63 protein-coding genes and 1 tRNA gene (2 of these 64 only partly in view) are annotated in these 54660 nt (G+C 69.2%); 35 read left to right on the top strand and 29 right to left on the bottom strand.

Translation table 11 applies throughout. The features are described 5' to 3' along the window. Positions 1–657, top strand: partial view of a YwqG family protein gene (locus H074_RS01745; RefSeq protein WP_007028290.1) — the 3' portion only. The gene continues 177 nt to the left of window position 1, outside the view; only the last 657 of its 834 coding nucleotides appear in the window; the start codon falls outside the window, past its left edge; the stop codon is at positions 655–657. On the opposite strand, the gene H074_RS01740 is transcribed toward H074_RS01745, so the two are convergent. Continuing rightward, positions 658–1131 (bottom strand): Lrp/AsnC family transcriptional regulator, encoded by a 474-nt coding sequence (locus H074_RS01740; protein WP_007028289.1) that lies wholly within the window; start codon positions 1129–1131, stop codon positions 658–660. A 58-nt stretch (positions 1132–1189) separates the two neighbouring features. Between H074_RS01740 and H074_RS01735 the strand changes: the two genes are divergently transcribed. Both H074_RS01735 and H074_RS01730 read left to right on the top strand, forming a co-directional pair. Continuing rightward, the gene (locus tag H074_RS01735) at positions 1190–2308 is read left to right on the top strand and encodes a trans-sulfuration enzyme family protein (RefSeq protein WP_007028288.1); all 1119 of its coding nucleotides are present in this window, start codon (positions 1190–1192) and stop codon (positions 2306–2308) included. A 60-nt stretch (positions 2309–2368) separates the two neighbouring features. Further along, positions 2369–2752 carry a DUF6401 family natural product biosynthesis protein gene (locus tag H074_RS01730; protein ID WP_007028287.1) on the top strand — a complete coding sequence of 128 codons (384 nt, stop codon included), beginning with the start codon at positions 2369–2371 and terminating at the stop codon, positions 2750–2752. A 34-nt stretch (positions 2753–2786) separates the two neighbouring features. Here H074_RS01730 and H074_RS01725 read toward each other — a convergent pair whose 3' ends face one another. Beyond that, positions 2787–3707 (bottom strand): mechanosensitive ion channel family protein, encoded by a 921-nt coding sequence (locus tag H074_RS01725; RefSeq protein WP_007028286.1) that lies wholly within the window; start codon positions 3705–3707, stop codon positions 2787–2789. A gap of 98 nt (positions 3708–3805) precedes the next feature. After that, positions 3806–4021, bottom strand: coding sequence for an FmdB family zinc ribbon protein (locus H074_RS01720; RefSeq protein WP_039921263.1), 216 nt, complete (start codon positions 4019–4021; stop codon positions 3806–3808). A 51-nt stretch (positions 4022–4072) separates the two neighbouring features. Between H074_RS01720 and H074_RS01715 the strand changes: the two genes are divergently transcribed. Continuing rightward, positions 4073–5197, top strand: a complete 1125-nt coding sequence (locus tag H074_RS01715) for an alkaline phosphatase family protein (RefSeq protein ID WP_007028284.1) — start codon at positions 4073–4075, stop codon at positions 5195–5197. Between the two features lie 4 nt (positions 5198–5201). On the opposite strand, the gene H074_RS01710 is transcribed toward H074_RS01715, so the two are convergent. Beyond that, positions 5202–5777, bottom strand: coding sequence for a class I SAM-dependent methyltransferase (locus H074_RS01710; RefSeq protein ID WP_007028283.1), 576 nt, complete (start codon positions 5775–5777; stop codon positions 5202–5204). A 51-nt stretch (positions 5778–5828) separates the two neighbouring features. Between H074_RS01710 and H074_RS01705 the strand changes: the two genes are divergently transcribed. After that, positions 5829–6581, top strand: a complete 753-nt coding sequence (locus H074_RS01705) for an AraC family transcriptional regulator (protein ID WP_007028282.1) — start codon at positions 5829–5831, stop codon at positions 6579–6581. Between the two features lie 26 nt (positions 6582–6607). Beyond that, positions 6608–6895 carry a hypothetical protein gene (locus tag H074_RS01700; RefSeq protein ID WP_007028281.1) on the top strand — a complete coding sequence of 96 codons (288 nt, stop codon included), beginning with the start codon at positions 6608–6610 and terminating at the stop codon, positions 6893–6895. 21 nt (positions 6896–6916) lie between these two features. On the opposite strand, the gene H074_RS01695 is transcribed toward H074_RS01700, so the two are convergent. Continuing rightward, the gene (locus tag H074_RS01695) at positions 6917–7459 is read right to left on the bottom strand and encodes a GNAT family N-acetyltransferase (RefSeq protein WP_007028280.1); all 543 of its coding nucleotides are present in this window, start codon (positions 7457–7459) and stop codon (positions 6917–6919) included. On the opposite strand from H074_RS01695, the gene H074_RS01690 reads away from it, so the two are divergent. Both H074_RS01690 and H074_RS01685 read left to right on the top strand, forming a co-directional pair. Continuing rightward, a complete protein-coding gene (locus H074_RS01690) occupies positions 7458–8195 on the top strand; it encodes an alpha/beta fold hydrolase (protein ID WP_007028279.1) in 738 nt (245 codons plus the stop codon). The two genes, H074_RS01695 and H074_RS01690, sit on opposite strands and share 2 nt — an antisense overlap. A gap of 110 nt (positions 8196–8305) precedes the next feature. Next, positions 8306–9523 carry a glycosyltransferase gene (locus H074_RS01685; protein WP_051071865.1) on the top strand — a complete coding sequence of 406 codons (1218 nt, stop codon included), beginning with the start codon at positions 8306–8308 and terminating at the stop codon, positions 9521–9523. On the opposite strand, the gene H074_RS01680 is transcribed toward H074_RS01685, so the two are convergent. Then, on the bottom strand, positions 9524–10360 hold the full coding sequence (locus tag H074_RS01680; protein ID WP_007028277.1) for a phosphotransferase: 837 nt from the start codon (positions 10358–10360) through the stop codon (positions 9524–9526). Between the two features lie 135 nt (positions 10361–10495). Here H074_RS01680 and ctaD point away from each other — a divergent pair, with 135 nt between their 5' ends. The 4 genes from ctaD (at position 10496) to H074_RS01660 (ending at position 14781) form a co-directional block, all read left to right on the top strand. Further along, positions 10496–12274, top strand: a complete 1779-nt coding sequence (ctaD, locus tag H074_RS01675; protein WP_007028276.1) for an aa3-type cytochrome oxidase subunit I — start codon at positions 10496–10498, stop codon at positions 12272–12274. Positions 12275–12361: 87 nt separating this feature from the next. Further along, complete coding sequence (serB, locus tag H074_RS01670; RefSeq protein ID WP_007028275.1) at positions 12362–13591, top strand: phosphoserine phosphatase SerB; 1230 nt, start codon at positions 12362–12364, stop codon at positions 13589–13591. Further along, the gene (locus H074_RS01665) at positions 13588–14346 is read left to right on the top strand and encodes a peptidyl-tRNA hydrolase (RefSeq protein ID WP_007028274.1); all 759 of its coding nucleotides are present in this window, start codon (positions 13588–13590) and stop codon (positions 14344–14346) included. Before serB ends, H074_RS01665 begins: the two co-directional genes overlap by 4 nt. Before the next feature lie 30 nt (positions 14347–14376). Further along, entirely contained in the window at positions 14377–14781 is a 405-nt protein-coding gene (locus H074_RS01660; RefSeq protein ID WP_007028273.1) for an OsmC family protein, read from the top strand. A 48-nt stretch (positions 14782–14829) separates the two neighbouring features. Here the strand turns inward: H074_RS01660 and H074_RS01655 are convergent, their stop codons facing one another. The 3 genes from H074_RS01655 to H074_RS01645 all read right to left on the bottom strand — a co-directional run bounded on the left by H074_RS01655 (position 14830) and on the right by H074_RS01645 (position 18032). Continuing rightward, positions 14830–15183 carry a hypothetical protein gene (locus tag H074_RS01655; RefSeq protein ID WP_007028272.1) on the bottom strand — a complete coding sequence of 118 codons (354 nt, stop codon included), beginning with the start codon at positions 15181–15183 and terminating at the stop codon, positions 14830–14832. Between the two features lie 57 nt (positions 15184–15240). Beyond that, positions 15241–17298, bottom strand: a complete 2058-nt coding sequence (locus H074_RS01650) for an ATP-dependent DNA helicase (RefSeq protein ID WP_007028271.1) — start codon at positions 17296–17298, stop codon at positions 15241–15243. A 125-nt stretch (positions 17299–17423) separates the two neighbouring features. Continuing rightward, entirely contained in the window at positions 17424–18032 is a 609-nt protein-coding gene (locus tag H074_RS01645; RefSeq protein ID WP_039921207.1) for a biotin transporter BioY, read from the bottom strand. A gap of 153 nt (positions 18033–18185) precedes the next feature. Between H074_RS01645 and H074_RS01640 the strand changes: the two genes are divergently transcribed. After that, a complete protein-coding gene (locus tag H074_RS01640) occupies positions 18186–18851 on the top strand; it encodes a hypothetical protein (protein WP_007028269.1) in 666 nt (221 codons plus the stop codon). Between the two features lie 66 nt (positions 18852–18917). Here H074_RS01640 and H074_RS01635 read toward each other — a convergent pair whose 3' ends face one another. Genes H074_RS01635 through H074_RS01625 form a run of 3 tightly spaced genes read right to left on the bottom strand, consistent with a single transcriptional unit; the run spans position 18918 to position 21468 of the window. Beyond that, positions 18918–19571, bottom strand: coding sequence for a bifunctional 4-hydroxy-2-oxoglutarate aldolase/2-dehydro-3-deoxy-phosphogluconate aldolase (locus H074_RS01635; RefSeq protein ID WP_007028268.1), 654 nt, complete (start codon positions 19569–19571; stop codon positions 18918–18920). After that, positions 19568–20143, bottom strand: coding sequence for a nicotinamidase (locus H074_RS01630; RefSeq protein WP_007028267.1), 576 nt, complete (start codon positions 20141–20143; stop codon positions 19568–19570). The genes H074_RS01635 and H074_RS01630 overlap by 4 nt, the downstream gene beginning before the upstream one ends. 20 nt (positions 20144–20163) lie before the next feature. Beyond that, a complete protein-coding gene (locus H074_RS01625; RefSeq protein ID WP_007028266.1) occupies positions 20164–21468 on the bottom strand; it encodes a nicotinate phosphoribosyltransferase in 1305 nt (434 codons plus the stop codon). A 74-nt stretch (positions 21469–21542) separates the two neighbouring features. Here H074_RS01625 and clpS point away from each other — a divergent pair, with 74 nt between their 5' ends. From clpS to H074_RS01590, 7 genes are all read left to right on the top strand, one after another. Further along, positions 21543–21842: an ATP-dependent Clp protease adapter ClpS gene (gene clpS / locus H074_RS01620; RefSeq protein ID WP_005165655.1), complete on the top strand. Its 300-nt coding sequence runs from the start codon at positions 21543–21545 to the stop codon at positions 21840–21842. Continuing rightward, a complete protein-coding gene (locus H074_RS01615; protein ID WP_007028265.1) occupies positions 21839–22396 on the top strand; it encodes a DUF2017 domain-containing protein in 558 nt (185 codons plus the stop codon). The genes clpS and H074_RS01615 overlap by 4 nt, the downstream gene beginning before the upstream one ends. After that, positions 22393–23385: a P1 family peptidase gene (locus H074_RS01610; protein ID WP_007028264.1), complete on the top strand. Its 993-nt coding sequence runs from the start codon at positions 22393–22395 to the stop codon at positions 23383–23385. Before H074_RS01615 ends, H074_RS01610 begins: the two co-directional genes overlap by 4 nt. A gap of 59 nt (positions 23386–23444) precedes the next feature. After that, positions 23445–23861, top strand: coding sequence for a M67 family metallopeptidase (locus H074_RS01605; protein WP_016336788.1), 417 nt, complete (start codon positions 23445–23447; stop codon positions 23859–23861). A gap of 72 nt (positions 23862–23933) precedes the next feature. After that, positions 23934–24206, top strand: a complete 273-nt coding sequence (locus H074_RS01600) for a MoaD/ThiS family protein (RefSeq protein WP_007028262.1) — start codon at positions 23934–23936, stop codon at positions 24204–24206. Between the two features lie 3 nt (positions 24207–24209). Further along, positions 24210–25160: a PLP-dependent cysteine synthase family protein gene (locus H074_RS01595; RefSeq protein WP_007028261.1), complete on the top strand. Its 951-nt coding sequence runs from the start codon at positions 24210–24212 to the stop codon at positions 25158–25160. Positions 25161–25272: 112 nt separating this feature from the next. Beyond that, positions 25273–25986 carry an aspartate/glutamate racemase family protein gene (locus H074_RS01590; protein WP_007028260.1) on the top strand — a complete coding sequence of 238 codons (714 nt, stop codon included), beginning with the start codon at positions 25273–25275 and terminating at the stop codon, positions 25984–25986. Here H074_RS01590 and H074_RS01585 read toward each other — a convergent pair. Further along, entirely contained in the window at positions 25947–26819 is an 873-nt protein-coding gene (locus tag H074_RS01585; RefSeq protein WP_007028259.1) for an arylamine N-acetyltransferase family protein, read from the bottom strand. The genes H074_RS01590 and H074_RS01585 overlap by 40 nt on opposite strands. A gap of 91 nt (positions 26820–26910) precedes the next feature. On the opposite strand from H074_RS01585, the gene H074_RS01580 reads away from it, so the two are divergent. Genes H074_RS01580 through rdgB form a run of 5 tightly spaced genes read left to right on the top strand, consistent with a single transcriptional unit; the run spans position 26911 to position 30567 of the window. After that, positions 26911–27564, top strand: coding sequence for a rhomboid family intramembrane serine protease (locus tag H074_RS01580; protein WP_007028258.1), 654 nt, complete (start codon positions 26911–26913; stop codon positions 27562–27564). Further along, the gene (gene murI, locus H074_RS01575) at positions 27561–28367 is read left to right on the top strand and encodes a glutamate racemase (protein WP_007028257.1); all 807 of its coding nucleotides are present in this window, start codon (positions 27561–27563) and stop codon (positions 28365–28367) included. Before H074_RS01580 ends, murI begins: the two co-directional genes overlap by 4 nt. 30 nt (positions 28368–28397) lie before the next feature. Further along, entirely contained in the window at positions 28398–29165 is a 768-nt protein-coding gene (locus H074_RS01570) for an MBL fold metallo-hydrolase (RefSeq protein ID WP_007028256.1), read from the top strand. Between the two features lie 23 nt (positions 29166–29188). After that, on the top strand, positions 29189–29965 hold the full coding sequence (gene rph / locus H074_RS01565) for a ribonuclease PH (RefSeq protein WP_039921258.1): 777 nt from the start codon (positions 29189–29191) through the stop codon (positions 29963–29965). After that, positions 29962–30567 (top strand): RdgB/HAM1 family non-canonical purine NTP pyrophosphatase, encoded by a 606-nt coding sequence (gene rdgB / locus H074_RS01560; protein WP_007028254.1) that lies wholly within the window; start codon positions 29962–29964, stop codon positions 30565–30567. Before rph ends, rdgB begins: the two co-directional genes overlap by 4 nt. Before the next feature lie 51 nt (positions 30568–30618). On the opposite strand, the gene bcp is transcribed toward rdgB, so the two are convergent. From bcp to H074_RS01545, 3 genes are all read right to left on the bottom strand, one after another. After that, positions 30619–31092, bottom strand: a complete 474-nt coding sequence (gene bcp, locus H074_RS01555; protein WP_007028253.1) for a thioredoxin-dependent thiol peroxidase — start codon at positions 31090–31092, stop codon at positions 30619–30621. 27 nt (positions 31093–31119) lie between these two features. Then, positions 31120–31665 carry a hypothetical protein gene (locus tag H074_RS01550; RefSeq protein WP_007028252.1) on the bottom strand — a complete coding sequence of 182 codons (546 nt, stop codon included), beginning with the start codon at positions 31663–31665 and terminating at the stop codon, positions 31120–31122. A 200-nt stretch (positions 31666–31865) separates the two neighbouring features. Then, entirely contained in the window at positions 31866–32048 is a 183-nt protein-coding gene (locus H074_RS01545) for a hypothetical protein (protein ID WP_007028251.1), read from the bottom strand. A gap of 130 nt (positions 32049–32178) precedes the next feature. Here H074_RS01545 and H074_RS01540 point away from each other — a divergent pair, with 130 nt between their 5' ends. Next, positions 32179–33138 (top strand): glycoside hydrolase family 25 protein, encoded by a 960-nt coding sequence (locus H074_RS01540; protein WP_268744754.1) that lies wholly within the window; start codon positions 32179–32181, stop codon positions 33136–33138. 115 nt (positions 33139–33253) lie between these two features. Further along, a complete protein-coding gene (locus tag H074_RS01535) occupies positions 33254–33592 on the top strand; it encodes a hypothetical protein (protein WP_039921203.1) in 339 nt (112 codons plus the stop codon). Between the two features lie 4 nt (positions 33593–33596). On the opposite strand, the gene H074_RS01530 is transcribed toward H074_RS01535, so the two are convergent. The 4 genes from H074_RS01530 to H074_RS01515 are packed head-to-tail and all read right to left on the bottom strand — an operon-like array spanning position 33597 to position 38200. Beyond that, positions 33597–34058 carry a (2Fe-2S)-binding protein gene (locus tag H074_RS01530; RefSeq protein ID WP_007028248.1) on the bottom strand — a complete coding sequence of 154 codons (462 nt, stop codon included), beginning with the start codon at positions 34056–34058 and terminating at the stop codon, positions 33597–33599. Beyond that, positions 34055–34903, bottom strand: coding sequence for an FAD binding domain-containing protein (locus H074_RS01525; RefSeq protein WP_007028247.1), 849 nt, complete (start codon positions 34901–34903; stop codon positions 34055–34057). Before H074_RS01525 ends, H074_RS01530 begins: the two co-directional genes overlap by 4 nt. After that, positions 34900–37230 (bottom strand): xanthine dehydrogenase family protein molybdopterin-binding subunit, encoded by a 2331-nt coding sequence (locus H074_RS01520; RefSeq protein WP_007028246.1) that lies wholly within the window; start codon positions 37228–37230, stop codon positions 34900–34902. Before H074_RS01520 ends, H074_RS01525 begins: the two co-directional genes overlap by 4 nt. 4 nt (positions 37231–37234) lie before the next feature. Then, positions 37235–38200, bottom strand: coding sequence for a LysR family transcriptional regulator (locus H074_RS01515; RefSeq protein WP_007028245.1), 966 nt, complete (start codon positions 38198–38200; stop codon positions 37235–37237). 120 nt (positions 38201–38320) lie between these two features. Between H074_RS01515 and H074_RS01510 the strand changes: the two genes are divergently transcribed. Next, a complete protein-coding gene (locus tag H074_RS01510; RefSeq protein ID WP_007028244.1) occupies positions 38321–38500 on the top strand; it encodes a hypothetical protein in 180 nt (59 codons plus the stop codon). Here H074_RS01510 and H074_RS01505 read toward each other — a convergent pair. Beyond that, complete coding sequence (locus H074_RS01505) at positions 38481–39005, bottom strand: DinB family protein (protein WP_007028243.1); 525 nt, start codon at positions 39003–39005, stop codon at positions 38481–38483. The two genes, H074_RS01510 and H074_RS01505, sit on opposite strands and share 20 nt — an antisense overlap. A 53-nt stretch (positions 39006–39058) precedes the next feature. On the opposite strand from H074_RS01505, the gene H074_RS01500 reads away from it, so the two are divergent. The 4 genes from H074_RS01500 (at position 39059) to H074_RS01485 (ending at position 42463) form a co-directional block, all read left to right on the top strand. Beyond that, a complete protein-coding gene (locus tag H074_RS01500) occupies positions 39059–39832 on the top strand; it encodes an aminotransferase class IV family protein (protein WP_007028242.1) in 774 nt (257 codons plus the stop codon). A gap of 184 nt (positions 39833–40016) precedes the next feature. Beyond that, positions 40017–41024: a methyltransferase gene (locus H074_RS01495; protein ID WP_007028241.1), complete on the top strand. Its 1008-nt coding sequence runs from the start codon at positions 40017–40019 to the stop codon at positions 41022–41024. Positions 41025–41057: 33 nt separating this feature from the next. Then, positions 41058–41858, top strand: coding sequence for a metalloregulator ArsR/SmtB family transcription factor (locus H074_RS01490; RefSeq protein WP_007028240.1), 801 nt, complete (start codon positions 41058–41060; stop codon positions 41856–41858). Positions 41859–41863: 5 nt separating this feature from the next. Beyond that, positions 41864–42463 carry a dihydrofolate reductase family protein gene (locus H074_RS01485; RefSeq protein ID WP_007028239.1) on the top strand — a complete coding sequence of 200 codons (600 nt, stop codon included), beginning with the start codon at positions 41864–41866 and terminating at the stop codon, positions 42461–42463. Positions 42464–42530: 67 nt separating this feature from the next. Here the strand turns inward: H074_RS01485 and H074_RS01480 are convergent. Then, positions 42531–42604 (bottom strand) — tRNA-Leu (locus tag H074_RS01480). Positions 42605–42728: 124 nt separating this feature from the next. Between H074_RS01480 and H074_RS01475 the strand changes: the two genes are divergently transcribed. Next, positions 42729–42950 carry a DUF3618 domain-containing protein gene (locus tag H074_RS01475; RefSeq protein WP_005165704.1) on the top strand — a complete coding sequence of 74 codons (222 nt, stop codon included), beginning with the start codon at positions 42729–42731 and terminating at the stop codon, positions 42948–42950. 3 nt (positions 42951–42953) lie between these two features. Here H074_RS01475 and H074_RS01470 read toward each other — a convergent pair whose 3' ends face one another. Together H074_RS01470 and H074_RS01465 are read right to left on the bottom strand one after the other, a co-directional pair. Further along, entirely contained in the window at positions 42954–43364 is a 411-nt protein-coding gene (locus H074_RS01470) for a hypothetical protein (protein WP_007028238.1), read from the bottom strand. A 233-nt stretch (positions 43365–43597) separates the two neighbouring features. Then, positions 43598–44155 (bottom strand): TetR/AcrR family transcriptional regulator, encoded by a 558-nt coding sequence (locus H074_RS01465; RefSeq protein WP_007028237.1) that lies wholly within the window; start codon positions 44153–44155, stop codon positions 43598–43600. A gap of 121 nt (positions 44156–44276) precedes the next feature. Between H074_RS01465 and H074_RS01460 the strand changes: the two genes are divergently transcribed. After that, positions 44277–45737 carry a flavin-containing monooxygenase gene (locus tag H074_RS01460; protein WP_007028236.1) on the top strand — a complete coding sequence of 487 codons (1461 nt, stop codon included), beginning with the start codon at positions 44277–44279 and terminating at the stop codon, positions 45735–45737. Between the two features lie 123 nt (positions 45738–45860). Here the strand turns inward: H074_RS01460 and H074_RS01455 are convergent, their stop codons facing one another. From H074_RS01455 to H074_RS01435, 5 genes are all read right to left on the bottom strand, one after another. Next, positions 45861–46331 carry a helix-turn-helix domain-containing protein gene (locus H074_RS01455; protein WP_007028235.1) on the bottom strand — a complete coding sequence of 157 codons (471 nt, stop codon included), beginning with the start codon at positions 46329–46331 and terminating at the stop codon, positions 45861–45863. Positions 46332–46615: 284 nt separating this feature from the next. Beyond that, positions 46616–48247 (bottom strand): LCP family protein, encoded by a 1632-nt coding sequence (locus tag H074_RS01450; protein ID WP_085940867.1) that lies wholly within the window; start codon positions 48245–48247, stop codon positions 46616–46618. Between the two features lie 162 nt (positions 48248–48409). Next, entirely contained in the window at positions 48410–50575 is a 2166-nt protein-coding gene (locus H074_RS01445; protein WP_007028233.1) for a phospholipase A2, read from the bottom strand. 156 nt (positions 50576–50731) lie between these two features. After that, on the bottom strand, positions 50732–52171 hold the full coding sequence (locus tag H074_RS01440) for a GGDEF domain-containing protein (protein ID WP_007028232.1): 1440 nt from the start codon (positions 52169–52171) through the stop codon (positions 50732–50734). Positions 52172–52629: 458 nt separating this feature from the next. Beyond that, positions 52630–53844: an MFS transporter gene (locus H074_RS01435; protein ID WP_007028231.1), complete on the bottom strand. Its 1215-nt coding sequence runs from the start codon at positions 53842–53844 to the stop codon at positions 52630–52632. Positions 53845–54215: 371 nt separating this feature from the next. On the opposite strand from H074_RS01435, the gene H074_RS01430 reads away from it, so the two are divergent. Beyond that, on the top strand, positions 54216–54660 hold the start of the coding sequence (locus H074_RS01430; RefSeq protein WP_039921251.1) for an SDR family NAD(P)-dependent oxidoreductase. 449 nt of this gene lie beyond the right edge of the window; 445 of the gene's 894 nt are visible here — the first part of the coding sequence; it begins with the start codon at positions 54216–54218; its stop codon lies beyond the right edge, outside the window.

The raw sequence follows: 54660 nt of genomic DNA, 5'->3' as shown, positions 1-54660 counted from the left end.
GACCCGGACGCGTCCGACGACGCGTGGCGGGGCGGGCATCCGCTCGACGGCCCGGTCCCGGTGATGATCGGCGCGGCGCAGTTCTTCCGCGACGACTTCCCGGAGTTGCCCTTCCCGGAGGGCGCCGACGTCCTGCAGATCCTGTTCTGCCCACTGGAGCACGAAAGTCCGCATCACCACGGGCCCGCGGTCCGGGTGGTGTGGCGCGATTCCGGTGAGGTGGGGGACATCGCGGACCCGCCGCCCGCTCCCGAGGACGCCGAAGCCGCTTACCTGCCGGAACCCTGCGTTTTCGAACCGTGCTCGATCGACGAACTGCCCCGGCTCTGCGACTTCCCACCGGAGACCCGCGCCGCGCTCGGCATCCCCGAAGGCGCGAGCGAAGACCCGGAGGGCTGGCCGGAGCTCGCGCAGTACTCGAAGATCGGCGGCTGGACGGCCTGGTCCGCGACCGATCGTGCCGATCTGGGCTGCCGGGAGTGTGGCGCCGAACTGCGGCAGGCGATCGCGCTGGCCACGGAGGAACACGAGGTCGGCTGCGGATGCGAGGTTCCCGAGAGCGGGCCGGCCGGCTGGTCGTTCCGCCGCCAGGGGGTGCTGAACATCTTCACCTGCCCTGCCGACACCCGGCATCCGTTCAAGGTCCGCATCGACTGATCAGCCGGGCGGGAGCAAAGGTCCCCCGCTCCAGTGCTGGAAGACCAGGTTCGTGTGCACCCGGGCGACCTCGTCGCGGGCGGTCAATTCGTCGAGCACCAGCCGTTGCAGCTCGGTCGCCGACGCGGTGGCGACGTGCGCGAGGAAGTCGTCCGGGCCGGTCAGGTGGTAGACGGCGCGGACCTCGGGCAGGGCCAGCAGATGCTCGACGAACGAGTCGACGAGCGCCCGCCGGTGCGGGCGCACCTGGACGAACAGGAGCGCTTCGAGCGGGCGGCCGAGTTTGGCGGCGTCCACCTCGGCGCGCTGGCCGGTGATCACCCCGAGTTCGCGCAGCCGGTTGACGCGGTCGAGACAGGTCGAGGGCGCGATGCCGACCTCGGCGGCCAGATCCTTGTTCGAGATCCGGGCGTCGTTCTGCAGGAGCCGCAGAATACGAAGATCAACCGTGCTCAGTTCGACGGAATCCGACATCTGCGAATGATATCCGAGGATATTGCGATCGACCCGGAGAAAATCGCACCATCTCGGTATGACCGCAACGCTGCGCACCCGAGCCGTCCACGCCGGCCGTGACGATCTCACGGACCTCGGCGTCCACGCCGCTCCGCTCGACCTGTCCACGACCTACCCGTCGCGGGACAGCGTCGAGGAGGCGGGCCGCATCGACGAGTTCGCCGCCACGGGCTCGCTGTCCGGGCTCCCGGTCTACGGGCGGCTGAGCAATCCGACCGTCGAACGGTTCGAGAAGGCGCTGGCCGAACTCGAAGGGTTCGAAGACGCCGTCGCGTTCGCCACCGGCATGGCGGCGGTATCGGCCTCCCTGCTCGCCGCCGTCGCGCAGGGCAAGCGGCATGTCGTCGCCGTCCGGCCGGTCTACGGCTGCACCGATCACATGCTCACGTCGGGTCTGCTCGGCACCGAGGTGACCTGGGCCGATCCGGAAGGCGTCGCCTCGGCGCTGCGGCCCGACACCGGGCTGGTGCTGCTCGAAACACCGGCGAACCCGACCCTGCGCGAGGTCGACATCGCCGAGATCGTGCGCGCCGCGGGTGAGGTCCCGGTGCTGGTCGACAACACCTTCGCCACCCCCGTGCTCCAGCGGCCGGGACGCCACGGCGCCCGGTTCGTCCTGCACAGCGCGACCAAGTTCCTCGGCGGCCACGGCGACGTCATGGGCGGCGTGGTCGCTTGCGGCGCCGAAGACGCCGGGATGTTGCGGCAGATCCGCTTCGCCACCGGAGGAGTGCTGCACCCGCTTGCCGGGTACATGCTGCTTCGCGGGCTTTCGACCCTTCCGCTGCGCGTCAACGCCGCGTCCGCGACGGCCGCTGAACTCGTCGAGCGGCTTCGCGTTCACGCGAACGTGAGCGCCGTGCACTACCCGGCCGTCGGCGGCCCGCTGATCGCGTTCGAGGTCGACGGCGATCCGCACGCGCTCATCGGCGCGGTCCGCTTGATCACCCCGGCCGTCAGTCTCGGCAGTGTGGACTCGCTCATCCAGCATCCCGCCTCGATCAGCCACCGGATCGTCGACGAGGACGACCGGCGCGGCGCGGGGGTCACCGACCGGCTCATCCGCATGTCGGTGGGACTGGAGGACGTCGAGGACCTGTGGCACGACCTGGATCAGGCACTCAAGGCTTGCTGAGTTCTGCGATCGTGATCACCGGGATGTCGACAAATCGTCCGGCCTGGCTAACCTGGTCGGGTGAAAGATCTGGTCTCGTCCTGGGTGGAATCTTCGGCTCGTAGCACGCTCTCCCGGCTGCACCAGCAGATCGGTGTCGCCGGGCTCGCCGCGGCGGCGGCCGTGCCCGGGTTGTCGGCCGTCTTCGATCAGCACTCCGCCGCGGTGCGGGACATCCTCGCGGTGGGGGTCGAAGGCTCGGCGGCCGTCGCGGGGGTCGTCCTCCTCGCCGGATACACGCGGGGGCTGCTCGACGAGGCGAAGGCCAAGGGGTGGACGTTCCGCGCTCCGGCTGATCTGTCCGCATGGACCACCAGCGACTGGCTGACCGCGCGGCTGGTCGGCGTGTGTTCGCTGGCCGCCACGATGGACGACCGTCGTACCCAGCCGACCGGGAACGGGTAGGGCGGCCGGACGCCCCACCCGCTCCCGTGGCAGGTCAGCGGTACTCCGGCGGAGGGGGCATGTTTCCACCGGGGGGCCGCTGGCCGGGATCCTGATGCGGCGGCACCTTGCCCTGGCTGGGCGGGAACTGCTGGGTCCGGCCGGCCATGTTCGGGTCGGCCGCGTGGTGCCCCGCGGGCACCTGCTGGCCGACGGGCGTCCGCTCGGTCGGCACGTCACCCGAGCGCCCGGCGTCCTCACGACCGCGCTGGTAGGCCTCGGCCTGCGCCTTCGCGGCGGGGATCTCCGCCTCGGCCCGTCCGAGCCAGGTCTCCCAGCGCTGCTGCATCGGCTTGATGAGACCACCGCCGACACCGACGACGGCGATGCCGCCGACCGTGGCGAGCACGGTGATCAGCACCGGCAGCGTGACCGCGGTGGCCACGCCGATCTGGTTCAGCGCGGCGATCGCGCCGAGGCCCCAGATGAACACCGAAGCGATGGTCGCGAGCACCTTGCCGTACGAGACACCGCCGAGGGCGTTGCCGACCAGGTCCTTGACCGCCTTGGCGATCGCGCCGGCGATCACCACGATGACGATCGCGACGATGGCGCGCGGCAGCCAGGCGACGATCTCGTTGAGCAGCGAGCTCACCGGGTTCGGGCCGAACACGCCGAACGCGAACTGCAGGGCGATCAGCAGGATCGCGTAATAGACGATCTTGCTGATGATGTTCGACGCGTCGAACTGGCTGCGCGCGAGCATCTGCTTGAAGCCCCCGCGTTCGAGGAGCCGGTTGAACCCGACCTTCTCGAGCACCATGCTCACGGCCTTGGCGATCGCCTTCGCGATCAGCCAGCCGATGAACAGGATGACCAGGAACGCGAGCAGTTTCGGGACGAAGGTGGCGACCGAACTCCAGGCGCTTGACACGCCTTGACCGAAGTCGACGGCCGCCAGTGCTGATGTGGCCACTGGACTTTCTCCCTTCCCACGACCGGGGCTTCCAGGCTGGTGGGAAGGGGATACCCGCCATTCGGGCGATCACACGTCGCGCCACCCGAACGGGTGGGTCAACTGCAGCAGCCTCCGCCGCAGCAGCCGCCGCCCCCACCCGCGGGGACGGGCGCAGGACCGGAAGACGACCCGGTCAGCGCGACGGTCGTCAGGAGCTTGACGGTGTCCTGGTGGCCCTCAGGGCACGGCGCGGGCGCACCGGACTCGCTCATCGGCCGCAGCAGTTCGAAGGTTCCGGCGCATTCGCGGCAGCGGTAGGCGTAAGTCGGCATGTCCGGCATTATCCCATCTCCTTCCGGCCTCCGGGATGGCAAGCTGGCCGGGTGGAACTGCCTGTCGCCGCGCGTGTGCCGCACCTCGGCCAAGTCGTCCCGTCCGTGCTTTCCGCCCTCGGCGCCGCCGAGTTCGCCAATTCGCTGAGCCTGGCGGAGACGTCGAGCGCCTGCGTCCTGCTCATCGACGGTCTCGGCTGGGAACTGCTGGCCGAGCACGCCGTCGACGCGCCCGTGCTCACCCAGCTGGCGAAGTCGCCGCTGCGGGTCGGTTTCCCGGCGACGACGGCGGCCGGTCTCGGCGCGATCGGCACGGGGCTGGCGTCGGGGGAGCACGGCCTGGTCGGCTACAGCTTCGAGGTGCCGGGCGCCGGCGTCCTGAACGCGCTGCGCTGGAGCAGTCATGTGGACGGCGGCGATCTCCGCGGCGCCCTGCCGCCGCGCGAGGTGCAGCCGCTGCCGACGACGTTCGAACGCGCGGCCGCCGCCGGGATCACGACCAGCGTGGTGTCTTCGGCGAAGTTCGCCGACACCGCGCTCACCCGCGCGACGCAGTCCGGTGCGCGCTATGTGGGCGTTCACGCGCTCGGCGACCTGGCCGCCTGCGTCCTGCACTGCCTCGGAACGCGGCCCGCGTTCTGCTGGGGCTACCACAGCGAACTCGACATGCTGGGCCACGTCTACGGACCGGGTTCGGCGCCGTGGCGGATGCAGCTGCGGCAAGTCGACAGGCTGATCGAGTCCATTGTGGAGGGTCTGCCCGCCGGTGCGCTCCTCGCGGTCGTGGCCGATCACGGCATGGTGACCGTCGAGGGCGCGCTCGACATCGACGACACACCCGCGCTGCTCGGCGGCGTCCGGGCCATCGGGGGCGAGGTCCGGGCACGGCACGTCTACAGCGAGCCGGGTGCGGAGGCCGACGTCCTGGCGGCCTGGCGTGAGGTGATCGGCGACCGGGCGTGGATCCTCTCGCGCGACGAGGCCGTCGATGCGGGCTGGTTCGGGCCGGTCTCCGACCGGGTCCGCCCGCGTATCGGAGACGTGGTCGTGGCGTCGAAGGGACGTTTCGGGCTCGTGCGGGAACTGGCGGAGGCCGTCGAATCCTCGTTGGTCGGTCAGCACGGCTCGCTGACCCCGGCCGAACAACTCGTCCCCTTGGTCCTCGCCCGCAATTAGTCACCTACTTGCGTTTCTGCGCGGGCTTCCGGGCCGAGAACCGCACGGAGCGCTTCGGGATGTGGTCGACCTTGATGTCGGTGAACCCGGCGTCGGTCAGCCGGGGCCAGATCGAAACCGGGTCGAGCGCGTTCATCGTGTCGCCGATGTGGAGGAGCCGGAACGGCAGGCTCTCCAGGCCGTCGATGGCGCGCAGGACACCGCCGGGACGGAGCACCCGGAACGCCTCGGCGAAGATCGCGTCCTGAAGCGCCGTCGTCGGCACGTGGTGCAGCATCGTGAAGCAGACGACCGCCGAGAACTCGCCGTCCTCGAAGGGCATCGCCGCTCCGTCGCCCTGGACGATCCGCACTCGGCCGTCGAACTCCCGCTCGAGGAGGTCCGCCGACGTCTCGTCGATCTCGATGGCGGTGAGCCGGGGGACGAGTCCCACGAGCGCCCGGGTGGTGGCGCCGAAGCCGGGCCCGATCTCCAGCACGGAGTCGCCGAGGTCGAAGCCCGCGACGTTGCCCGGCATCTCGGCGGCCACGGCCTTCGCCCAAAGCGCGGAACTGCAGCATTTGCGGTGCACCAGGTTCATCGGCATGAATCCGAAGCTAACGGTGACGGACAGGCGATAGGCTGCCAAGTGATGTCGAGAATCGGACTCCCGTCGCCGATGCCGACCGTGATGGTCCTCGGCGGGCTGGACCTGCCTTCGGGTTACTGGTTGCCCTGGCACGAGCACGACTGTCACCAGCTCGCCTGGGCGGCGCGGGGGATCCTGAGCGTGAACATCGGCGAGCGGAACTGGGTGCTGCCGCCGACGAGGGCGCTGTGGATCCCGGCCGGTGTCCTCCACCGCACCGGCGCCACCGCGCAGACCGTGTTGCGGAGGATCTACGCGGCTCAGGGCCAGTGCCCGGTCCGCTGGCCGGTGCCGACGCTCGTGGCCGTCCGGCCGCTGCTGCGTGAGCTCTTGGAACACCTCGGCTCGGCCGACTTCGAAGAGGGCGCGCGTCTCCGGGCCGAAGCCGTCGCCTTCGACCTGCTCGAACCGGTCGACGTGGTGCCGATCAACGTGCCGATGCCGTCCGACGAGCGCGCGCTGACGGTAGCGCGGGCGGTGATCGCCGATCCGGCGGACCGGCGATCACTCGCGGACTTCGCACGCGACGCGGGCGCGAGCGAACGCACGCTCGCGCGGCTGTTCCTCACCGAATGCCGGACGACGTTCGGCGCGTGGCGGGTGCAGGCCCGGTTGCGCGCGTCGCTGCCGCTGCTGGCCGAGGGCATGCCGCTGAGCGCGGTCTCGCGCCGGATCGGCTACTCCTCGCCGAGCGCGTTCGTCGTCGCCTTCCGGAAGGCGGTCGGTGTGACGCCGGGCGCCTACTTCGACGGCTGAACCAGACCTCCGGTTACGGTTCCGGGGTGCCTCGACGTAACCGGCCCGATCGCGGTCGACGCCCCGACCTCGGCGCGTCGACCGGATGGGCGAGCTCCGAATCGGCCGCCGACGGCGAGTGGCTGGTGCGCACCGTGCCCGGAGCGCAGGCCACCAAGGACTACCGCTGCCCCGGTTGCGACCACGAGATCCGGCCGGGGACCCCGCATCTGGTCGCCTGGCCCGCCGACGGCACCGGCGGGGTCGCCGACCGCCGCCATTGGCACAAGGCGTGCTGGGGCGCGCGGTCCCGGCGCCGTCCGGGCCGCTGGTGATCACTGGTGATCGCTGTTGGTTCAGCGCCGCAGGTGCAGTGAGGGCTCGCCCGCGAACTCCTCCTCCGTGTGGATCGTGAAACCGAGCCGCTCGGCGACCCGGATCGACGGTTTGTTGGACGCCATGATGTTGGCGATCACCGGAACGTCGGGAATCTCCCGTTCGGCCCATTCGACGACGGCGGCCGCCATCTCCGTCGCATAGCCCTTGCCCCAGGTGAACGGCCAGAAGCGGTACGCGAGGTTCAGCACGCGCTCGCCGTTCCATTCGTGATACCGGACGCCGCCGAAGCCGAGGATCGTCTCCGGATCGTCCAAAGCGGACACCGCGAGATAGCCGAACCCGTTCTCGGCCCACTGCTTCATCCAGGCGTCGTAAAGCTTGTCCGCACCCTCGACGGTGTGCGGCTCCGGGTTGAACCTGTTCGTCTCCGGATCGGCCTGCAGCGCGACGATGTTCTCGCGATCCGCCTCGCGCAGCCTCCGCAGCAGCAGCCTCTCCGTCTTGATCTCTGTCAGCACGGATCCGACGGTAGTGCCAGGGTGCGACAGAATCATCGCCATGAAGGATCTCCCGCTGGTACTGCTGCACGCCTTCCCCGTCGACGCCCGCATGTGGGACGCGGTCCGCGCGCCGCTCTCGGAGCGCCTGCGGCTGATCACTCCGGACCAGCGCGGCCTCGGCCGCAGCCCGCTGCCGGAAACGGACCGGGAGCCGGATCTGGACGACGCCGCCCGCGACGTCGTGGCGCTGCTCGATCGGCTCGGACTCGAGAAGGTCGTCCTCGGCGGCTGCTCGATGGGCGGCTACCTGACGATGGCGGTGCTGCGCGTGGCACCGGAACGTGTGGGCGGGCTCGTGTTCATCGACACGAAGGCGACGGCCGACGCCCCCGAAGCCGTGCGGACTCGCCACGATGTCGCGGCCCGGGTCGAAGCGGAAGGCGTCGGATGGATGCCCGAAGCCGTCACGCCCGGACTCCTCGCTGAGAAGGCCCGCCCGGAAGTGGCCGAACGACTCCGCGAACTGATCACAGCGCAGCCGCCGTCAGGGGTCGCGTGGGCGGCGCGCGCGATGGCGGCCCGGCCCGATTCGCTCGAAACGCTGCGGTCGGCGGACGTGCCGGCGTTGGTCGTGGTCGGCGAAGAAGACGGCCTGACTCCGCTGGAAGCGGCGAACACCCTGGTGGAAACGCTGCCGGACGCGACCTTGGTCGTGCTGCCGGAGGCGGGACATCTGACGCCTCTGGAGGATCCGGCCGGAGTCGTCGAAGCGATCCTGGGCTGGTACCCCGCGTGACAAGGATTTCCCCCGCCCCTTTGAAGGTATAGCGGACCGGGGGGCTTGCGGCAAGCCCCCATTCCCGGTCCACAATTCTTGCCTTCACGTTTTGCCGAAGGGGGATTCCCATGCGTGTACTCCTGTCCACTATCGGGACGAGGGGTGAGGTGCAGCCGCTGGTGGCACTGGCGGTGCGATTGCGGGAACTCGGCCAGGAAGTCCGGCTCTGCGCGCCGCCGGATTTCCGTGACTGGGCCGAAGGTTTCGGGATCTCCTTCGCGCCACTGGGGCCTGAGCTCCGGTCGACCGCGAAGCCGGATTCCGCGATGACCAAGGCGATGGCCACGCCGGAAGGGCGGCGCAAGATGGCCGAGGCCATGGTCGTCGACCAGTTCGAGACGATGCCGAAGGCGGCCGAGGGCTGCGACGCCGTCGTCGCGGGAATGGCACTGAACATCGCCGCCCATTCGGTGGCCGAGCGAAAAGGGATTCCCTATTTCTTCACCGCATACTGCCCGATAACGCTGCCTTCCCTGCACCATCGCCCGCCCGTTTTCGCGGGATGGGCGCCGAAGAATCCCGATGCCGCCATTCCGTCCTTGTGGGCCGACGACGCGGAACGATGGAACGAGCAGTGGGGCGGGGTGCTCGACGCGCAGCGAGAGCTGCTCGGTCTGCCTCCAGTCGATGACGTCCGCGGGCACATCTTCACCGAGGCGCCGTGGCTGGCCGCCGATCCGGTGCTGGCGCCGTGGCGGGGACCGTCGGCGCTGGACGTGCACCAGACCGGCGCCTGGATCCTGCCGGACCGGAGTCCGTTGTCCCCGGAACTGGAGGCGTTCCTCGATGAAGGGGAACCGCCGGTCTACTTCGGATTCGGGAGCATCCGCGCCCCGGAGGAGATCGCGAAGGCGATGATCGAGGCGGCGAGGGCGCACGGGCGGCGGGCGATCGTGTTCCGCGGCTGGACCGAGCTCGCGCTGATCGACGACGAGCCCGACTGCATCGCGATCGGGGACGTCAACCAGCAGGCGCTCTTCCCGCGGGTCGCGGCGGTCGTGCACCACGGCGGCGCCGGCACGACGACGGCGGCGACCCGGGCCGGGGTGCCGCAGGTGCTCGTTCCGCAGATGTTCGACCAGCCCTACTTCGCGCAGCGCGTCGGGGAGCTCGGGGTGGGGACGTCGATCACCGGGGAACCGACGGCGGAGTCGCTGACCTCCGCGCTGGCCGAGGTGCTTCGCCCCGAAGTCGCCGATCGGGCGCGTCAGGTCGGCGGTGAGGTGCGGACGGACGGCGTCGACGTGGCGGCGAAGCTCCTGATGCACCTTGACGCAAGTAGGTGACTAATTGCGGAGGAAGTAGCGCTCCAGGGCAGCTTCCGCTTCCCCGAGCCGCTCCGGGAACCGCCGCGCGATCACGAAGCGCCACGGGACCTCGAACAACCGCCGCAACGCGATGAACGGCTCCAGCGACGAGGGCGCCACGTCCGCCGGGTACGAGTCCAAGGTCGCGTACCCGGCCTCAGCGCTGAGCACGCCGAGGTCCCAGCCGAGCGGCCCGCGCCAGGAGTCCTCGAAGTCGAGCCAGCACGGCCCGGCCGCCGTCGCGACGACGTTCCCCCGATGAGCGTCGCCGTGCAGCGGCCGCGGCTCGTCGGCCGGAAGCTCCGCCGCCACTCGTTCGAGTTCGTCGTACAACCGGGGCGCCGCGCCGCCCATGACGGCACCGTGCCGGTCGAGCAGCGTCCGGAGTTCACGGACGGGTCCGAGTTCGGGCAGCTCACCGGGGTAGTCCGCGAGCGCGTCGTGCACCCGGGAGAGGGAAAGCGCCACCTCGCGCGGCGACAGTGTGTTCCCCGGCTCGTGCGGCGTGTAGTGCCAGAGAGTGACCGGCAGGCCGTCGGCGAAATGCGGTCCGGCCGGGGGATCCGTGGTCGGTGAGACGACGAGCACACCACGTTCCGTGAGGTACCTCGACAGCTCGACGTCGCGCGCGAGCCAGTCCTCGGGCGAGGACCGCGCGAGGCGCGTCGTGCCGGGCACCCGAGCCACCACCGGACCCAGTCTCACCAGCACGTTCGACTTGAAATGCAGGACCTCCGGGGCGCCGGTCGGCAGGCCGTACCGGTCACCGACGGCGACCGCCGCGGCCACTCCCGCCCGTGTGTGTTCGTCGGTCACGGCGCGATCTTGCCAGCCGGTGCGCGCGACTGTCGGTAGTGAGGGCTACGATCCCCACTAGCCGCCGGAGTGGGTCCCGAACCCGCCCGGCGACCGGAAATTGACCACCACAAGGTTTGAGTGTTGGAGGCAGGAGTGACGGCCGTAGCCCCCAAGCCGATCGCCACGCGCCCGTATCCCGCGCGCGAGTCGGTTAAGGGTTCGTACCTGCTGCGGTTGTTCCGCACGACGGACCACAAGCAAATCGGCATCATGTACCTGGTCACGTCGTTCGCCTTCTTCATGGTGGGCGGCGCGATGGCGATGCTGATCCGCTCCGAGCTGGCGCGTCCCGGGCAGCAGTTCCTTTCGCAGGAGCAGTACAACCAGCTGTTCACCATGCACGGCACGATCATGCTGCTGCTGTACGCGACGCCGATCCTCTTCGGCTTCGCGAACTTCATCCTGCCGCTGCAGATCGGTTCGCCCGACGTCGCCTTCCCGCGGCTGAACGCGTTCTCGTACTGGCTGTACCTGTTCGGCGGCCTGATCGTGATGTCCGGCTTCCTGACCCCGGGTGGCGCCGCCGACTTCGGCTGGTTCGCCTACACCCCGCTGTCGGACGCCATCCACTCGCCCGGCGTCGGCGCCGACCTGTGGATCTCCGGTCTGGTCGTGTCGGGTCTCGGCACCATCCTCGGTGGCGTCAACATGATCACCACGGTGGTCTGCCTGCGCGCCCCCGGCATGACGATGTACCGGATGCCGATCTTCACCTGGAACATCCTGGTCACCAGCATCCTGATCCTGCTGGCGTTCCCGATCCTGACCGCGGCCCTGATGGGCCTGCTGGCGGACCGGCATCTCGGGGCGCACGTGTTCGACCCCGCGAACGGCGGGGTGATCCTCTGGCAGCACCTGTTCTGGTTCTTCGGCCATCCAGAGGTCTATATCGTCGCGCTACCGTTCTTCGGGATCGTGTCGGAGATCTTCCCGGTCTTCAGCCGCAAGCCGATCTTCGGCTACAAGGGCCTGGTCTGGGCGACGCTGGCGATCGCCGCGCTGTCGGTGGCCGTGTGGGCGCACCACATGTACGCGACCGGCGCCGTGCTGCTGCCGTTCTTCTCCTTCATGACCTTCCTGATCGCGGTCCCGACCGGCGTGAAGTTCTTCAACTGGATCGGCACGATGTGGAAGGGCCAGCTGTCCTTCGAGACGCCGATGATCTTCTCGATGGGCTTCATCGTCACGTTCCTCTTCGGCGGTCTGACCGGCATCATGCTGGCCGCGCCGGCGATCGACTTCCACGTGTCCGACAGCTACTTCGTCGTCGCGCACTTCCACTACGTGCTCTACGGCACGATCGTGTTCGCCACGTTCGCCGGGATCTACTTCTGGTTCCCGAAGATCACCGGCCGCATGATGGACGAGAAGCTCGGCAAGTGGCACTTCTGGACCACGTTCATCGGCTTCCACGCCACGTTCCTGGTGCAGCACTGGCTCGGCGCCGAAGGCATGCCGCGCCGGTACGCGGACTACCTTCAGTCCGACGGGTTCACGACGCTGAACACGATCTCCACGATCGGCGCGTACATCCTCGGTGCCTCGACGCTGCCGTTCATCTGGAACGTCTTCAAGAGCTACCGGTACGGCGAGATCGTCACGGTGGACGACCCTTGGGGCTACGGCAACTCGCTCGAATGGGCGACGTCCTGCCCGCCGCCGCGGCACAACTTCACCGAGCTGCCGCGGATCCGCTCCGAGCGGCCGGCGTTCGAGCTGCACTACCCGCACATGGTGGAGCGCATCCACTCCGAGGGTGAGATCGGCTTCTTCGGGAAGCAGAAGGTCAACACCCACCGCGCGCCGTCCCAGCTGCTCACCGAGGCGGCCATGCCGGGTGACCACTCCAAGGACAATTCCAGCGAGCAGTGACCCGATAAGCGGAAATGGCGCGTGCCTTGCCTCACACAGGGACAAGGCACGCGCCTTTTTCATGCCGTGCTGAGGGAGACTGACCCCGTGACGCAGACACCAGTTCTCATCACCACCACCGGTCCCGACAAGCCGGGTGTGTCCTCGGTGCTGTTCGCCGTGCTGTCCCGCCACGACGTTGACGTCCTCGACGTCGAGCAGGTCGTCATCCGCGGCCAGCTGGTGCTCGGCGTGCTCGCCGGGGTGTACCGCGACCCCGAGGGCCTGCAGGAGTACGTCGAGCAGGCGATGGCGTCGGTCGGGATGCAGGTCGATGTGAAGATCGGCTCGGCCATCGGTGCCGACCCGTTCGCCATCGGTCAGAAGGACTCGACGCATGTCCTCCTGATGCTCGGCCGTCCGGTGACCGCGCGGGCGTTCTCCGACGTCGCGCGCCGCCTCGCCGCGCTGGACGTCAACATCGACTCGATCCGCAGCGTCGCCGACTATCCGGTCACCGGGCTGGAGCTGTACGCCTCGCTCGCCCAGGACACCCCGGAGGCCGACGCCGCACTGCGCACCGCGCTGGCTGACGCCGCCGTCGAGGCCGGGATCGACATCTCGGTCGAGCGGGCCGGGCTCGCCCGCCGCGCCAAGCGGCTGGTCGTCTTCGACGTCGATTCCACGCTCATCCAGGGCGAGGTCATCGAGATGCTCGGCGCGCACGCCGGTGTCGAACCGCAGGTCCGCGAGATCACCGAGGCCGCGATGCGCGGCGAGCTGAACTTCGGCGAGTCGCTGGAGCGCCGGGTCGCGCTCCTTGAGGGCCTTCCGGCAGGGGTGCTCGACGAGGTCGCCGCGTCCATCGAGCTCACCCCCGGCGCCCGCACGACCATCCGCACGCTGAAGCGGATGGGCTTCCGCTGCGGGGTCGTCTCCGGCGGCTTCACCAAGATCATCGATTCCCTCGTGGACGACCTCGGCCTCGACTTCGCCGCCGCGAACGAACTCGAAGTGGTCGACGGCAAGCTCACCGGCCGGGTGGTCGGGGACATCGTCGACCGGGCGGGCAAGGCGACGGCGCTGCGCCGGTTCGCCGAGGAGTACGAGATCTCGCTGGAGCAGTGCGTCGCCGTCGGCGACGGGGCGAACGACATCGACATGCTGTCGGTCGCCGGAATGGGTGTCGCCTTCAACGCGAAGCCCGCGCTGCGTGAGGTCGCCGACACCGCGCTTTCCCACCCGTACCTCGACGCGGTGCTGTTCCTGCTCGGGGTCACCAGGTCCGAGATCGAGGCGGCCGACGCGGCCGACGGTCTCGAGCTTTCCCGGCCATGAGCGTTCTGGAGCCGCTGGCCGCGCGCTACGCGTACTGGCTGGGCCTGCCCGCCGAGGACACGGTGGACACCTCGGACGAGGATCCCGCCGAAGTCCGCGCCATGCCGGTGATCCTGCGGATGGAACGTGCCGAACCGCCGTCCCGTACCGCGTTGCTGGAGGCCGCCGCCGCGGCCGCGGTCGCGGTCTGTCTCGACGAACGCGCCTTGCCCGGCGGCGAATGGCACGACCCGCTCAAGGCGTGGGTCGACGGCCGGATCCGCAAGGTCGCCCGGCGTGCCCGCGGCGCGCACTGGCAGGCGGTCCAGGAACTTCCCGGCATCACGATCGAGGTCGACGGCGCCGAGGCGCGGGCGTTGCTCCCGGGCCGCGTCGTCGAGGCGCCGAAGGAGATCTCGCGGCTGCAGATCTCCGGGAGCGAACTCCCCGCCGACGAGCCGGGGCCCGCGCCGGGCGGTCTCCCGCGGCTGCTGCTGAACCCCGAGGTCTCGATGACCGTCGGCAAAGGCGCGGCCCAGGTCGGGCACGCGACGATGATCCTGGCCTCGCTGCTGGACGAAGCCGAACGGGCGACTTGGGCCGAGACCGGGTTCCGGTGCTCGGTGCGGACCCCGCCGGTCGCGACCTGGAAGGCGCTTTGCCCGGTCGAGGATCCCGAAGGCTCGTGGCGCCGTGACGGCGTTGTCGCGGTCCGGGACGCCGGGTTCACCGAAGTCGATCCCGGAACCGTCACGGTCATCGCGCAACGCGTCTGAGCCAGGTTTCGCCAGCCGAAAGGGAAAACCGTGTCTCTGGAAGTCCAGCGCGACGGCGAGCACCGCTTCATCGGCCGCAACGAACGCGGTGCCGAGGTCGTGATCGGCCGCAAGGGCGCCGAGGGCGCCTTCTCACCCGCCGAACTGCTGCAGATCGCGGCCGCGGGCTGTTCGGCCGTCACCGCCGAGAACCTCATCACGCGGCGGATCGGGGAGGACTCGAAGTTCCGGGTCGGCGTGACCGCGGACCAGCGCGAAGGCGCTTCGGAGCTGGACGCCGTCCATGTCGCTTTCGACGTCGACGTGTCTTCGCTCGCAGCGGAGGACCGGGAGGCGCTCGCGGCGGCGGTGGATCGCGCCATCGAGCGGCTTTGCACGGTGAGCCGGACCTTGAAGAAAGGCATCCCGGTCACGGAGAGCTTCCCGGCCTCGTGAGTGGTAAGGACGGTTAGAACCGTCCTTACCACTCACGAGGTGTCGGGCTCAGTGCTTGGCGGCGTGGCCTTCGGCGCTCCAGACCACGTACGCCTCGTCGGCGTCGGTGGTCATGGCCTCGATGAACTTCTCGTTGTCGAAGCCGGGCAGCGTCTGCAGCCGCTCGATCAGCGCGTCGGCGGCCGGGTCGCCGCTGGGGATCGCGGTGCCCTTCCCGTCGGCGCCGGCGAGCATGAAGAAGACGTCTTCCTTCCACGGGCCTTCAGGGATCACTCTGACCACCACCGCGGACAGCTCGGACCACGTGACGGCTTCCTCGCTTCCGTCCGCGAGCTGGCGCCGCACCCCGGTGTCATCGACGCTGACGGTCCGGGATTGTGCGTTGGGCGACTCGTGGGACAACCGGTTCTCCCTGTCTTCGGCGTTCCGTTAACGGTACTCGGCCGTGTTCCAGGCCACTCAGGCCGGGGCGGCGGCGTCGAGGCGGCGCAGCGCGTCGCGGGCGACCTTCGGATCCATGGTCGGCCAGAACGGCGGAAGCGAGGCGCGCAGGAATCCGCCGTAGCGGGCGGTGGCCAGCCTCGAATCCAGGATCGCCACGACGCCGCGATCGGTGACCGAACGATGCAGCCGTCCGGTGCCCTGTGCGAGCAGCAGCGCGGCGTGTGTGGCGGCGACGGTGAGGAACCCGTTGCCGCCCCGGGCTTCCACGGCCCGCTGCCGCGCCGACGAGACCGGGTCGTCCGGGCGGGGGAACGGGATCCGGTCGACCACCACGAGCTGGAGCGACGGACCGGGCACGTCGACGCCCTGCCACAGCGAAAGCGTGCCGAACAGGCAGGTGCGCGCGTCCTCGGAGAACTTCTGCACCAGCAGACCGGTGGCATCGTCGCCCTGGCAGAGGATCGGCAGGTCGAGCCGCTCCCGCATCTCCTCGGTGGCCTGCTTCGCCGCGCGCATCGAGGAGAACAGGCCGAGCGTGCGCCCGCCCGCGGCCTCGATCAGCTCGGCCAGCTCGTCCATGGTGGAGGGCTGCAACCCGTCCCGGCCCGGCGGCGGCAGGTGCTTGGCCAGGTAGAGGATGCCGTTGCGTTTGTGGTCGAACGGCGAGCCGACGTCGAGGCCGGTCCACTTCGGGCCGTCGGCGTCGTCGCTGTCGGCGGGGGCGGCCTTGTCCGTCGCCGCTCCCGGTGCCTTCTCGACCCGCATACCCCCGGGCGGGAGACCCCACTGCCGGGCCATGGTGTCGAAGGTGCCGCCCAGGGTCAGCGTCGCCGAGGTGAGGACGGTCGTGTGCTGGTTGAAGACACGTTCCCGCAGCAGACCGGCGACACCCAGCGGAGCGACCTTCAGCGCGGGCGGGCGCGGGTTCGTGGAGAAGCGATCCCCGGTCAGCCAGACGACGTCACGCTGATGCGCCTTGTCGTCGTCGAAGGCCTCCAACAGCCTGACCGCGGTGTCGTGGACCTCTTCGAGCAGCGACCGCGCCAGCTTGCGGGCCGTGGCCTCGTCGACGTCCTCCTTCCGGTCCTTGCCGAGCGAGGTGAGGCAGCGGTGCGCGGCGTCACGGACCGCGGGGATGGCGCCGGTGAGAGCTTGCGGCAGCGAGTCCATCCGGCCCGACGGCAGGTCGTCGAGGATCAGGGCCAGTCCGTCGCTCGCCTCCAGCAACTGGTCGGCCACTTCGTCGTCGACCAGTTTCCCGCAGCGCCGGGCGGCGGCGGAGACCATGCCGCTGGTCAGCTCGCCGGTCGCGACGGACGTCACGCGGTCCACGAGGTCGTGTGCCTCGTCGATGATCACCAGGTCGTGCTCGGGAAGCACCTGGTAGCCCTGCAGTGCGTCGATCGCCAGCAGCGCGTGGTTGGTGATCACGACGTCGGCCTTGCCGGCCTCGGCTCGGGACCGTTCCGCGAAGCAGTCCGTGCCGATGGGGCAGCGTGAGGCGCCCAGGCATTCCTTGGCCGTGACGGACACCTGGCGCCACGCCTGATCCGAGACGCCGGGGACCAGTTCGTCGCGGTCACCGGTTTCGGTGTCGGAAGACCATTCCCGCAGCCGTGTGACCTCCTTGCCCAGCCGGGAGACGGCGAACGGGTCGAACAGCTGCTGGTCCTCCGGCTCGTCCGGGGCGCCGGAATCGAGCCGGTGGAGGCAGAGGTAGTTACGGCGGCCCTTGAGGATCGCGAAGGTGGGCTCGCGGCCGAGGGGCTTCTTGAGCGCCTTCGCCAGCCGGGGAAGATCCCTGTCGACCAGCTGGCTCTGCAGCGCGATGGTGGCCGTGGAGACCACGACCGTGGCCTCCTTCTCGACCGCGTGCCGGATCGCGGGAACGAGATAGGCCAACGACTTCCCGGTGCCCGTGCCCGCCTGGACGGCCAGGTGCTCGCCCGTGCGGATGGCGCGGCCGACGGCGTCCGCCATCCGCACCTGGCCCTCGCGCTCGGCACCGCCCACGGACTCGACCGCGTGGGTCAGGAGTTCGAGGACACCGGGGAAATCAGCACGGGAAGGCACGGGACAAGACGATAGCCGGGGGCACCGTCAAGATCGTCCGCCCCGTGCGATGAAGGGGCCTTTCACAGCAAAATTTGCTGTGAAAGACCCCTTCATCGCAGCGCGTGGGGCGGTGAAAGGACCGGTCACGACTCCTTGCGGCCGTGCTTGTTTTCACTGAGAGGCGAGACCAGCGCCCAGGTGCCCGGAAGCAACGCGGCCGCGACGGCGATCTTCAGCGCGTCCCCGACGAGGAACGGCACGACCCCCTTCTCGAGCGCGGTCGACAGGCCGAAGCCGGTCGACGCCATCAGCCACGGGACGCCGATCGAGTAGATGGCGAGGTTGCCCAGCACCATCGTCCCCGCCGTGCGCAGCGGCGTGCGGTCCCCGCCGCGGCCGGCGAGCGCGCCCACCAGGGCGCCGGCGAGCACGAAGCCGACGATGTAGCCGGCGCTGGCGCCGAACAGGCCCGAGGAACCGTTCTGGAACCAGCCGAAGCCGGCCGCGCCGACGGCGAGGTACAGCGCCATCGACAGCGCGCCGCGCTTCCAGCCGAGCGCGGCACCGACCAGCAGGGCGGCGAACGTCTGTCCGGTCATCGGCACCGGCGAGCCGGGCACCGGGATCAGGATCTGCGCGGCCGCGCCGGTCAGGGCGGCACCACCGGCGACCAGGACCGCGTCACGGGCCAGTGCGCCGGGAACGAGGTCGGCGAGGACCGGACGGCGGCCGGCCACAGACAGCGAAGACACTCAGACCTCCTATGAGTACACGAATGTGAACCGAGGTTAACGCCAGACGGCGGGCCGCGGACCGAATGTCGGGCACCTCACGGTCATCGCCCGTCCACTCGTCCGGGTGGCATGACCCTGCACGGGACAGGCACTTGGTGGAGGCTGCCGGACATGAGGAAACCCGTTTCGAGGCTGTTGTCGGTGACGATGCTGACCGGGGCGCTGGTGACGGGAGGGCCGGCGATCGCGTCGGCCGATCCCGCGCCCGCGACGGCGGCCGCGTCGGTCGGTTCGCTCGACGTGGAGATCGGCGACGAGCACGTGGTCACGGGCGAACTCGCGCCGTGTGACGTCGACGGTCCCTTGACCGCGAAGACCCAGGGCGGGGCCACCGGCGACTTCGCCCGGTTCGGCGGTGGCGACTCGAACTGCGGCCGGACCGGCGCGGTGGCCGTCGCCGAGGCGTCCGGGCGGCGGTTCGAGACCACGTTGCTCAAGCGTTTCGGCGGCCCGGTGATCAAGGTCCGCACGTTCATGGCGAAGTGCAGCACCACCAAGGACGGCAGCCTCGGCTACATCGAGTTCGGCGACGTCACCGGGTTCACGCTGCCGGAGAACATCCCGCAGAACTACCGGCTGACCATCGCCGGCGGCAAGGGCGGGACGGCGCTGGCGTCGCTCACGGTCAACGAGACCGTCACGCCGACGCCGCCCGACGGGAGCCTCGTGACCCACATGCTGCACATCAAGCTGTTCCCGCAGGGCGGAGGACCGGCGAAGGGCGACATCTACCTCGGGACCGCGCGCTGCGACCCCTACGGCAAGAAACAGCCCTGATCCCCGCAATTCGTCATCTACTTACGAACCCATGCGACGCAAGTAGATGACGAATTGCGGAAGGGGTCAGACGCGCGAGACGTACTTCGCGGCCGCCGCGACGAACTCACTCGCCCGGGTCGCCAGATCCGTCAGCGATCCGCCCGAGGTGAGCGCGTCACCGAGCAGCGGCGTGGCGGCGGCGACGGCGATCGAACCCGACTCTAGGTACTTCGCGACGTCGGCGAGGTGGACGCCGCCCGTCGGGACGAGCGGGATATCCGGCATCGGCGCCCGGATCGCCCGCAGGTAGGCGATCCCGCCGACGGCCGCGATCGGGAACACCTTCACCGCCGCCGCGCCGAGACGCCATGCCTGGTCGATCTCGGTCGGTGTCAGCGCGCCGCAGATCACCGGCAGCCCGCGTTCGTGCGCGCGCTCCATGACCAGCGGGTTCACCGTCGGCGTGACCAGGAACGTCGCGCCAGCGTCCGCCGAGATGTCCACATCGGACACTTCGCGTACGCTGCCGGCGCCGACGTGCGCTTCGTCCCCGAGCTTCTTGCGGATGGTCGCGATGGCGTCCGTGGCGCCCGGCGTGGTCAACGTCGCTTCGAGCACCCGCACTCCCGCCGCGTGCAGCACCGTGGCGGCGTCGGCGAACCGGCTCGCGTCCGCGGCCCGCAGGATCGCGAGGAGCCGGTTTTCGATCAGGGTGTCCTGGAGGTCGTGCTGGATCATGCGGCAGGGACCGGCGCCTTTCCGGTGTAGGTCACGCCGGCCTCGTCGAAGTCCTTGAGCGCGGCGTCGACCGTCGGCTGCGAGCCGCCGACCGTGAGGTCCAGCAGCACCCGAACCTTGAAGCCCGCCTTCGCCGCGTCGAGCGCCGTCGCGCGGACGCAGAAGTCGGTCGCGATGCCGACGACGTCGACCTCGGTGACGTCGTGCTCCTTCAGCCACGCGTCGAGCGTCTTGCCGTCGCGCGCGTTGCCCTCGAAGCCCGAGTACGCGGCGGTGTACTCGCCCTTGGAGAAGACCTCGCTGATCGGGACCACGTCGAGCGCGGGGTGGAACGACGCCCCGGAGGTTCCCGCGACGCAGTGACGCGGCCAGCTGTCCTTGAAGTCCGGCGTCTCGCTGAAATGGTCGCCCGGGTCGATGTGGTAGTCGCGGGTGGCGACGACGTGCGCGTAGCCGCCTTCCGCTGCCTGCTTGGAGATCGCTTCGGCGGCGGCGGCGCCACCGGGCAGGCCGAGCGACCCGCCCTCGCAGAAGTCGTTCTGCACATCGACCACGATCAAGGCGGTCCCCATGTGTTGCTCCTGAGTTCTCTTCAGACGAATACGGTCGGGATGGCGGGCTCCCCGTGCGAGAGCTTGAGGCCTTCCCACGGAAGGCTCACCAGCGCCCGCCGAAGCCGCTGGCGGGCGTCGTCCAGCGTGGGCAAATCATCCACCGTCCGGCCGTCCCGGACCAGCGGAATCTGCAATTCGTGGTCGTTCGGTCCCTGTTCCGGGACCTGCGAGGCCGCCGTCCAGATCACCTCTTCGACGGCGGTGCCGGTCTCGCGGTGCCGCCGCAGCGCGGATTTCCGGCCGCCTCGGGACTCCTTGTGCGCGCTGCGCTTGGCGACCGGTTTGCCGTCGACCTCCACGAGCTTGTAGACCATCCCGGCGGTCGGCGCGCCGGAACCGGTGACGACCGAGGTCCCGACACCGTACGCGTCGACGGGTTCCGCCCGCAGCGCCGCGATGGCGTGCTCGTCGAGGTCGCCGGACACCACGATGCGGGTGTCCTTGGCACCGAGGGCGTCCAGTTGCTCGCGGGCCTTGCGCGCCAGCGGGCCCACGTCGCCGGAGTCGATGCGGATCGCGCCGAGCTCGGTCCCGGCCACCCGGACGGCCGTTTCGATGCCCTTGGTGATGTCGTAGGTGTCCACCAGGAGGGTGGTGTCGGCGCCCATCTTGTCCACCTGCGCGCGGAACGCCTGCTCCTCGCTGTCGTGCAGCAACATGAACGCGTGCGCGACGGTGCCGCGTGTCGGGATCCCGTAGCGGCGCCCGGCTTCGAGATTGGAGGTCGTGGCGAACCCGGCGAGGTACGCGGCCCTCGCGGCGGCGACGGCGGCGTACTCGTGCGTGCGGCGGCCGCCCATCTCGATGATCGGCCTGCCGTGCGCGGCGCCCGACATCCGCGCCGCCGCGGACGCGATCGCGCTGTCGTGGTTGAGGATCGAAAGGATCAGCGTCTCCAGCACGACGGCCTCGCCGAAGGAGCCGGTGACGGTCAGGATCGGCGAGCCGGGGAAATAGAGCTCACCCTCGGCGTAACCGTCGATGTTCCCCGAGAAGGAGTAGTCCGCGAGCCACGAAAGGGTGGCGTCGTCGACGACGGTCGTCGCTTCCAGCTGGCTCAGCTCGGCGTCGGTGAACCGGAAGTCCGCGATCGCGTCGAGGACCCGACCGGTGCCCGCGACGACGCCGTAGCGGCGGCCGTCGGGCAGACGACGTGCGAAGACCTCGAAGACGCACGGCCGGTCCGCGGTGCCGTCGGACAGGGCGCTGGCCAGCATGGTCAGCTCGTAGTGGTCGGTGAGCAGCGCGGTGCTGGCGCCAGTGGCCGCCTCGGGGAAACCCATGGCGTCAGCCTATTCACCCACATGGCCGGACCTGCCAGCCCGTACCGGATCGGGCCCGTGACACCATGGAGTGCATGTCCACGCCTGTCGCATCCGAGCAGACGCAGGTTGATCCACAGGGAGTAGAAGTCGTCTCTGAGGACAAACCCTGGCGGACGGTCGTCTGGAACGATCCGGTGAACCTCATGTCGTACGTGACGTACGTGTTCCAGAAGCTGTTCGGTTACAGCCGGGACCACGCGACGAAGCTGATGCTCGACGTGCACCAGAAGGGCAAGGCGATCGTGTCGTCCGGTTCCAAGGAGAAGGTGGAGACCGACGTCGCGAAACTGCACGCGGCCGGCCTCTGGGCGACGATGGAGCAGCCTTCATGAACGGATGGCGCCGGAAGGGCGAGACCATCGTCGCCGGGTTCGAGCAGCAGGAGGCCGCGGTACTTCGCGGCCTGGTCAGCCAGCTGGAGGACATGCTCACCGCGCGCGCCGAGGAGGCGCCGCAGGACGAGCTGGCGGAGCTGACCGGGATCCGGACCGGTCCGACCGAATCGCCGGACGACCCGGTGCTTTCGCGGCTGCTGCCGGACTTCCACAAGCTGGACCCGGACAACCCGACCCGCGAGGACATCGACTCGGCCGCCGCGATGCGGTCGATCCACGAGCCCGAGCTGCTGGACAAGAAGGTCGGCGTCGCCAAGATCGTGCTGGACACCCTGCCGCGGGACGGCGGGAACGTGCGGCTGACCTTCGAGCAGGCCGACGCGTGGCTGGGCGCGCTCAACGACGTCCGGCTGGCGTTGGGCACCGCGCTCGACGTCACCGAGGACATGCCCGACGAACTGCCAGAGGATGATCCCCGCGCGCCGCATCTCGGCGTCTACCACTGGCTGACCTGGGTGCAGGAGACCCTCATCCAGTCGTTGACCTCGTGATCACCGACGTTCCCGGCGTGCTGGTCGGGCACCACGAGCGGGTCGGTGACGGCTGGGCGACCGGGACGACGGTCGTACTGGTCCCCGGCGGCGCCGTCGGGGCCGTCGACCAGCGCGGCGGCGCGCCCGGCACGCGGGAGACCAACCTGCTGGAGCCGGAGAACCTGGTCCAGCACGTCAACGCGATCTGCCTGTCCGGCGGGAGCGCGTACGGCCTGGCCGCGGCGGACGGCGTCATGCGCTGGCTCGCCGAGCGGAACCTGGGGATCCCGGTGGGGACCGAGCCGCACGAGGTGGTGCCGATCGTGCCCGCCGCGGTGCTGTTCGACCTGCCGCGCGGCGACTGGGGCAACCGTCCGGACGCCTCCTTCGGCTACGAGGCCTGCGAAGCGGCCGTCGCGGGTCCGGTGCCGTTGGGGACCGTCGGCGCGGGCGCAGGGGCGAAGGCGGGATCACTGAAAGGCGGGATCGGGACGGCCTCGGAGAAGGTCGGGGAGTTCACCGTCGGCGTCGTCGCCGCCGTGAACGCCGCCGGTGAGGCCGTGGATCTCGCGACCGGCCGCGCGTTCGCGGCGGATCACGAGGTCGACGGCGAGTTCGGTGTCCGCTGGCCCGACCGGCCCGGCGACGTCGAGGCGAAGGCGGCGGGGCTCAACACGACCATCGGCGTGGTCGCGGTCGACGCGGCGCTGTCCAAGGCGGAGGCGCGACGGCTCTCGGTGGCCGCGCAGGACGGTCTCGCCAGGGCGGTGCGGCCCGCGCACACGATGTTCGACGGCGACACGGTGTTCGCGCTGGCGACCGGCGACCGGGAGCTTCCCGGCGGGGCGGGCCCCGTCGCGGCGGCCCGGCGCGCGATGGTGCTGGACACGCTCTGCTCGGCGGCCGCGAGGGTGTTCGGGCGCGCGATGGTGCACGGCGTGCTTACCGCGACTTCCGCGGGGGACATGCGCGCCTACCGGGACGTCTGGCCCGAAGCCTTCTCCTGAACGGCCCTGCGGAGTGGCGGCAATCTCAGAGTATGGACCGGCTCCGTCCAGCACCTAAGATGGGCGACGTGCTCCGGATCCGCCGTGAACTCGTCGACGAGATCGTCGCCCATGCCCGTCGTGACCATCCCGACGAGGCGTGCGGGGTGATCGCCGGTCCCGAGGGATCGGACAGCCCCGAGCGGTACATCCCGATGCTGAACGCGGCGCGCTCGCCCACGTTCTACGAATTCGACTCGGGTGATCTGCTCAAGCTCTACCGCGAGATGGACGCCAACGACGAGGTCCCGGTGGTCATCTACCACTCGCACACCGCGACCGACGCCTATCCGTCACGCACCGATGTCTCGTACGCCTCGGAACCCGACGCGCACTACGTGCTCGTTTCCACCAAGGACCCCGATTCGCATCAGTTCCGGTCGTACCGGATCGTGGACGGGGAGATCACCGAGGAACCCGTCGAGATCATCGGCTGAACCCCGGGCCCGGAATAACCCGGCCCGGACAGAACGTCTGCGTAGCAGAGAACCCACCGGAGGTAGAAAACCATGGCCGTGACCGTGTCCATCCCGACCATCCTGCGTACGCACACCGGCGGCGAGAAGTCCGTCGAGGCGACCGGCAAGACCGTGCTCGAGGTGATCGACGACATCGAGTCCCGCCACGGCGGCCTCAAAGCCCGCCTGGTCAAGGAAGAGAAGCTGCACCGCTTCGTCAACGTCTACGTCAACGACGAGGACGTCCGCTTCGCCGGCGGTCTCGAGGCCGAGGTCAAGGACGGCGACACCCTGACCATCCTGCCCGCCGTGGCCGGTGGCTGATCGATGGCTCGCTTCGAGTCGCTGCTCGACGCGCTCGGCGGCACTCCGCTGGTCGGCCTTCCCCGGCTTTCGCCCACCCACGACGTGCGGTTGTGGGCGAAGCTGGAGGACCGCAACCCGACCGGTTCGATCAAGGATCGTCCCGCGCTGGCGATGATCGAGGCCGCCGAGCGTGAAGGCACCCTCCGGCGCGGCTCCACGATCCTGGAGCCGACGTCGGGCAACACCGGGATCGCGCTCGCCATGGCCGCGAAGCTCAAGGGCTACGGCCTGGTGTGCGTGATGCCGGAGAACACCTCCACCGAGCGCAAGCAGCTGCTGCAGGCGTACGGTGCGCGGATCGTCTTCTCCCCGGCCGCCGGCGGGTCCAACGAGGCCGTGCGCCGCGCGAAGGAACTGGCCGAGGCCAACCCGGACTGGGTCATGCTCTATCAGTACGGCAACCCGGCCAACGCCGACGCGCACTACCGCGGCACCGGGCCCGAACTGCTCAAGGACCTGCCGACACTGACGCATTTCGTCGGCGGCCTCGGCACCACCGGCACCCTGGTCGGCGTCGGGCGCTACCTGCACGAGGCGAAGCCGGACGTGCAGATCATCGCGGCCGAACCGCGCTACGGCGAGCTGGTGTACGGCCTGCGGAACCTCGACGAGGGCTTCGTCCCGGAGCTCTACGACGCGAGCGTGCTCAACGGGCGGTACTCCGTCGGCGCGTACGACGCGCTTCGCCGGACACGTGAACTGCTGGAGCACGAAGGCATCTTCGCGGGGATCTCGACCGGTGCCGTGCTGCACGCGGCGCTGGCCGTCGCCGAGAAGGCCGCCGCCACGGGGAAGCCCGCCGATGTGGCCTTCGTGGTCGCTGACGCGGGGTGGAAGTACCTCTCGACGGGCGCGTACTCCGGCTCGCTCGACGAAGCGGCCGAAAGGCTCGACGGGCAATTGTGGGCCTGACATCCGGGAGCCGGAAGTCTGGGATGGGGTCTCGTGAGTGGTAAAGACGGTTAGAACCGTCTTTACCACTCACGAGACCCACCACGTTTCCGGCGCTGGCACGATGGCGGTCATGAAGGTCATCGGGTTGCTGGGCGGGATGAGCTGGGAATCGTCGGCCGAGTACTACCGGCTGGTCAACGAGCGTGTCCGTGAGCTGCGCGGCGGGTACCACTCCGCGCGCACCGTGCTCTACTCCGTGGATTTCGCCGAAATCGAAGCGATGCAGGCCGAAGGCCGCTGGGACGACGCCGGGCGGGAACTGAACCGCGCCGCACGTGGCCTCGAAGCCGCCGGAGCGGACTTCGTCGTCCTGTGCACCAACACGATGCACAAAGTCGCCGACCGGCTCACCGACGGCCTGGGCGTCCCGCTGCTGCATCTCGCCGACACCACCGCCGCCGCGATCAAGGCCGTCGACGTCAAGCGTGTCGGGCTCCTGGGCACCGGTTTCACCATGGCCCAGCCGTTCTACCGCGAACGGCTCGCCGCACACGGCCTCGACGTGCTCGTGCCGGGCGAAAGAGACCGCGAGACCGTGCACCGGGTCATCTACGACGAACTCGTCCACGGCGTCGTCACCGAGGACTCCCGCGAGCGGTACCGCGAGGTCATCGCACGGCTGGTCGAGGAGGGCGCGGAAGGCATCATCTACGGCTGCACCGAGATCGAACTGCTCGTCGGCCCCGAAGACAGTCCGGTGCCCACCTTCCCGACGACGAGGCTGCACGCCGAAGCGGCCGTGGACTACGCGCTGGGCGAGACCTCACTCCCTCCGGCGGTGTGACGTTCGTGCTGGGCGACGGCCTGCCGCCACAGCCTGTCCTGTTCGTCATCGGTGAATCCACCGCGAGGCACACCGAAGACGTCCTCGATCGCCGACCACCACTCGGCCGGTGATTCGAGTACCGTCTTGCCGCCCGGCAGGCCGCTCAAGGTCAGCGCGCGCAGGGAGTCCACCCCCTCGGCGTCGCGCCGCTGCAGCACCAGCGTGCGGACGAACCCGGACTCCTCGGACGTGGACAGCTCGACGTGCTTTTCGGCGAAGTCGGCCATGACGGCCGTCTCCGGCGCGAAATCCATCCCGACGAAACTCCCCTGCGGATCGTGGTCGAACCGCCAGCCACCGGGCGTGACCTCCGAAGGCCGCATGCGGAACACCAGCGGCCCCTGTTTGTACTCGCCCTCACGCAGCGGGAGCGGCTCGTGGATGCCGTCCCCGAGTCCGACGTCGACCAGCCAGCCGGCCTCGGGTGTCTCCGGCAGCCCGGTGACCGTCAGTGCCAGGTGGTTGAGGTGGATGCCGGCCTGCTCGCCGGGAAGCTGCGCCCCGCTCGGATGCCGGGCGACCTGGTAGCCGAGCGCCCGCAGCAGGGCCGAGAAGGCGCCGTTGAGGTGATAGCAGTAGCCGCCGCGACCGGCGGCGATCCGGCTGAACGACACGGCCGGATCCAGCGAGGTGAGCCTGCCCAGCTGGACTTCGAAATCTTCGTACGGCACCCGTTCCACGTGGGCCGCGTGCAGCCGGAAGAGCGCGTCGAGGCTCGGCGGCTCGTGTTCGAGCCCGAGTCGCGCGAGGTAGGCCGGCACGTCGACGTGCTCGGAAGAAGAGATCCCCATGTGATCGACCGTAGCGGCCCCCACCGACAATTCAGGGTTTTCACGGAGGTGATCCCGCCGGTCGCCGTCGTAGCCTGGGGAGGTGACCCCTTTGCCTCCCCAGCCGGTCCCGGCGAGCGAGCCCGGTACGGATCCGGCCAAACGCGTCCTGCCGCCGAACCCGAAGGCCGCCGCGATCGTGGCGCTGGCCTTCACCGTGCTGCTCTACGTGGTCGAGCTGGTCGACGTCGTGCTTCCCGCCGACCTCGACCAGGGCGGCATCCTCGCCCGTGACCTCTCCGGGCTCGACGGCGTGCTCTGGGCGCCGTTGCTGCACGCGGGCTGGGGGCACCTGTTCTCCAACACCGTCCCGGTGCTGGTGTTCGCCTTCCTCGCGATGTCCGCGGGCATCGGCCGGTGGGTGCTGGTCACCGCGATCATCTGGGTGCTTTCCGGTATCGGTGTCTGGCTGATCGCGCCGGGCGGCACGGTGACCGTCGGAGCGTCCGGCGTCGCCTTCGGCTGGCTCGCGTTCCTGCTGGTCCGGGGCATCTTCAACCGCGCTGCCGGGCAGATCCTGGTGGCCTTGGTGCTGCTCGGCATCTGGAGCGGGATGCTCTGGGGACTGCTTCCGGGTGATCCGAACGTCTCCTGGCAGGGTCACCTGTTCGGTGCGCTGTCCGGGGTCTTCGCGGCCTGGTCGATGGCGCGGGTGGACAGGTCCCAGGCCAGGAAAGCGACCGGTCCCGGTAGCCTCGCCGTGTGACCAAGCCGAGCGCCGACGCCCCGATCGGCGTCTTCGATTCCGGAGTGGGCGGGCTCACCGTCGCCAGGGCGATCCTGGAGCAGTTGCCCGGGGAGCAGTTGCGCTATGTCGGCGACACCGCCCGTAACCCGTACGGTCCGCTTCCCATCGCGACGGCACGCCAGTACGCGCTGGAAGCGCTGGACGACATCGTCGAAGGCGGGGTGAAGGCACTGGTCATCGCCTGCAACACCGCCTCCGCAGCCTGCCTTCGCGACGCGAGGGAGCGCTACGACGTCCCCGTCATCGAGGTCGTCCTCCCTGCCGCGCGCCGGGCCGTGTCCGCCACGCGCTCCGGCCGCATCGGCGTGATCGGCACCGAGGGCACCGTCCGGTCGCGCGCCTACGACGACGCCTTCAACGCCGCGCAGGATGTCGAGATCACCAGCGTCGCGTGCCCGCGGTTCGTGGACTTCGTGGAACGCGGGATCACCACCGGTCGCCAGGTGCTGGGGCTCGCACAGGGCTATCTGGAACCACTGCTGGACGCACAGGTCGACACGCTGGTCATGGGCTGCACGCACTACCCGTTGCTGTCCGGGGTGCTGCAGATCGTCATGGGCCAGGACGTCACGCTGGTGTCCAGCGCCGAGGAGACCGCGCGTGACCTCGTGCGCGTCCTCACCGAGGCCGACCTCCTCGCCGAGCGCGACACCCCGCCGCGGCACGAGTTCGTCGCCACCGGATCCGCCGAGCCGTTCACCAGGCTCGCTCAGCGGTTCATGGGCTTCGCTCCGGGTGTGCTGGCTCCCACCAGCGCGTAAAATCGCCGATTCCGTGCTTAAGGTGTCACAGTGCGTCTCACGATCCTCGGCTGCTCGGGCAGCATCCCCGGGCCCAACGCCGCCGCGTCCGGCTACCTGCTCGAGGCGGACGGGTTCGTCCTGGGGCTCGAACTCGGCAACGGGACGCTCGCCAGGCTGCAGGCCCTGCGCGACCCGTTCGACCTGGACGCGCTGATCCTTTCGCATCTCCACCCCGATCACTGCGCCGACGTCAGCGCGCTCACCGTGCTGCGGCGCTACCACCCGGCGCCGCCGTACCCGGCGAGGCCGCGCCGGCTGCCGGTGTACGGGCCGTCGGACGTGCACGAGCGGCTCGCCCACGCCTACGCGGCGAACGAGGAGGAGCGGGCGACCACCGATCTCTCCGACGTGTTCGCCTTCGACGCCCTGCGGCCGGAGCCCATGGAGATCGGGCCGTTCGAGGTCACCGCGGTCCCGGTCGACCACCCGACCCCGGCGTTCGGCCTGCGTTTCGCGCACGGTGGCAAGACCTTCGCCTACACCGGCGACACCGGCGTCTGCGACACCCTGACCGACCTCGCCGGCGGCGTCGACGTCCTGCTGTCCGAAGCGTCGTGGACCGATTCACCCGACCGTCCCGCCGGCGTCCATCTGTCCGGCAAGGAAGCGGGAGAGCTCGGGCGCGAGGCCGGGGTGGGGCGGCTGCTGCTCACCCACGTCGCGCCCTGGACCGACCGCGACGCGGTCCTCGCCGAGGCGGCCGTCGCGTTCCCCGCGGCCGAGCTGGTCGAGCAGGGCGCCGTCTACGACCTCTGACACGGGGTTCTAGAGTGACGGCCGTGGCGAGAAAAGACGGCAGGAACGACGACCAGCTTCGCGACATCAAGATCACCCGCGGCTTCCAGCGGTGGCCCGCGGGCTCGGTGTTGATCGAATTCGGCGACACCCGGGTGCTGTGCGCGGCGAGCGTCACCGAAGGCGTCCCCCGCTGGCGGGCCGGTTCCGGCCTCGGCTGGGTCACCGCCGAGTACGCGATGCTGCCGTCGGCGACCAACACCCGCGGCGACCGCGAATCCATCAAGGGCCGCGTCGGCGGCCGCACACACGAGATCTCCCGGCTGATCGGCCGGTCCCTGCGCGCCTGCATCGACCTGGCGGCGCTGGGGGAGAACACGATCGTCATCGACTGTGACGTCATCCAGGCCGACGGCGGTACCCGTACGGCCGCGGTGACCGGCGGCTATGTCGCGCTCGCCGACGCCGTCACCTGGCTCGGCGCCGCGGGCCGCCTGGCCGACCCGCAGCCGCTTTCGTCTTCGGTGGCCGCGGTGAGCGTGGGCGTCGTCGACGGCCGGGTGCGTCTCGACCTGCCTTATGAAGAGGACTCGCGCGCGGAGGTCGACATGAACGTCGTCGCCACCGACGCGGGCACGCTGATCGAGGTGCAGGGCACCGGCGAGGGTGCCACCTTCGCGCGGTCTACTTTGGACACCATGCTGGACGTGGCGCTCGCGGGCTGCGAGGAGCTGACCCGCTTGCAGACCGAAGCCCTCGCGCTGCCGTATCCCGGCGAACTCCCCGAGCCGCGTCCGGACAAGAAGAAGGGCGCCAAGTGACCAAGCTGCTCCTCGCCACCCGCAACGCGAAGAAGCTCGGTGAACTCCGGCGCATCCTGGTGGCGGAGGGGATCGAAGGTGTCGAGGTCATCGGCCTCGCCGACGTCCCCGAGTTCCCCGAAGCACCCGAGACCGCTCCGGACTTCGAGGGCAACGCGCTCGCGAAGGCCCAGGACGCGGCCGCCGCGACCGGTCTCCCGGCCATCGCCGACGATTCGGGTATCGCCGTCGACGCGCTCAACGGCATGCCGGGCGTGCTTTCGGCGCGCTGGTCGGGCAAACACGGCGACGACGAGGCGAACCTGGACCTCGTGCTGGCGCAGCTGTCCGACACACCCGACGAGCGCAGGGGCGCGGCTTTCGTCTGTGCGGCCGCGTTGGTCATCCCCGGTGGCGACGAAACCGTGGTGCGCGGGGAATGGCGCGGCTCGCTGATCCGGGAACGCCGTGGTGCCAACGGATTCGGCTACGACCCGATCTTCGTGCCGGAGGGTGGGACGCGGACTTCCGCCGAGCTGGAACCGTCCGAAAAGGACGAAGCTTCGCACCGGGGGAAGGCGTTGCGCGCGTTGGCAGGGGAACTCAGGAACTTGGTGGGTTGAGTCTCGTGAGTGGTAAGGACGGTTAGAACCGTCATTACCACTCACGAGGCTTTATGCCAGGGAGAGGTCCCGGAGCAGTTTCGCGACGTGCCCGGTGGCGCGCACGTTGTACTGTGCCACGGCGATCTTGCCTTCGGGGTCGACGACGAACGTCGAGCGGATGACGCCTTCGTAGACCTTGCCGTAGTTCTTCTTTTCGCCGAAGGCGCTGTACGCCTTGAGGACGGTCTTCTCCGTGTCGGACAGCAGCGGGAACGTCAGCCCTTCCGCCTCGACGAACTTCGCGAGCTTCGCGGGCTTGTCCGGCGAGATGCCGAGCACCTGGTAGCCGGCGTCGTTGAGCTGCGCGAGGCTGTCCCGGAAGTCGCAAGCCTGCTTCGTGCAGCCCGGCGTGCCGGCGCTCGGGTAGAAGTACACGACGACCGACTTGCCGTGGAAGTCGCTGAGCTTGACGTCGTTGCCCTCACTGTCGGGGAGGGTGAAGTCGGGCGCTTTGTCGCCGGGGGAGAGTCGCTGCTCGGTCATGACGCACACGGTAGCGAATCGGCGGGGTCAGACCTTCCCGCAGTACTTCGCGGCGACAGGCTCCGAAGTGCTCGGTCGCACTTGAAGGCGCAGCCTCACCGGCCTGTCCGGAACGGCGAACGCCAGGTTCAGGTGGACCGACCGGCCGGGCGCCACGTCCTTGCCGGCGTCCGCGACGCCGTTGTAGCCCTGCACCGGGTCGACGACCTGTTTGACCGCGGAGGTCTCTCCGTCGACCTCACCCGTCACGGACAGGCCGGAGAGCCGGTAGGTGCCCTCGCCCGCGTTCGTCACCTCGATGCCGAAGGCCACCGCGCGCGGGCTCTGCGGGTACGCCGACGCGCTGGGGCGGAACGATTTCGGAGCGGACACGGAGATCGTGACCCCGGTCGCGAACCGGTGCGGGGCGCCGAACGCGAGGTCGCCTTCCGTGTGCGTCGCGGCCAGGCCCTGGGCCGGGGTGTCCGCACCGAGCATCGCTGCCCCTTTTTCCGGTGCCGGAACCCCGCACGCGGCCGCCAGCAGCAACGAGCAGGCGGCGATCAAGAGCTTCGGGGTGCGCGGGGGCGCCATGTGCGGTTACTCCAGTCGGAGGTGCGGGTGGGCCGTTCGAGGTAGTCATCAGTGCCGAAGTGTCCAGAGTGACGGTCTTCCCCGGCCGAGAGGAGCGGCGCGGCCGGGTTGACGCGCACCTGGTGTACACCCGTGGCCGATCCGTGATCGGAAGGGCACGGCTAGTGACAGCCGTCACCTCGATGGCACACCGGAGACGGTCAGACGGCGAAGGCGAAGAACAGGATGAAGATCGCCAGACCGGACACCCAGGCCACGATCAGCCAGCCGAAATCGCGCATCGGATCGACCGCCCGGCTCTCCTCGCCCGGAACGTAGACGCCGCGCTCTTCGAACCAGTCCGCCCACCGGGTCAGCCAGCGAAAGGGGCTTCGAGACGCCATGGTTGTCACAGTACGGGCATGGGCCGGCCGAGTCAGCCAGGGAGAGGTCGCCCGAAAGGGCGGACCGTACGTACCAGTTATCGCCCACTAGGCCCTTTTGTCCAACTAATTCGCCCGTCAGGCTGTCAGGATGGCGCTGGGAATAGATATCTACAGTCGCTTTCAGTCCGTTACCAATTGGCAGGCTGTCAAGGATCACGGAGTGACGTTCGTCTTCGTCAAGCTCACCGACGGCGGTGGCTTGCCGAACGGCGGCCGCAACACCGGCGACGCCTTGGTGGCCGGAGCGAGATCCGTGGGGATCCCAGTGGGCGGTTACCACTTCGCCCAGGCAAGTCCCTCGCCCGAGGCTCAGGCCGACGTGTTCGTCGCGGAGGTCCGGCGGCTCGGGGCGACCGGATGTGTTCCGATGCTCGATCTCGAGGACAACCCGCCGGGTTCGGGGACGCCGAACATCCCCGACGGGCGCAAGCGGGACTTCTCGATCAGGTTCTGCGGTCGCGTCGCCGGACATGGGTTCCGGCCCGGTGTCTACCTGAACAATGCTCTAGCCAAGATGCTGCGCCCGGACCAATTCGGCGTGCCGGACCTGGTCATCTGGATCGCGCGCTACGGGGCCAAACCCGACGCCGCCGCGGGTCGCTACGACGTGCACCAGTACTCGGATTCGGGCCAGGTCCCCGGTATCCGCGCGAGCGGTGTCGACCTCAACGAGTCCTACACGAACGCCCACTTGACCGGCGGCGGCGCCGCCCCGAAACGGAAGGCGACGACAGAACTCATGGAACGCAGGACCATTCCGGCCAGTCCCTCGACCACGTCCGTGCGGCTCTTCCTCTCCGGCAGCGAGACGGCCGCGATCATCGTCCGTCCGCGTGTCGACGGGGACGGCGTCACCGACGCGCCCGTGTGGCAGGGCAACATCTACGCCTGGGGCAGCGACAAGGTCGGTGTCGGCGGGAATCCCCTGCAGACGCCCGGCTTCGATCCGAAGACGGTTTCGCACCGGCGGTACCACCTGCCGGGCGCGGTGTGGGTCGACTTCGAGTACAGCTCGAACGTGGAGTTCGAGATCGACATCGTCGGCTGAGCCGGGCTCGGAAGTCCGTGAAGGCCTCCTTCCCTACTTTGAAGGTAGGGAAGGAGGCCTTCACGGACTTTGGGGTTGTGGCACGATGATCAGGTGACGAATTTCCTGAAGGGCGATGCCGCGTAGGGCGCCCGCTCGGGTCCGGCAAGAGTTGCCGCAGCGTTGCCCGACCGAATCAGGTGAAGGCTTCTCGCCCGCGCTCGCTGCCGGGATCGCCCCTCTCGAACGTTCCCGGAGCTACCTCGGTCCCGGTGCGACCTGGACCGCTCTCCGTCTCTGGAGAGAGTTCGCCGCGGACCCGTACCGGCGGCTTCGGGTCGAAACCGAGGGCTGTGGCGTGTGGGAAAGCTGCGGCGATCCCTGGGAGGCGAGGAAAATGCTCGAGGGCGTGCTTCTCGCCCTCCCCCTGCGGGTCGCGAAGGAGCTGCGGGGGCACATCGACGACGAGTGGTGATCCTTCACCGGCCAGGGGCCGCGTCCCGGATGGCGTCCACGATGAACTGGTACCCCGTGCACCGGCACAGGTTCCCCGAGAGCCCCTGCCGGATCTCGGCGTCCGTCGGATCCGGGTTCTCCTTCAGCAACTCCATCGCCGTCGCCAGCATCCCGGGCGTGCAGAAACCGCACTGCAGCCCGTGGTGCTTCCGGAACGACTCCTGCAGCGGATGCAGTTCGCCATCCGCCGCCAGTCCCTCGACGGTGACGATTTCCGACCCGTCCACCTGCGCCGCCAGCAGGCAGCACGAACGCGCGGTCGCGCCGTCGAGGGTGATCGTGCACGAGCCGCAGACGCCGTGTTCGCAGCCGACGTGCACCCCGGTGAAGCCCAGGTCGTGGCGCAGGAAGTCGGCCAGCGTCCGCCGCGGTTCGCAGCCGGCGCGATAGGTCCGGCCGTTCACCGTCAGGGTGACCGTGATCATGCGCTCTCCTTCGCTCGCGTGATCGCCCGCCGGGTGAGGACGGCGGCCATCTCCCGTCGATACCCGGCCGGGGCGTGGAGGTCGCCGGGCGGATCGGTCTCCGTGGCGACGAGCTCCGCGGCAAGAGCGATGGCGTCGTCCGTCAAGGGGCCGCCGGCGAGTGACTTTTCGGCGGTGAGGGGCCGGATCGGCGTCGGGCCGGCACCCGCGACGGCGATCCGCGCGGATTCGCAGACGTCGCCGGACATCGTCACGGTCACGAAGACGGCGACCAGCGCGAGATCGCGGCTTCGCCTGCTCAGTTCCTCGACCGCCCAGCCGCCTCGATGCGGCGGCACCGAAATCCGGGTCAGCAGTTCGCCGGGGGCCAACGCCGTTCGATGCGGGCCGAGGAAGAAGTCCCGGGCGGCGACGATCCGTTCGCCGTCCGGTCCGTGGACGGTGAAGCCGGCGTCGAGCGCGACCATCACCGCGGGCAGTTCCGCGGCCGGATCGGCGTGCGCGAGACTGCCGCCGATCGTGCCCCGGTTCCGGATGGCCACGTGCCCCACGTAGCCGAGTGCCTCGGCGAGCAGCGGCACTTCGGACCGGACGACGGCGGACGTCTCGGCAAAGCGGTGCCGGGTGAGCGCCCCGATCTCCAGCCGCCCGTTCTCCTCGCGCAGGAAGGAAAGCTCGTCGACGCGGTTGATGTCGACCACCAGCGAGGGCCGCGCCTGACGCAGGTTCAGCAACGGCACCAGGCTCTGTCCGCCTGCCAGCACCCGGGCGTCCGGAGTGCCCAGCGCTTCGACGGCCTCGTCGAGTGATGAAGCCCGGAAATATTCGAACGGCGCGGCCTTCACCGGGCAGCTCCCCGTTTCAGCGCGGCAAGCAGCCGTGGCGGCGTGATCGGCAGCGAAGTGATGTCGACGTCGTATTCGCGCAGCGCGTCCTCGATCGCGTGCGCGATCGCCGCGCCGCCGCCGATCACACCCGCTTCCCCCATCCCCTTGAACCCACCGGGAACATGCTCGGCGGGCGTCGTCATATGCGACACGGAGAACGGCGGGATCTCGGTCGCCGTCGGCAGTAGATACCCGGTGAACGACGTGGTCGCCATCCGTCCGTCGGCGCCGTAGACCAGTTCCTCGTACAGCGCCCCGCCGATCGCCTGCGCCGCACCGCCGTGCAACTGCCCGTCCACGATCGTCGGATTGATGACGGTGCCGCAATCGTGCGCGATCAGATAATCCAGCAGCGTCACCACGCCGGTCTCCCTGTCGACTTCGGCGAGGACCGCGGTGCAACCGAAAGAGGTCGCGACGTTGACCGGATCGTAGACCTCGCGTTCCTCCAGCGTCGGCGTCTCGTCCTCGGGCCAGACGCCGTTCAGCCGCCGGTACGCCGCGTCGCCGATCGCGGCGAGGGTGACCTGCCTGCCAGGTACGCCTTTCACCGAAACGACACCGTCCTCAAGGGACAGATCGCCGGGGGAGGCCTCCAGCATGTGCCCGGCCACCCGCAGGATCTTCGCCCGCAGCCGGGCCGACGCGTTCAGCACGGCCGCGCCGCCGACAGCCGCGCCGCGGCTCGCCGCCGTGCCGTAGCCGGTGTATGGGCAGCTCTGGGTGTCCCCGGAGAGCACGGTGACATGGTCGAGCGGGACGCCGAGCGTATGCGCGGCCACCTGCGCCAGCGTCGTGTGGATGCCCTGTCCGATCGCGGACAGTCCGGTGTGGACGGTCACGTGGCCGGTCGAGTCGACCCGTACGACCTCCTCGTCGAACCCGGAGTGCCCCAATCCGGCCAGGTTGATGATCCTGCTCGGCCCGAACCCGGTCAGTTCGTTGTGGAACGCGTACCCGATACCGACGCCGTTTCCGCGACGTTCCGTCCAGCCCGCGTCTTCGACGGCCTTCAGGCAAAGATCCAGGCAGTCCTCGTAGCGGCCGCTGTCGTAGACGAACACCGGGCCCTGGTACGGGAACGCCTCCGGCGGGATGAAGTTCTTGCGCCGCACCGCGTGCGCGTCCATGCCGAGACGCTTCGCCAGCTGCTCCACCAGGTGTTCGTGCACGAAGTTCGCCTTCGGCAGCCCGTAACCGCGGAACGATCCGTACGGCGACCGGTTCGTCATCACGGCGACGAGGGTCAGTTCCGCGTTCGGGATGGCGTACGGCCCGGTCAGCAGGGCGGTCGTCGTCCAGCACGGGCTGGCGCCGACGGTCCCGAGCACGCCGCCGAGGACGCCGTACACGGTGGCGCGCAGACCGGTGATCGTGCCGTCGTCCTTGGCCGCGAGTTCGACGTCGATCTTCTGCTCGCGCGAGTGCGCGTTGGCGACGAAGCTCTCCGCGCGGTCCTCGATGAGCTTGACCGGTTTGCCGGTGCGTCGCGAGAGGATCGCCGCGACGACTTCCTCGGCGTAGAAGTCGAACTTGTTCCCGAAGCCGCCGCCGACGTCGGGCGTGCGTACGCGGATCCGGTCCATCGAGAGCCCGAAGACCTCGCCGAACAGTTCACGCGCGAGGTTGGGCGCCTGCGTGGCGAGCCAGACGTCGAGCCGGTCGGTGAACGGGTCCCAGGTCGCCACCACACCCCGCGTTTCGATCGGCGTGCCCATCTGGCGGGCGAACCGGAACGACTCGGTGAGCACGACGTCGGCTTCGGCGAACGCGGTGGCCACGTCACCCATCGGGATGGTCCCGGTGCCGGCGATGTTGTCCGGCCAGTCTTCATAAAGCTTCGGCGCGTCGTCCGCCAGCGCCTGTTCGAGTGTGCCGGCGGCGGGGAGTTCCTCGTACTCGACTTCGATCAGTTCCAGCGCGTCTTCGGCGGTCGCCCGGTCCTTCGCCGCGACGGCCGCGACACCTTGGCCGTGGTAGCGCACCTTGCCGATGGCCAGGGCGTGGGTTTCGGGCGTCCGCATGTCCGGCAGGTTCGACCAGATCACCGGTTGGGGTGTCTTCGTACTCGCCCGCACGTCTTCACCGGTGACCACGGCGAACACGCCGGGATGTGCTTCCGCCGCGGTGGTGTCGACGCGCAGGATCCGCGCGTGTGGCAGGGGACTGCGGAGGACAGCCGCTTCCAGCATCCCCGGCAGCCGCACGTCGTCGATGTACTGCGCCCGCCCTGTCAGCAGGCGGACGTCCTCCTGCCGGGTCACGCTCGCACCGATCAGCCCCATGGCCTCACTTTTCCGTACCGAGGGCCCCTCGCGCATCGTGCACACGGGTCATGGCCTCCCAGTCGGACACGGGGAGCCATTGCCGCTCCGGATCGAAGGGCCGGTAGGCGGAGCGGACGTGCTCGATCAGCAGCGGCAGCGTGGGATGCCGGTTGTCGTGCCGCCACAGCAGCGAAAACGGGTACACCGGTGTCGGGTCGACGAGCGGGATCTGGACGACGTCCGGATGCCAGGGCACGTGCATCTTCGCGCCGACGAAGCCCAGCCGGTCCTTCGACTCGCTGAGCACCTCGATGTGGTGTTCCAGTCCGAAGTTCGGGCCGTCGGTGTCGACCAGGATGCCGAACGCCGGGCACAGTTCGGCCCAGAACTCCGCCCATTCGCTGGCTCGCGCGTTGTAGGGCATCCAGGCCGTCAGTCCTTCGAGCTCCGCCATCGCCACCTTTCGCCGCCGTGCGAGCGGATGCTGCCGCCCGACCAGCAGGTTCGCCGGTTCCAGATAGGCGGGCGTGCGGCCGATCCCCGGGGACGGTTCGGTGCTGACGCGGGCGAACGCCGCATCGACGGACTCGGGCAGCATCGACCGGCGCACCGCGCCCAGCCCGGGCGTGACGAGTTCCAGTTCGTCGTCGTGGTCGGCATGGAAGGCGCGGATGACCTCCATGGTCGCCAGCCGCGTGCCGAGGACGTCGACGCGCAGGGGACGTCGCCTGCCCTGAAGACGCTCGACGGCTTGGTCGGCGAGGCTGATCAGCGCCCGAGCGTGCTTGAGGAACTCCTCGCCGTCTTCGGTCGGCTCGGCGCCTCCGCGCGTTCGCGACAGCAGCCGCACGCCGAGATCGGTCTCGAGCTTCGCGACGCGTTTGGAGACAGCCTGCTGGCTCATGTCCAGCCGGATCGCCGCCTCGCTGAAGTACCGGTCCTCGGCAACAGCGACGAACGCGCGCACCGCGCCCAAGTCCAGCTCCACTGTGCACTCCCTACAACCCTTGGTTGTCGCCGGCCGCGTGTCACTTGTCGGACAACGCCCGCGCGACTTGGGTCCAATCGCCGCGTCGGGCCGGGATCGTACAACCGAGGGGAGTGGCCGGTGGACTCCGAGGACGCCGTCCTCGAACTGAAGCGGACTTTGCCGGCGCACAAAGGACAAACGCCGGTCCGGGTGAAGCTCGCAGGGTCGTTGTACGCGCTCGACGACTACCTCGTCGTCAGTTCGATGCTCCTGGGTGAACAGAAGTCCATTCCCGGCATCACGCCGGGCCGGGCGTGACCCGGGCGTGGCGCAGCAGCCTGAGCTGACCGATCTCGGAGACGTTCTTCATCAGTTCGGAGTTCACCCAGGCGACTGTGTGGGCGAAGGTCAGCCCGGCCTCCTCGCCCCACGGGTAGGCGGAAGGTGCGTCCAGGTCGTCGTCGGCCAACCGGTCCAGCACGGCCAGCCATTCGTCGCGAAGGCCGCGCACCCATTCGATGGCGGACTCTTCGCCGGGCCAGGCGATTTTCTCGCGCTCGCGCGGAGTCCGCCCGTTCGCGTGGTCCAGCGCGACGCTCCACCACCAGCCGATGTGCCAGGTGAGCCAGGCGATCGTGGGGACCGGGATGGGATCCGGTTCGGTATCGGCCCAGTCAGGTGTGCCGTCCGGTCGTATCGTCCAGCAGAGAGCCGCTGGTTCCCAGAGGAAGTCCTCCGGCTCCAGATCGGCGAGGTGGTATTCGAACAACGACCAGGTCAGATCGAACTGCCAGCGCGTCAGTCCGGAACGCGATGCGGACACCCGCCGGATCCTCCCTTCGGGCATGGCGGCCGCAACCGGTTTACGGTGCGGACATGTGTCCTCATGTCGCGCAGCGGAACGGCCGGACGGCGACCGCCGAAGACCTGGCGCCCCTCGCCTTCGCCGGTTTCGCCCACTTCACGGCCATGCAAGTGCGTGACGGCCGGGTCCGCGGTCTCGACCTGCATCTGGACCGGCTCCGGACCGCCTCGCTGGAGCTGTTCGGCGACGCCCTGCCCGACGACCGGATCCGCTCGTACGTGCGCGAGGCGCTGAAGGCCGGTCCTGCCGACGTCTCCCTCACCGTGACGATCCATCTGCCGGGTGATCTCGAAGTCCTGGTGCGCACCCGGCCCCCGGCTTCGGGTCCGGCCGGGCCGCTGGCGCTGACGGCCGTCGACCACGAGCGCGTCCTGCCCGCCCTCAAGCACACCGGTGAGATGGCGAAGACCTACTTCCGGCGGCGGGCCGTCGACGAAGGTTTCGACGACGCGGCGTTCGTCGATCGCCGGGGCAGGCTGAGCGAGGCGACGATCTGGAACCTCGCCTTCTCCGACGGCGATACGGTGGTGTGGCCCGACGCCGCCCTGTTGGAGGGAACCACGATGGGCATCGTCCGGCGACGGCTGGGGGAGCTCGGTGTGCCGCAACGGGTCCAGGAGGTCACGCTCGCCGACCTGCCGGGACTGGCGGGCGCGGTGGTCATGAATTCGTGGACGCCGGGGATCGCGGTGCACCGGATCGGCCCGGCGCCGCTGCCGGATGCGCCGTCGTTCGTCGAGGCGCTGCACCGGGCTTACGAAACAGAACCTCTCACCCGACCTTGAAAGGAGAGACGCCACCGGGACGGTCGGGGCCGCGGTCTCCGAAGCGCTCACCGCACGCGGGCACACCGTGCACCCCGCTTCCCGCTCAACGCCGTCAGCCCCGGTTGGGTGAGCGAAACGCTCGGCGAGCCGGGCGGACGCTGACACCGTAAGTCGGTTGACCGTGCTGCCAAAGTGGGCAGTCGTGACCACTCATGACAAGGACAGACAGGAATTCCTCCGGCTGGCCGGGCTCGCGACGCCGATGGCGCTGCGGGTCGCGGTGACACTGGGACTGCCGGACCGGCTGTCCGGCGAAGGCGCGGCCGCCGTCGACCTGGCGGCGGAACTCGGCCAATCCCCGCTGGCGCTCGATCTGCTTCTGGGGCATCTGACCACGCTCGGTGTCCTCGAACGGACATCGACCGGCTATCGCACCACCGAGTACGGAGCGAAACTCCGCGCCGACGCGGGAAACGGTCTCGCCGGACTCCTGGACATGAACGCGGCCGGCGGGCGGGGCGAACTGGCGTTCGTCGAACTCGCGCACAGCATCGCCACCGGCCAGGCGGGCTACATTCGCCGCTACGGCAAGGACTTCTGGGCCGATCTCGCCGAGAATCCCCATCTGCGGGAGACATTCGACCGGCAGATGACCCAGCGGTTCCTGACGCAGGTACCGAGGTTCGTCGCCGGGTTCGACTGGTCCCGGTTCGGCACGCTCGTCGATGTCGGCGGGGGTCACGGCAGCCTGCTCGCCGCGATCCTGAAGGCCAACCCCTCGATGCGCGGCCATCTCGTCGATCTCGCGCCCACCGCGGCGGTCGCCGAGAAGGAGATGCGCGAGCAGGGGCTCGAAGACCGGGCCGAGGTGACCGCGGGCAGCTTCTTCGACCCGCTCCCGGGCGGGGCGGACGCCTATCTGCTGTCCGACATCCTCCACGACTGGGACGACGAGCACGCCCATCGCGTCCTGGCCCGCTGCGCCGAGGCGGCCCACCCCGCGGGCCGGGTCCTCGTCATCGAGGCGGTCGGCGGACTCGGGGCGCAGACCGAGTGGGACCTGGTCATGCTCGTGCTTTATGGCGGCCGCGAGCGGCGCCTCGACGAACTCCGTGAGCTCGCCGCCGCACACGGCCTGGTCTTCGACTCGGTCACCACGCTGACCGAACAGCGCAGTCTGCTGGAATTCCGGCTCCAAGATATTCCTTGACAAGAATATTCTCTCAGATGAATACTTCTGGGCATGGAGCAGATCGCAGCAGTACTGGGAGACGGAGCGAGGTGGCGCATCGTCGAGCTTCTCGCCGAGCGGCCCCGGTCCGTCGGTGAGCTCGCCGAGCTGACCGGCCTGCGGCAACCGCAGACCACCAAGCACCTGCAGACCCTCGCCCGCGTCGGTCTCGTGACGGTGTTCCCGCTCGGGCAGCGTCGCGTCTACGCGATCGAAGCGGCGCCGCTGAAGGACTTCGAAGAACGGCTGCGGGCGCTGATCACGACGATCGAGGCGAACGAGGGCGAGCGAGATGTCCTCACGCGCTATCAGGCCGCGATCGGCGCGGACACCGCGGCCGCGGATCAGGATCGGTGGGCGGACGGACGGTCCTTTTCGTTCGATCGGCTGCTCGCCGCGCCGCGGAACGACGTCTGGCGGCACTGGACCGAACCCGCGCTGCTCGCGTCCTGGTGGGCGCCGCCTTCGATGACCGTCACCGACTGCGTCATCGAGCCGTGGACCGGCGGACGGGCCGTGCTCGACTACCGCGACGCGGAAGGGCGATACCGCTCCGCGGGCAAGGTCCGTGCCGCGACCGAACACGAACACCTCGAGTTCGATCTCTCGGTGCTCGACGCCGCGGGGGACATCTTCTTCACCGGTCACTACGACCTGAAGTTCACCGAGGCGCCGGGCGGGACCCGGCTCCGGCTCGACCTGCGCGTCACCGAAACCACCGTCGAGGCCGTCCCCTTCATCGCCGGCATCGAAACCGGCTGGAGCCAGGTGCTCGACAACCTCGCAGCCCGACTCACTCAGGAAAAGGACTGAACGACATGACGAACCAGACCGGCCGCCGCGTCACCGCGAACATCAGCCTCACCCTGGACGGCCACTACAGCGGCCCCGGCGGCCCTGGCGACATGGGCGCGATCGTTTCGTACGCCACCACCGACATCGCCCGCGCCCACCTCGCCCGTATCCACGAGAAGGCGACCACCGCGGTGCTCGGCAGACTGAACGCCGAGGGCTTCCTGGGCTTCTGGCCGACCATCGCCGCCGACGAGAACGCCGACCCCCGCGACCGCGCCTACGCGAAGTGGCTGACCGATGCGGAAAAGGTGGTCTTCTCGACGACCCTGACCGAAGCGCCCTGGGACCGCGCCCGCGTCGTGAACGCACCGGCCGCCGACGTCATCGCGGACCTGAAGGCGAACGGGGAAGGCGACATTCTGGTCAACAGCAGCGCCAGCGTCATCAAGGCCCTGCTCGCCGACGACCTGATCGACCGGCTGTACCTGATGATCTGCCCCGAGATCACCGGCGGCGGGCAGCGGCTGTTCGTCGACGGACTGCCGGCCTCGAAGTGGACGCTGGCTTACCAGGAGGTCGGGGAGCTGGGGGAGATGGCGCTGGTCTACGACCGCGCGCGCTGATCTTCGGGTCTCGTGAGTGGTAAGGACGGTTCTAACCGTCCTTACCACTCACGAGGTTGGGTGTCGGTGGGCCCGGAGAGACTCGAACTCTCACTGGCACGGACCTAAACCGTGTGCCTCTGCCAATTGGGCTACGGGCCCCAGTACTGCCCCGAAATCGTAGCGTGCGACACGATCGGCGTTTCTCGGCGTGGCCGGTGCCACCGCGAGGGGTGGCGTCCTCTAACGTGGGCTTCCAGCAAGTCCGTCGCGGCGAGGAGGACACGTGGCTCGCGATCCCGAGACCATCGAGCGTGAAATCGAGCAGGCCAGGAACGCGCTGGTCGCCACGCTCGACCAGCTGGGCACGAAGGCGAACCCCGCGAAGCTGGTGGATTCCGCGAAGACCGGTCTGCGCGCGAAGCTGGACGAGCCCAAGGTGAAATACCCGCTCATCGGCGGGGCGGTGCTGATCGGCGTGCTGCTGATCCGCAAACTCCTGAAGTAGGTCTCAGGAGGGCTGGGCCGCCTTGGCGGGTGTCTTGGCCGGCTCGGGCTTCTCCTTGGTCTTCGCCTCGTCGACGGCCTTCGGGAGTTCCTTGCCCTGGGGCACCGGGGGCTTGCCGCCGGTCTTCTCCTTGGCCTTGCCGTTCGCCGGCGGAGGAACCTCGAGCGGTTCGATCTCCGGAAGCGTGAGCCTCGCCGTCATGTAGGCGGCGGTGAACTCGAGCGCACTGCCGTTGAGCAGGTGCACCACGGTCGACCGTTCCGGCGGGGACAGTTTCTCGACCAGCTGGTCGGCCCGGTCCCGTGCCGCGATGATGCCCGGCGCGCGGCCGGTCAGTTCCTTGCCGGAGCCGCTGACCGTGACCTTCCAGTCGTCGTCCTCTTGGACGTACGACGCGGTGATCGGTTCGGTCATCCGCCTCACCCCTCTCCTCGCGAGCATGCGTCACTCAATGGACCTGGTCACGCCGCCGTCATGACGCCACTTTCGGGTGGTGGCGCCCCCTCCTGACGGAGGCCGCGAGTGTCCATCAGACTTTCTACAGTGTCATCGATACAGTAGGACAACTCTGTGTCACAAGACACTGGCGGCAATGTGCTCTGAGTGACGACCGAATGGCCTAATGCACGCGCATCTTCACAGTCGTTTCAGCGGGCCCTCGCGGACAGGCCCGACCAGAGCACGTCCATCGCGTATCCGGTCGCCGTTTCGGGGCTGACGTCCTCGTGTCGTTCGCACCAGATCGCGAGCCGTTCGCACGCGCCGACGACGAACTCCGCGGACGCTTCGGCGCGGAGGTCGTCGCCCGGGTCGAGGTAGTCACCCATCAGTGCGGCGATCAGGTCCGTCTGCTGGCGCCGGGTCTGCTCGATCTCCTCGGCTGCGCCGGTCCCGATCAGCGCCATCTCGTGGCGGAGCAGTGACCAGGCCTGGCGTCGTTCCCGGATGAAGACGAAGAAGGCGAGCAGTCCGCGTCGCAGCGCGTCCTCGGCGGACGTCGCGCCGACGGTCGCCCGTTCGGTGACTTCGCGCAGGGCCGCCCGTGATTGCTGGATGCAGGCGAGCAACAGCCCCTCTTTCGAGTTGAAGTACTCGTAGAGCATCGGTTTGGAGACCCCGACGCGCTCCGCGATGTCGTCCATCGACGCCGCGCTGTAGCCGCGTTCGGCGAAGACTTCCTCAGCGATTTCGATCATCTGCCGCATTCGCTCTGCTCGTGGCATGCGTTTGCGCTTCGCCGTGGTCACCACAACACTCTACCGAAGGTAACCTACTTCGAGTAAGGTGAACTCCCGGTAACAGGTAATGTGAACGAGAGGTCGGGTCATGGGCAACCGCACCGAGACCGGTGTCGTCATCGTCGGAACCGGCTTCTCCGGGCTGGGCATGGCCATTCAGCTGCGGAAAGAAGGCCGCGAGGACTTCGTCATCCTGGAGAAGGCCGACGACGTGGGCGGCACCTGGCGGGACAACACCTACCCCGGCTGCGCCTGCGACATCCCCTCGCATATGTACTCGTTCTCGTTCGAGCAGAACCCCGGCTGGTCCCGCGCGTACTCGCCGCAGCCGGAGATCTGGCAGTACATGCGCGACGTCACCGCGAAGTACGACCTGCACCGCTTCATCCGCTTCGGCCAGGAGATGACCGGCGCCCGTTGGGACGCCGACGAGAACCGCTGGCACGTCGCGTCGAAGTCGGGCGACGAGTTCGTCGCGCCCGCGCTGGTCGCCGGGGTCGGGGCGCTGCACCTGCCGCAGATCCCGAAGCTGCCCGGTATCGAGCGTTTCCAAGGCCGGGCGTTCCACTCCGCGCAGTGGGAACACGACTTCGACCTCGCCGGCAAGCGGGTCGCCGTGGTCGGCACCGGCGCGAGCGCGATCCAGTTCGTGCCACAGATCGCGAAGGACGTCGCCGAGCTGACGCTCTTCCAGCGGACGCCGCCGTGGATCATGCCGAAGCCGGACCGCGAGATGCCGGAAGCGCTCCGGAAGACGTTCAGCTCGGTGCCGTTGCTGCAGCGCGCTTTCCGCAACGTCCTCTACTGGGGCCTCGAAGCCCGCGCGATCGGCTTCAACGGGCAGCCGTGGGTGATGAAGATCGGCCAGCGCATCGCGCAGCGCAACATCTTCAAGAGCGTCAAGGATCCCGAGCTGCGCCGGAAGCTGACGCCGGACTACACCATGGGCTGCAAGCGGGTCCTGGTCTCCAACGACTACTACCCGGCGCTCGCGCGGGACAACGTCGACGTCGTCACCGACGGCGTGAAGGAGGTCCGCGAGCACAGCGTCGTCGACGGCGCCGGCGTCGAGCACGAGGTCGACGCGATCATCTACGGCACCGGATTCCACGTCACGGACGCCTTCGACGACCTGGAGATCATCGGCCGCGACGGGCGCAACCTCGGCAAGGAGTGGTCGACCGAGGGGATGCGGACCTACCAGGGCATCACCGTGTCCGGGTTCCCGAACCTGTTCTTCCTGCTCGGCCCGAACACCGGGCTGGGGCACAACTCCGTGGTGTTCATGATCGAGGCGCAGATCTCCTACGTCGCACAGGCACTGCGCCTCGCCCGCGGCAAGGCACTCGACCCGCGGCCGGAGGCGCAGGAGCGGTTCAACGGCGAAATCCAGCGCAAACTCGCCAAGGGCATCTGGACCCAGGGCGGCTGCAAGAGCTGGTACCTCGACGCGAAGGGCGTCAACCGCACGATCTGGCCGGGCTTCACCTGGCGGTACTGGCTGGACACCCGCAAGGTGCGCCGCGAGGATTACGAGCTCCTCGGCTGAGGAAGTACGTGAAGGCCCCCTTCATTGCGCTAGGCGCAATGAAGGGGGCCTTCACGTACAAAGGGGAGGGTCCGTGAAAGCCAAGATGGGGGCATGGCCTTCACGGACCGGGGGACGCCGCGCTCATGAGGGGTTGAGCCGGCGAAGCCTTCCGACGAGATCGACGGTGGGGATGCCGCAGAGTTCGGCCATCCGTTCCAGCGCCGCGAAGTCGAGGTGGACCTCGGTGGAGCCGTTGTCACTCGACCGTTTGAGCCGGTCGTCCGCCCACCGCCGCAGGGGGAGCAGCTCCTCCTGGTCGTCCTTGATCACCAGGCGCAGGTCGATCCGGACCCGGCCCGGTTCGTCCACGAACACCCGGCGATGCACCTTGGCCAGCAGATCCTGCGGCAGCTCGTCCATCGCGACGCACAGTTCGACCAGCCGCACCACGGAACAGTGCCGGGTGCCCAGCTCGTAGGTCGCCAGCGTCTGGAGCGAGATCTCGCTCTGCAGATGCTGGTTCAGTTCCTTGCGTGTCCAGCCACGTTTACGGCGGAGCTTGCGGAGCTCGTCTCCGAGTATCCGCTGATAGCTCTCAGCGTCGATCAGCACTCCCCATCCCCTGCCTTGCCCACCTTCTCCACCGCTCGCCCCATGTGACAAAACCCGGGACGAGCGCGCTCACGTGTATGAAAGTCGGCAGGGCCGCCGCTCTTACGCGGTTTCGGGGGTGCTTTTCCTATCGATTTTGAGCTACTGGGCCGAATGGGTGAATAAGGGAGTGTGGAGGGGCGTTTCGGTGGACGTCATGGTTCGCCCGGGCGGACCTGGGTTTGTCCACGACGCCCCAGCCTGCTCGCCAGGAAGGATCGACTTCCGCGCGAAGGAGGAGCCTGTCAGTTGACGCAGGGCACGCCTTCGGCGGTGATCGGCTTCTCGTCGGACTGCTCGGGAGGGGGCGCCGCGGCCGACGAACCGGCCGCGTTCTGCGAGGAACCGGCGCCTTCGGCACCGCTCGGCGCCTTGAAGTCCGAGCCGAGGAAGACCATCACGTGCCCGGCCTCGACGCTCTTGTCCTCTTGGACGGTCGGGTTGCCGCCGAGTTCGTCGGCGACCGCCTGGCCCGCCGCCTTCTCGCCCTTGGCGACCCAGACCACCGTCTTCTTGCGCGCGCTCGCCGTGGCCGTGTCGCCCGCGGTGAAGCCCTTGTCGACGAGCTGCTTCAGCACCGCCGAGGCCAGCCCGTCCCGGTTCGTGGAATTGCGGACGTCGACCGTGGTCGCCTTGTTGGGGGACTCGGCGGGCGGTGCCTGCTGTTGTTCGCCGGGCTGCGGGCCCGCGAGCCCCTGGACGAAGTTCTTGACCTGCTTCGGGTCCACCTGGATGGCGACGCCGTCGTTCGGGGTCTTGTACTCGATGTTGACGATCGGGATCGTCCGGAACTCGAGCTGACCGCCGGTCAGGCTCTTCATCTGCTGAGCGAAGCCGAAGACGTCCCAGTTCTGGTTGAGCACGACCGACTTCTTGATGGCCGTGATCAGGTCGTTGAGCTTGCCAGGGTTCGCGAGCGTGCCCGCCGAGAGCACCTTCCGCGCCATCCCGGCCATGAACACCTGCTGCCGGACGACCCGGTCGAGGTCGCCGCGCGGCAGCCCGTGCCGCTGCCGGACGAAGCCGAGCGCCTCGACACCGGAGATGGTGTGCGGGCCCTTGGTGAACTTCGCGCCGGAGAACTGGTCGTCGACGTCGTCGTTGAGGCAGACGTCGACCCCGCCGATGGCCTGCGTGATCTCGCTGAAGCCCAGCAGGTTGATGGCGGCGTAGTTGTCGATCGTCGAGCCGGTCAGCTGCTCGACCGTCTTGATCAGGGTCTTCGCCCCGGCCTCATTGGCCTTCTGGTCGAGTTCCTTCGGGTCGGAGACGCCCTTCTCCTGCTGTTTCTTGCGCTCGTCGAGCATCGCGCGGGCGTAGGCCGAGTTGATCTTGTGCTTCCCGAAGCCGCCGGGGATGTCCACGTAGGAGTCACGCGGCAGCGAGATCGCGACGGCCTTGGAGCCGTCGTTCGGGATGTGCACGAAGATCAGCGAGTCGGTGTTCAGTTCGCCGTCGGCCTGTCCGGCGCGCAGCTGGGCCAGGACTTCCTTGGACAGCGGGTTGCCCTGCGCGTCCGTGCGGCTGTCGAGGCCGACGAGCAGGATGTCGCGGGCGCCGTCGGCGGGCTTCTCGCCTTCGTCCGCGCCGATGCCGACGTTGGCGAAGGTCAGGCCGTCCATCGCGGCCCACGCGTAGCCGGTCAAACCCATCACCAGCAGCGAGACGAGGCCGAGGGCGATCTTGGGCCCGCGGAACGGCCGTCGCGGGGCACGCCGTGGTTCAGGGCGCCGGGGCGGCCGGCCCGCGGCCTGGCGGGCGGGCGCCGGACGGGCTCCACGAGGCGGGGCCGGGCGGGAAGGAACGCGTCCGGGCGCGTCCTGCCTAGGCCGGGCGGGACGTCGGTCCCCTTGCCCATTCCGAGGCGGGTACTCCACGCGGTCTGCTCCTTCTGTTCGTTACCGGTTCGACGCTCTTCTCAAGGGACGCATGGTGCCTGTTGTGGGTTGTCGCAGGATTACACATCCCCCCGAAGATGTGGCACGCACCACCGGTTTACTCCCAATGGTACGGAGAATGCCTGGTCAGCGCCGTGTGGCTCAGGGAAGGACACGCCGGGCCGCACGGGCCGGGACCAGCGTGGCGGCCGCCGCGAGCATCGCGACGACGATCGTCGCGGCCGGAAGCGCGACGGAGGCGGCGCTCACCCGCAGCTCGACGAGGGCACTCATCAGCGGCGGCGCGCACGCGACCGCACAGACCAGCCAGGTCCCGGTCATCCGGCTGGTGCCGTTGCGCACGGTGTGCAGCAGGTACACCCCGAGCAGCAGGTTGACCAGGCTCTGGACCGGGCCGAACCGGATCCCGAGGAGATCGGCGTCGGCGGACGCGCCACCGAAGCGGGTGAGCGCGAACCCGAACACGCCGAGCATCGCGTACGCCATCCCGACCGTCGCCGCCGCGCGGCAGAACACCGCGGCGCGCAGGCCGGGCTCGTCGACCGCCCGCTGTCGCGGTCCCGAATGACGTTCGAACCACCAGAAGACGAGCACGGCGGGCACGGCCAGCAGGGCCAGCGCGAGCAGGACCCTCGGGCGGGCCAGCCAGCTGAGCCCGTCCACGAACGGACCCGGCAGGTAGACGACAGCCACGAGCAGCAGCATCGCGGACAGGAAGCCGAGGTACAGGCTCATCGGGGCGCGCAGGACGAGGCGCGCGGTGGCGGCGACCGCGGGACGTTCGCCGAGCCGGGCCAGCGGCCGCGCGACCAGGCCGAGGATCGCGAGCTGCACCAGGCCGAGCAGAAGCACACCCCACGGCGGACCCGACAACGCGGCCGGGGCGCCGGGGCCGCCGAGCAGCATCGGTCCTTCGCCGCGGACGGCGACCGCGAGGCCCAGGCCGGCGGCGCCGGTGAACGCCGTCGCCAGGAGGACACCGCGCGGCAGGCGGACACCGTCGGCGTGGGCGAACGCCAGTTGCTGGACGAACAGAGCGAGGAACAAGGTCTCCGCGTAGCGCGGGATGGCCGAGCCGGACCACTGCGCGGCGGCCTCGCCCGCCAGGGTCAGGGCCAGCAGCCCGGCGACGGAGGCGGTCCGCGTCCGGTGATACAGCGTCAGCAGCGACGGCGCGAGGACGACGGTCAGCAGGAACACGCCGAGCAGCCAGAGCGGATGCAGCGCGATCCGCATGACGGTGGCGTTCGTGCCCGCCGGGATCCCCAGCACCTCCAGCGCGAGAGGGACGACCAGCGCGACGACGGCGAAGATCAGCGCCGGGCGCAGCAGCGGGCTCGCGCGGTCGGCGAGGTACTGCGGGTAGCGGCCGCCGGTCGCGCGGATCGACCGCCAGCCCGCCTCGTTGATCCGGCCGACCGCGAAGAAGATGAGCGGACAGAGCTGGGCGAGCCAGGTGAACGGCCACAACGACCGCTCCGGCGCCCCCGCCCAGTGCGCGAGCGCGACGGCGGATTCGCCGAGCAGCATCAGCACGACACCGGCGACGCCGAGCAACGCCCATCGGCCGACCGGGACGACCGGTCGCGGCTCGCGGGGGAGCGTGACGGCGGCCCGGCGGTCGCGGACCCAGCCGCGGAGGCGGAACACCAGCAGCGCGCCGATCACCAGCACTCCGGCGATCATCGGGCCGAGCGGGTCGCCGCCGACCGGCGGCCCCCAGCGCTGATGCCAGGAGTTGAGCACGAGACCGGCGGTGTAGAGGGAGGCGACGACGTCGCAGGTGCCGCGTGAGTCCCTCGGGTTGACGACGCAGACGCGGTGCATGTCGGCCGCGAGCCGGTCGTCGAGCGAGGCCCTGGCCTCCTGGCCGAGCGGGTGTCCCTTGCGTTCGGCGTAGCGGAGGATGTCGTAGCCCAGGTCGTGGGCCTTGCAGGGGACCGCGTAGTCCCACTTCGTGTTGTCGTCGCCCCAAGGCGCCGAGCAGCCACCGTCGGTGTGGACGGCGCGCACGGTGCCGTCGCGTGCGGTCATCACCCCCGGGGTGATACCGCTGACCGCGGTGAAGTCGGCGGGCAGTTCGGCGATCACGTTCTCGATCGGGCCCGGCCGCACCAGCGCGTCGACCGCGTTCTGCGCGGCGAGGATGTCACCCTCAGGTGGGCCCTGGTCCGGCGGCGAGGCGGGTCGTGACGCGATCAGCCCGAACCCGAACACCAGCACCGTGACCAGCAGTAACCAGCCGGAAGTCGACCAGGGCCGCCTGATCCGGGCAGGACGAGCGTCGGCGTCGGCTGTCGCTGGCATGGCGTCAAGGGTGCCATCCGCCGATCGGGGCCGACATCCGGATAACCCCCGGGTTCACCCACCGGTTGTCCCTGAGGGCGGGGCTGAAAGACGCTTTCACCGCATGCGACGCGGTGAAGGGTCCCTTCGTCGCATGCGACGAGGTGAAGGACGCTTTCAGCCCTCGACGGCGGGCGGAGGTGCGGGCCGCTCCACGTCCTGGGCGAAGCGCACCTGGTTCCGGCCGTTCTCCTTGGCCACGTAGACGGCGGCGTCGGAGGCGTGCAGGAGTTCCTCCAGGGATTCACCGTGACGGGGGAACAGGGCCGCGCCGATGGAGGCGGTGCGGCCCGAGATGGTCACCCTGCTGCCCCTTTTGTCGGTAGTCACTATGTGCAGTTCGGCGATGGCACTGCGCACTCGCTCGGCGGCGAGTTTGGCCGCCGTTTCGTCGATATCCGGCAGGAGTACGAGGAATTCCTCGCCGCCGAACCGGCCGATGACGTCGGCGGGCCGGGTGACCTCGTCCAATTTCCGCGCCACATCGCGGAGGACGTCGTCGCCCGCCGGGTGTCCGTATGTGTCGTTAATCCACTTGAAGTGGTCGAGATCAATCATCAGAAGTGCCAGGTTGTCGTCCGATCGGGCAGTCCTTCCGAGCGCCCGATCGGCCGACTCCGACCATCCGCGCATGTTCAGAACACCGGTTTTCGGGTCCGTCCGCGCGTCGTTTTGCAGTTGGTCGATCTCGGCGAGGCGATTGAACACCACCGTCACCACGGCCATCACGATCACCATCGGCGGCATGATCAACAGCAGCACCGCGGTGACCGCGCCGAGGCCGATAGTGATGGCCTCCAGCAGGTTGTCCGCCGCGTTGCCGAGCACGGTCGACATCGACGGCCGCTTCGGCGAGCCGATCGCGAGGATGCCGCCGATGTAGGCGATCTGCACCGCTTCGAAGACCATCCCGGTGACGATCAGGGCACCGAACTCGCCGAGGGTTTCCCAGCCGGAAATCCGTCCCCATTCATGCGGTCCGAACGCGGCGAAGGTGAGCGACGCCAGTGTCACCGAAACGCCGTGGGTGACCGACGAGAACACGAAGTTGTGGGCGGGCCGCCGCGCGATGAACCAATGCTGGATTCGCACGATCGCGATGATGGAAAGCGTAAGTGAAAGCGGCAGGATGACCGCGGCCGGAAATGTCCATACCGCAGTGAGGTCGATGAGGAAGGTGCGGCTCCGGTCGCGCCGCCTTTCCTCTTGCCGCTGAGTGAGCTGAATATGCGCGGTGGCGCCGACGGCGAGAATCGCGAAACGAACCCAGTCCGTTCTTCCCGGATTCGTGGAATTCATCGTCGCGACGACCATGATCGCTATTCCGACGGCCTCCATCGCGAAAAGGAACGCGATGAATCGCTTCGGCCGCTGCCACAACGCCCACGCCCTGGGATCGTAGGGGTGGCGCACCGGCGGTCCGGCCTGATCACCTTCCGGGCTTGCCTGCCCGCGTTCGGTCACCGGTACACCGCTCTCCGCGGCGGCCGTCGTCGCGTCGTCAAGGTCGCCGGTGCCGTCACCGTGCTGGCGGCGGTCACCGGTCTCGGCTGGCAATTGCTACCTCTTTTCCGCGCGGAGGGCACGGCTGAGTAATCTCACCGGTACCGACTGATACACCGTTCGTATTCCACGGCCGGTATCATCCCATCGCATCAGTTGTCCGACACCGGCAAGGGTGCCCGCGAACACGGACCGGAGGTGGCAATCGTGTCCCGTGATTTCTGATCTTGGCGGCTGAATGTTTTTCGAGACGCGTCGCGGAAGGGGTGACGGATAGTGTCCAGTCGTGACTTCTGAGCCCGGACAAGGTATTAGTTCGCAGCAACGAGGTGGCCGGGAGGTGTCTGACAGTGTCGAGCCGTGACTTCTGATCGAGAGTCGTTTCTTTTCGCCCATGTGCCGAAGACCCTGGTGTCGAAGGCAGGAGTGCCGAAGCAGTGTCCCGTCGAACTTTCCGAGTACGAACCCACCGGGCGGCCGTGCCGCCCCAGGGGTCGTCCAGTGTGGATTCCTCATGACAGCAACGGTTCCGGGCTGGATCCGTTGATGTGTCCCCAGCTGAGCGCGACCAGTACGGCCAGCAGCAGGCCGATCACGCCTGCCAGCGCGATGGCCGAGGTCGCCGCCCCGAGCCGATCGGCGGCGAGCCCGCCGAGTCCCGCCCCTATTCCTTGAGCCACCCGCAACCCCGTGCGGTACACCCCACCCGCACCGCCCCGGAGCTCGTTCGGCACCCAGGTGATGAACGTCGCGCTCACCGTGATCAGGTACGCCCCCGCGGCACCCGCCGCGGCCAGCAGGAGTAACGCCGGGATCAATCCCGGTTTGAGCGCGAAGGCGATCAGCGCGACCATCGGTAGTGCCGCCAGCACGCCGAGCAGCTTCCGTCGTTGCTCCGCGGAGACGAACCGGGACAGCAGGAAGGCCCCGATCACGAACCCCAGTGGATCGGCTGCCAGCAGCCAGCCGACGGCCTGTTTGCCCACGCCCATCTCCGCGGCGAGCGGCGCGGCGAGTCCTTCGGGGACGACGGCCAGGCCGACCAGCCACGAGAACCAGACCAGCACCCGCAGGTGACGATTGCCGAAAACCTGCTTGACCGCGCCGAACCAGCTGCCGTTGCCGTCGGACGCCGCCGCCCGCCGGGAGACGGAGAAGCGGACCACGGCCGCGCTCAGCAGGAACGTCGCGGCGTCCAGCGCCAGTGCCCAGCTCGCCCCGACCTGCGACACCAGCAGACCGCCGCCCGCCAGGCCGAGCAGCATGGCGGTGTTGGTCGAGATGCCACGGATGTCCTGGCTCTTGAGGTAGAGGTCGTCGTCGGTGAACACCTCGCGGGTCAGCGCGTTCTGCGCCGCGTTGCCGGGAGCGTTCGCGAGCCGCGCCAGCACCACCAGCCCGCACAGCAGGGCGAGCGGGGCGCCGGGGATCGCCATGATCGCGATCAGCACGCCTTGGATCAGGGACGAGACGACGAGGACGGTGCGCCTCGGGAATCGGTCGGCCAGCTGGGAGAGGCCGAGACCGCCGGCCAGCGCGGGCAGGAAGGTCAGGGAGTAGACCACCGCGGAGAGCAGCGCGGAGCCTGTCCGGTCGTAGACGAGGATGGCCAAGGCGACGATGGTGAGCTGGTCCCCGATGAGGGACTGCACCTCGGCGAGCCAGAGCGCGCGGAACTCGCGGTTCGCCAGGGCGGCGGTCATCCGCGGCGCCGCGTTCATCTTCACTGCGTGACCACCTCCCCCCGATCGGGTGAACTTACTTCCCTCGCATTCTTGCCTGCCGTGTTAAGTGATCGACGAGGGAGTCACAGTTGTCGTCCCGCCGGACAACGTTCAGTATGCCTCTGGCTACAGGGAGACGAACAGAAGACAGGGCAATCCTTCCCCTGTTGGGCCGTTCGGGCTACGCCGTCTGACCGGTGGGTGACGTCGGCCTGACTCGCCCGCGGGTATCCGCGCGCCGATCGCGCCACCCTCGCTCGGCGCAGCCCGGCGGCCGTTCGCCGCCGCCGGAGTTCCGGTTGGACTGAATGGGCCAACACTGAGTAGAGACCGGTCTGGAGGTGGAGGCCGGCTGGGTCAAAGGGGTGAAGGCGATGAACGGTTTGCTCGACGACAAGGCTGTCGTCGTGACCGGGGCGGGGCGGGGGCTCGGCGAGGCGTTCGCGGTGCACGTGGCGAGGGCGGGCGGGGCCGTCGTGGTCAACGACATCGACGCCCGGCTGGCCGAGCGGACGACGGAGAACATCCGCCGGTTCGGTGGGAGGGCGGTCGCCAGCGGGCACAGCGTCGCGGATCCGATGCAGGCGCAGGAGATCGTCGACCTCTGTCTCGCCGAGTTCGGCGCGATCGACGGGCTGGTCAACAACGCGGCCCTGAACTACGAGGCGCTGCCGTGGGAGGACGACGTCGAGCAAGCCCGCGAACTGGTCGAGGTGAACATCCTCGGCGTCATGTACACCGGGCTGGCCGCGATCAAGGCGATGGTGGCGCGGGGCAAGCCGGGATCGATCGTCAACATCTCGTCCGGGGCGTCGCTCG

This window comes from Amycolatopsis decaplanina DSM 44594 (assembly GCF_000342005.1).
GTDB lineage: Bacteria > Actinomycetota > Actinomycetes > Mycobacteriales > Pseudonocardiaceae > Amycolatopsis > Amycolatopsis decaplanina.
This window is presented reverse-complemented; position numbering and strand designations above follow the sequence as displayed.

What these genes read in the sequence shown, in the direction of transcription:
- H074_RS01605 (WP_016336788.1), top strand. Translation starts at nt 23,445, where the DNA reads ATGGGCGACGTGCTCCGGATCCGCCGTGAACTCGTCGACGAGATCGTC.
- H074_RS01520 (WP_007028246.1), bottom strand. Translation starts at nt 37,230, where the DNA reads ATGGGGCTGATCGGTGCGAGCGTGACCCGGCAGGAGGACGTCCGCCTG.
- H074_RS01630 (WP_007028267.1), bottom strand. Translation starts at nt 20,143, where the DNA reads ATGGGGACCGCCTTGATCGTGGTCGATGTGCAGAACGACTTCTGCGAG.
- H074_RS01460 (WP_007028236.1), top strand. Translation starts at nt 44,277, where the DNA reads ATGGGCAACCGCACCGAGACCGGTGTCGTCATCGTCGGAACCGGCTTC.
- H074_RS01470 (WP_007028238.1), bottom strand. Translation starts at nt 43,364, where the DNA reads ATGACCGAACCGATCACCGCGTCGTACGTCCAAGAGGACGACGACTGG.
- H074_RS01465 (WP_007028237.1), bottom strand. Translation starts at nt 44,155, where the DNA reads ATGCGGCAGATGATCGAAATCGCTGAGGAAGTCTTCGCCGAACGCGGC.
- H074_RS01595 (WP_007028261.1), top strand. Translation starts at nt 24,210, where the DNA reads ATGGCTCGCTTCGAGTCGCTGCTCGACGCGCTCGGCGGCACTCCGCTG.
- H074_RS01705 (WP_007028282.1), top strand. Translation starts at nt 5,829, where the DNA reads ATGTCGAGAATCGGACTCCCGTCGCCGATGCCGACCGTGATGGTCCTC.
- H074_RS01720 (WP_039921263.1), bottom strand. Translation starts at nt 4,021, where the DNA reads ATGCCGACTTACGCCTACCGCTGCCGCGAATGCGCCGGAACCTTCGAA.
- H074_RS01550 (WP_007028252.1), bottom strand. Translation starts at nt 31,665, where the DNA reads ATGGCGCCCCCGCGCACCCCGAAGCTCTTGATCGCCGCCTGCTCGTTG.
- H074_RS01445 (WP_007028233.1), bottom strand. Translation starts at nt 50,575, where the DNA reads ATGCCAGCGACAGCCGACGCCGACGCTCGTCCTGCCCGGATCAGGCGG.
- H074_RS01545 (WP_007028251.1), bottom strand. Translation starts at nt 32,048, where the DNA reads ATGGCGTCTCGAAGCCCCTTTCGCTGGCTGACCCGGTGGGCGGACTGG.
- bcp (WP_007028253.1), bottom strand. Translation starts at nt 31,092, where the DNA reads ATGACCGAGCAGCGACTCTCCCCCGGCGACAAAGCGCCCGACTTCACC.
- H074_RS01635 (WP_007028268.1), bottom strand. Translation starts at nt 19,571, where the DNA reads ATGATCCAGCACGACCTCCAGGACACCCTGATCGAAAACCGGCTCCTC.
- H074_RS01600 (WP_007028262.1), top strand. Translation starts at nt 23,934, where the DNA reads ATGGCCGTGACCGTGTCCATCCCGACCATCCTGCGTACGCACACCGGC.
- H074_RS01665 (WP_007028274.1), top strand. Translation starts at nt 13,588, where the DNA reads ATGAGCGTTCTGGAGCCGCTGGCCGCGCGCTACGCGTACTGGCTGGGC.
- H074_RS01685 (WP_051071865.1), top strand. Translation starts at nt 8,306, where the DNA reads ATGCGTGTACTCCTGTCCACTATCGGGACGAGGGGTGAGGTGCAGCCG.
- clpS (WP_005165655.1), top strand. Translation starts at nt 21,543, where the DNA reads ATGTCCACGCCTGTCGCATCCGAGCAGACGCAGGTTGATCCACAGGGA.
- H074_RS01740 (WP_007028289.1), bottom strand. Translation starts at nt 1,131, where the DNA reads ATGTCGGATTCCGTCGAACTGAGCACGGTTGATCTTCGTATTCTGCGG.
- H074_RS01485 (WP_007028239.1), top strand. Translation starts at nt 41,864, where the DNA reads ATGACGAACCAGACCGGCCGCCGCGTCACCGCGAACATCAGCCTCACC.
- H074_RS01590 (WP_007028260.1), top strand. Translation starts at nt 25,273, where the DNA reads ATGAAGGTCATCGGGTTGCTGGGCGGGATGAGCTGGGAATCGTCGGCC.
- H074_RS01735 (WP_007028288.1), top strand. Translation starts at nt 1,190, where the DNA reads ATGACCGCAACGCTGCGCACCCGAGCCGTCCACGCCGGCCGTGACGAT.
- H074_RS01500 (WP_007028242.1), top strand. Translation starts at nt 39,059, where the DNA reads ATGTGTCCTCATGTCGCGCAGCGGAACGGCCGGACGGCGACCGCCGAA.
- H074_RS01585 (WP_007028259.1), bottom strand. Translation starts at nt 26,819, where the DNA reads ATGGGGATCTCTTCTTCCGAGCACGTCGACGTGCCGGCCTACCTCGCG.
- H074_RS01530 (WP_007028248.1), bottom strand. Translation starts at nt 34,058, where the DNA reads ATGATCACGGTCACCCTGACGGTGAACGGCCGGACCTATCGCGCCGGC.
- H074_RS01535 (WP_039921203.1), top strand. Translation starts at nt 33,254, where the DNA reads ATGCCGCGTAGGGCGCCCGCTCGGGTCCGGCAAGAGTTGCCGCAGCGT.
- H074_RS01540 (WP_268744754.1), top strand. Translation starts at nt 32,179, where the DNA reads ATGGCGCTGGGAATAGATATCTACAGTCGCTTTCAGTCCGTTACCAAT.
- H074_RS01615 (WP_007028265.1), top strand. Translation starts at nt 21,839, where the DNA reads ATGAACGGATGGCGCCGGAAGGGCGAGACCATCGTCGCCGGGTTCGAG.
- H074_RS01690 (WP_007028279.1), top strand. Translation starts at nt 7,458, where the DNA reads ATGAAGGATCTCCCGCTGGTACTGCTGCACGCCTTCCCCGTCGACGCC.
- H074_RS01710 (WP_007028283.1), bottom strand. Translation starts at nt 5,777, where the DNA reads ATGAACCTGGTGCACCGCAAATGCTGCAGTTCCGCGCTTTGGGCGAAG.
- H074_RS01625 (WP_007028266.1), bottom strand. Translation starts at nt 21,468, where the DNA reads ATGGGTTTCCCCGAGGCGGCCACTGGCGCCAGCACCGCGCTGCTCACC.
- H074_RS01490 (WP_007028240.1), top strand. Translation starts at nt 41,058, where the DNA reads ATGGAGCAGATCGCAGCAGTACTGGGAGACGGAGCGAGGTGGCGCATC.
- H074_RS01640 (WP_007028269.1), top strand. Translation starts at nt 18,186, where the DNA reads ATGAGGAAACCCGTTTCGAGGCTGTTGTCGGTGACGATGCTGACCGGG.
- H074_RS01695 (WP_007028280.1), bottom strand. Translation starts at nt 7,459, where the DNA reads ATGGCGATGATTCTGTCGCACCCTGGCACTACCGTCGGATCCGTGCTG.